This window comes from Rhizobium sp. PvP014, from assembly GCF_017876855.1.
GTDB lineage: Bacteria > Pseudomonadota > Alphaproteobacteria > Rhizobiales > Rhizobiaceae > Neorhizobium > Neorhizobium soli.
The window spans coordinates 2,640,001-2,696,516 of record NZ_JAGIOT010000002.1 but is presented as its reverse complement, the minus strand read 5'-3'; the positions used below and the strand labels follow the sequence as shown (position 1 = coordinate 2,696,516).

At 61.9% G+C, this 56,516-nt stretch carries 54 protein-coding genes and 2 riboswitches (2 of these 56 only partly in view); of the genes, 18 read left to right on the top strand and 36 right to left on the bottom strand.

Annotated elements, in window-relative coordinates:
- Positions 1-58: the 5' end (the start) of a hypothetical protein gene (locus J3A65_RS17585; RefSeq protein WP_209902539.1), read on the bottom strand. Its footprint begins 341 nt before the window's first position; the window shows 58 of its 399 coding nt (coding positions 1-58); its start codon is at positions 56-58; its stop codon lies beyond the left edge, outside the window.
- Between the two features lie 270 nt (positions 59-328).
- Between J3A65_RS17585 and J3A65_RS17580 the strand changes: the two genes are divergently transcribed.
- From J3A65_RS17580 to J3A65_RS17570, 3 genes are all read left to right on the top strand, one after another.
- Positions 329-1,018 carry a permease gene (locus tag J3A65_RS17580; RefSeq protein ID WP_209902537.1) on the top strand — a complete coding sequence of 230 codons (690 nt, stop codon included), beginning with the start codon at positions 329-331 and terminating at the stop codon, positions 1,016-1,018.
- A 397-nt stretch (positions 1,019-1,415) separates the two neighbouring features.
- Positions 1,416-1,865: a phage regulatory CII family protein gene (locus J3A65_RS17575; RefSeq protein ID WP_209902534.1), complete on the top strand. Its 450-nt coding sequence runs from the start codon at positions 1,416-1,418 to the stop codon at positions 1,863-1,865.
- Between the two features lie 83 nt (positions 1,866-1,948).
- Positions 1,949-2,194 carry a hypothetical protein gene (locus tag J3A65_RS17570; RefSeq protein ID WP_192078852.1) on the top strand — a complete coding sequence of 82 codons (246 nt, stop codon included), beginning with the start codon at positions 1,949-1,951 and terminating at the stop codon, positions 2,192-2,194.
- A 91-nt stretch (positions 2,195-2,285) separates the two neighbouring features.
- Here J3A65_RS17570 and J3A65_RS17565 read toward each other — a convergent pair whose 3' ends face one another.
- From J3A65_RS17565 to J3A65_RS17555, 3 genes are all read right to left on the bottom strand, one after another.
- Positions 2,286-3,122 (bottom strand): dihydrodipicolinate synthase family protein, encoded by an 837-nt coding sequence (locus J3A65_RS17565; RefSeq protein WP_209902532.1) that lies wholly within the window; start codon positions 3,120-3,122, stop codon positions 2,286-2,288.
- A gap of 103 nt (positions 3,123-3,225) precedes the next feature.
- Positions 3,226-3,669, bottom strand: coding sequence for a PTS sugar transporter subunit IIA (locus tag J3A65_RS17560; protein WP_209902530.1), 444 nt, complete (start codon positions 3,667-3,669; stop codon positions 3,226-3,228).
- Between the two features lie 153 nt (positions 3,670-3,822).
- Positions 3,823-4,149 (bottom strand): hypothetical protein, encoded by a 327-nt coding sequence (locus J3A65_RS17555; RefSeq protein ID WP_209902527.1) that lies wholly within the window; start codon positions 4,147-4,149, stop codon positions 3,823-3,825.
- A gap of 421 nt (positions 4,150-4,570) precedes the next feature.
- On the opposite strand from J3A65_RS17555, the gene fdhA reads away from it, so the two are divergent.
- A complete protein-coding gene (gene fdhA / locus J3A65_RS17550) occupies positions 4,571-5,761 on the top strand; it encodes a formaldehyde dehydrogenase, glutathione-independent (RefSeq protein ID WP_192078851.1) in 1,191 nt (396 codons plus the stop codon).
- Between the two features lie 87 nt (positions 5,762-5,848).
- Here the strand turns inward: fdhA and J3A65_RS17545 are convergent, their stop codons facing one another.
- Positions 5,849-7,252, bottom strand: coding sequence for a DUF6880 family protein (locus J3A65_RS17545; RefSeq protein WP_209902525.1), 1,404 nt, complete (start codon positions 7,250-7,252; stop codon positions 5,849-5,851).
- A gap of 156 nt (positions 7,253-7,408) precedes the next feature.
- On the opposite strand from J3A65_RS17545, the gene J3A65_RS17540 reads away from it, so the two are divergent.
- The 3 genes from J3A65_RS17540 to J3A65_RS17530 all read left to right on the top strand — a co-directional run bounded on the left by J3A65_RS17540 (position 7,409) and on the right by J3A65_RS17530 (position 9,708).
- A complete protein-coding gene (locus J3A65_RS17540; RefSeq protein WP_174197276.1) occupies positions 7,409-8,077 on the top strand; it encodes a pseudouridine synthase in 669 nt (222 codons plus the stop codon).
- A gap of 9 nt (positions 8,078-8,086) precedes the next feature.
- Positions 8,087-8,710 (top strand): class I SAM-dependent methyltransferase, encoded by a 624-nt coding sequence (locus J3A65_RS17535; RefSeq protein WP_174197275.1) that lies wholly within the window; start codon positions 8,087-8,089, stop codon positions 8,708-8,710.
- A gap of 77 nt (positions 8,711-8,787) precedes the next feature.
- The gene (locus J3A65_RS17530) at positions 8,788-9,708 is read left to right on the top strand and encodes an alpha/beta hydrolase (RefSeq protein ID WP_174197274.1); all 921 of its coding nucleotides are present in this window, start codon (positions 8,788-8,790) and stop codon (positions 9,706-9,708) included.
- Here the strand turns inward: J3A65_RS17530 and msrA are convergent.
- The 8 genes from msrA to cobA form a co-directional block, all read right to left on the bottom strand.
- A complete protein-coding gene (gene msrA, locus J3A65_RS17525) occupies positions 9,698-10,399 on the bottom strand; it encodes a peptide-methionine (S)-S-oxide reductase MsrA (RefSeq protein WP_209902523.1) in 702 nt (233 codons plus the stop codon). The two genes, J3A65_RS17530 and msrA, sit on opposite strands and share 11 nt — an antisense overlap.
- A gap of 92 nt (positions 10,400-10,491) precedes the next feature.
- Positions 10,492-12,498, bottom strand: a complete 2,007-nt coding sequence (locus J3A65_RS17520) for a CocE/NonD family hydrolase (protein ID WP_209902521.1) — start codon at positions 12,496-12,498, stop codon at positions 10,492-10,494.
- Positions 12,499-12,518: 20 nt separating this feature from the next.
- Positions 12,519-14,162, bottom strand: a complete 1,644-nt coding sequence (locus tag J3A65_RS17515) for an ABC transporter ATP-binding protein (RefSeq protein WP_209902519.1) — start codon at positions 14,160-14,162, stop codon at positions 12,519-12,521.
- Positions 14,155-14,982, bottom strand: coding sequence for an ABC transporter permease (locus J3A65_RS17510; RefSeq protein ID WP_209902517.1), 828 nt, complete (start codon positions 14,980-14,982; stop codon positions 14,155-14,157). Before J3A65_RS17510 ends, J3A65_RS17515 begins: the two co-directional genes overlap by 8 nt.
- Positions 14,979-15,986, bottom strand: a complete 1,008-nt coding sequence (locus J3A65_RS17505; protein ID WP_092665399.1) for an ABC transporter permease — start codon at positions 15,984-15,986, stop codon at positions 14,979-14,981. Before J3A65_RS17505 ends, J3A65_RS17510 begins: the two co-directional genes overlap by 4 nt.
- Positions 15,987-16,080: 94 nt before the next feature.
- Complete coding sequence (locus J3A65_RS17500) at positions 16,081-17,670, bottom strand: ABC transporter substrate-binding protein (RefSeq protein ID WP_209902515.1); 1,590 nt, start codon at positions 17,668-17,670, stop codon at positions 16,081-16,083.
- Positions 17,671-18,026: 356 nt separating this feature from the next.
- Positions 18,027-19,340: a cobyrinate a,c-diamide synthase gene (locus J3A65_RS17495; RefSeq protein ID WP_092665361.1), complete on the bottom strand. Its 1,314-nt coding sequence runs from the start codon at positions 19,338-19,340 to the stop codon at positions 18,027-18,029.
- Positions 19,337-20,122 (bottom strand): uroporphyrinogen-III C-methyltransferase, encoded by a 786-nt coding sequence (gene cobA, locus J3A65_RS17490; protein ID WP_209902512.1) that lies wholly within the window; start codon positions 20,120-20,122, stop codon positions 19,337-19,339. The genes J3A65_RS17495 and cobA overlap by 4 nt, the downstream gene beginning before the upstream one ends.
- Positions 20,123-20,184: 62 nt before the next feature.
- Here cobA and J3A65_RS17485 point away from each other — a divergent pair, with 62 nt between their 5' ends.
- Entirely contained in the window at positions 20,185-21,300 is a 1,116-nt protein-coding gene (locus J3A65_RS17485; protein ID WP_209903588.1) for a cobalt-precorrin-5B (C(1))-methyltransferase, read from the top strand.
- Here the strand turns inward: J3A65_RS17485 and cobM are convergent.
- The 3 genes from cobM to cbiE are packed head-to-tail and all read right to left on the bottom strand — an operon-like array spanning position 21,270 to position 23,670.
- Positions 21,270-22,058 (bottom strand): precorrin-4 C(11)-methyltransferase, encoded by a 789-nt coding sequence (gene cobM, locus J3A65_RS17480; RefSeq protein WP_209902510.1) that lies wholly within the window; start codon positions 22,056-22,058, stop codon positions 21,270-21,272. The genes J3A65_RS17485 and cobM overlap by 31 nt on opposite strands.
- The gene (locus J3A65_RS17475; protein WP_192088360.1) at positions 22,055-22,441 is read right to left on the bottom strand and encodes a cobalamin biosynthesis protein; all 387 of its coding nucleotides are present in this window, start codon (positions 22,439-22,441) and stop codon (positions 22,055-22,057) included. The genes cobM and J3A65_RS17475 overlap by 4 nt, the downstream gene beginning before the upstream one ends.
- On the bottom strand, positions 22,438-23,670 hold the full coding sequence (gene cbiE, locus J3A65_RS17470; protein ID WP_209902508.1) for a precorrin-6y C5,15-methyltransferase (decarboxylating) subunit CbiE: 1,233 nt from the start codon (positions 23,668-23,670) through the stop codon (positions 22,438-22,440). The genes J3A65_RS17475 and cbiE overlap by 4 nt, the downstream gene beginning before the upstream one ends.
- A gap of 19 nt (positions 23,671-23,689) precedes the next feature.
- Here cbiE and J3A65_RS17465 point away from each other — a divergent pair, with 19 nt between their 5' ends.
- Positions 23,690-24,457 (top strand): cobalt-precorrin-6A reductase, encoded by a 768-nt coding sequence (locus tag J3A65_RS17465; protein ID WP_245341573.1) that lies wholly within the window; start codon positions 23,690-23,692, stop codon positions 24,455-24,457.
- On the opposite strand, the gene J3A65_RS17460 is transcribed toward J3A65_RS17465, so the two are convergent.
- From J3A65_RS17460 to J3A65_RS17430, 7 genes are read right to left on the bottom strand one after another with little or no spacing between them, the layout of a single operon-like run.
- On the bottom strand, positions 24,421-25,185 hold the full coding sequence (locus J3A65_RS17460) for a precorrin-3B C(17)-methyltransferase (RefSeq protein WP_209902504.1): 765 nt from the start codon (positions 25,183-25,185) through the stop codon (positions 24,421-24,423). The two genes, J3A65_RS17465 and J3A65_RS17460, sit on opposite strands and share 37 nt — an antisense overlap.
- Entirely contained in the window at positions 25,182-25,946 is a 765-nt protein-coding gene (locus tag J3A65_RS17455; RefSeq protein ID WP_209902502.1) for a precorrin-2 C(20)-methyltransferase, read from the bottom strand. Before J3A65_RS17455 ends, J3A65_RS17460 begins: the two co-directional genes overlap by 4 nt.
- Positions 25,943-26,572 (bottom strand): precorrin-8X methylmutase, encoded by a 630-nt coding sequence (locus J3A65_RS17450; RefSeq protein ID WP_062576932.1) that lies wholly within the window; start codon positions 26,570-26,572, stop codon positions 25,943-25,945. Before J3A65_RS17450 ends, J3A65_RS17455 begins: the two co-directional genes overlap by 4 nt.
- A gap of 2 nt (positions 26,573-26,574) precedes the next feature.
- Positions 26,575-27,882 carry a precorrin-3B synthase gene (cobG, locus tag J3A65_RS17445; RefSeq protein ID WP_209902500.1) on the bottom strand — a complete coding sequence of 436 codons (1,308 nt, stop codon included), beginning with the start codon at positions 27,880-27,882 and terminating at the stop codon, positions 26,575-26,577.
- Positions 27,879-31,181 (bottom strand): cobaltochelatase subunit CobN, encoded by a 3,303-nt coding sequence (cobN, locus tag J3A65_RS17440; protein ID WP_209902498.1) that lies wholly within the window; start codon positions 31,179-31,181, stop codon positions 27,879-27,881. The genes cobG and cobN overlap by 4 nt, the downstream gene beginning before the upstream one ends.
- A 21-nt stretch (positions 31,182-31,202) precedes the next feature.
- The gene (gene cobW, locus J3A65_RS17435) at positions 31,203-32,240 is read right to left on the bottom strand and encodes a cobalamin biosynthesis protein CobW (protein WP_062463585.1); all 1,038 of its coding nucleotides are present in this window, start codon (positions 32,238-32,240) and stop codon (positions 31,203-31,205) included.
- Positions 32,237-32,665: a DUF1636 family protein gene (locus J3A65_RS17430; protein WP_062463591.1), complete on the bottom strand. Its 429-nt coding sequence runs from the start codon at positions 32,663-32,665 to the stop codon at positions 32,237-32,239. The genes cobW and J3A65_RS17430 overlap by 4 nt, the downstream gene beginning before the upstream one ends.
- 101 nt (positions 32,666-32,766) lie before the next feature.
- Positions 32,767-32,993: riboswitch (cobalamin riboswitch) on the bottom strand.
- 58 nt (positions 32,994-33,051) lie between these two features.
- A riboswitch (cobalamin riboswitch) is annotated at positions 33,052-33,253 on the top strand.
- Positions 33,254-33,289: 36 nt separating this feature from the next.
- On the opposite strand from J3A65_RS17430, the gene J3A65_RS17425 reads away from it, so the two are divergent.
- From J3A65_RS17425 to J3A65_RS17410, 4 genes are read left to right on the top strand one after another with little or no spacing between them, the layout of a single operon-like run.
- Positions 33,290-33,466, top strand: a complete 177-nt coding sequence (locus tag J3A65_RS17425; RefSeq protein ID WP_062576923.1) for a CbtB-domain containing protein — start codon at positions 33,290-33,292, stop codon at positions 33,464-33,466.
- Positions 33,467-33,480: 14 nt separating this feature from the next.
- The gene (locus tag J3A65_RS17420; RefSeq protein ID WP_209902496.1) at positions 33,481-34,251 is read left to right on the top strand and encodes a CbtA family protein; all 771 of its coding nucleotides are present in this window, start codon (positions 33,481-33,483) and stop codon (positions 34,249-34,251) included.
- Positions 34,248-34,862, top strand: coding sequence for a cob(I)yrinic acid a,c-diamide adenosyltransferase (gene cobO, locus J3A65_RS17415; RefSeq protein WP_113112114.1), 615 nt, complete (start codon positions 34,248-34,250; stop codon positions 34,860-34,862). Before J3A65_RS17420 ends, cobO begins: the two co-directional genes overlap by 4 nt.
- 3 nt (positions 34,863-34,865) lie before the next feature.
- Positions 34,866-36,323 (top strand): cobyric acid synthase, encoded by a 1,458-nt coding sequence (locus tag J3A65_RS17410; RefSeq protein ID WP_209902494.1) that lies wholly within the window; start codon positions 34,866-34,868, stop codon positions 36,321-36,323.
- Here J3A65_RS17410 and cbiB read toward each other — a convergent pair.
- Positions 36,307-37,272 (bottom strand): adenosylcobinamide-phosphate synthase CbiB, encoded by a 966-nt coding sequence (gene cbiB, locus J3A65_RS17405; protein ID WP_209902492.1) that lies wholly within the window; start codon positions 37,270-37,272, stop codon positions 36,307-36,309. The genes J3A65_RS17410 and cbiB overlap by 17 nt on opposite strands.
- Between cbiB and cobD the strand changes: the two genes are divergently transcribed.
- Entirely contained in the window at positions 37,271-38,287 is a 1,017-nt protein-coding gene (gene cobD / locus J3A65_RS17400; RefSeq protein ID WP_209902490.1) for a threonine-phosphate decarboxylase CobD, read from the top strand. The genes cbiB and cobD overlap by 2 nt on opposite strands.
- Here the strand turns inward: cobD and J3A65_RS17395 are convergent.
- The 3 genes from J3A65_RS17395 to J3A65_RS17385 form a co-directional block, all read right to left on the bottom strand.
- On the bottom strand, positions 38,284-39,282 hold the full coding sequence (locus J3A65_RS17395; protein WP_209902488.1) for a P1 family peptidase: 999 nt from the start codon (positions 39,280-39,282) through the stop codon (positions 38,284-38,286). The two genes, cobD and J3A65_RS17395, sit on opposite strands and share 4 nt — an antisense overlap.
- Positions 39,283-39,289: 7 nt before the next feature.
- Positions 39,290-40,831, bottom strand: a complete 1,542-nt coding sequence (locus J3A65_RS17390; protein ID WP_209902486.1) for an aldehyde dehydrogenase family protein — start codon at positions 40,829-40,831, stop codon at positions 39,290-39,292.
- An 83-nt stretch (positions 40,832-40,914) separates the two neighbouring features.
- Positions 40,915-42,198: an FAD-binding oxidoreductase gene (locus J3A65_RS17385; RefSeq protein ID WP_209902484.1), complete on the bottom strand. Its 1,284-nt coding sequence runs from the start codon at positions 42,196-42,198 to the stop codon at positions 40,915-40,917.
- Positions 42,199-42,290: 92 nt separating this feature from the next.
- Between J3A65_RS17385 and J3A65_RS17380 the strand changes: the two genes are divergently transcribed.
- Positions 42,291-43,229: a LysR family transcriptional regulator gene (locus J3A65_RS17380; RefSeq protein ID WP_209902482.1), complete on the top strand. Its 939-nt coding sequence runs from the start codon at positions 42,291-42,293 to the stop codon at positions 43,227-43,229.
- Positions 43,230-43,274: 45 nt separating this feature from the next.
- The gene (locus J3A65_RS17375) at positions 43,275-43,511 is read left to right on the top strand and encodes an Lrp/AsnC ligand binding domain-containing protein (RefSeq protein ID WP_062463623.1); all 237 of its coding nucleotides are present in this window, start codon (positions 43,275-43,277) and stop codon (positions 43,509-43,511) included.
- A gap of 66 nt (positions 43,512-43,577) precedes the next feature.
- On the opposite strand, the gene J3A65_RS17370 is transcribed toward J3A65_RS17375, so the two are convergent.
- Entirely contained in the window at positions 43,578-43,775 is a 198-nt protein-coding gene (locus J3A65_RS17370) for a hypothetical protein (protein ID WP_062576904.1), read from the bottom strand.
- Between the two features lie 486 nt (positions 43,776-44,261).
- Positions 44,262-45,146 (bottom strand): formyltetrahydrofolate deformylase, encoded by an 885-nt coding sequence (gene purU / locus J3A65_RS17365; protein WP_209902480.1) that lies wholly within the window; start codon positions 45,144-45,146, stop codon positions 44,262-44,264.
- A 298-nt stretch (positions 45,147-45,444) separates the two neighbouring features.
- Between purU and J3A65_RS17360 the strand changes: the two genes are divergently transcribed.
- The gene (locus J3A65_RS17360) at positions 45,445-46,524 is read left to right on the top strand and encodes a glycoside hydrolase family 5 protein (protein ID WP_342344804.1); all 1,080 of its coding nucleotides are present in this window, start codon (positions 45,445-45,447) and stop codon (positions 46,522-46,524) included.
- 41 nt (positions 46,525-46,565) lie between these two features.
- Here the strand turns inward: J3A65_RS17360 and J3A65_RS17355 are convergent, their stop codons facing one another.
- Positions 46,566-47,612 (bottom strand): lysine-2,3-aminomutase-like protein, encoded by a 1,047-nt coding sequence (locus J3A65_RS17355; protein ID WP_209902479.1) that lies wholly within the window; start codon positions 47,610-47,612, stop codon positions 46,566-46,568.
- Positions 47,609-48,679, bottom strand: a complete 1,071-nt coding sequence (gene epmA, locus J3A65_RS17350; protein ID WP_209902476.1) for an EF-P lysine aminoacylase EpmA — start codon at positions 48,677-48,679, stop codon at positions 47,609-47,611. The genes J3A65_RS17355 and epmA overlap by 4 nt, the downstream gene beginning before the upstream one ends.
- Before the next feature lie 162 nt (positions 48,680-48,841).
- On the opposite strand from epmA, the gene efp reads away from it, so the two are divergent.
- The gene (gene efp, locus J3A65_RS17345) at positions 48,842-49,411 is read left to right on the top strand and encodes an elongation factor P (RefSeq protein ID WP_062463637.1); all 570 of its coding nucleotides are present in this window, start codon (positions 48,842-48,844) and stop codon (positions 49,409-49,411) included.
- A gap of 129 nt (positions 49,412-49,540) precedes the next feature.
- Here the strand turns inward: efp and J3A65_RS17340 are convergent, their stop codons facing one another.
- From J3A65_RS17340 to J3A65_RS17320, 5 genes are all read right to left on the bottom strand, one after another.
- Positions 49,541-50,989, bottom strand: coding sequence for an efflux transporter outer membrane subunit (locus J3A65_RS17340; RefSeq protein WP_209902474.1), 1,449 nt, complete (start codon positions 50,987-50,989; stop codon positions 49,541-49,543).
- A gap of 112 nt (positions 50,990-51,101) precedes the next feature.
- Entirely contained in the window at positions 51,102-54,212 is a 3,111-nt protein-coding gene (locus tag J3A65_RS17335) for an efflux RND transporter permease subunit (protein ID WP_062463643.1), read from the bottom strand.
- A gap of 66 nt (positions 54,213-54,278) precedes the next feature.
- On the bottom strand, positions 54,279-55,472 hold the full coding sequence (locus tag J3A65_RS17330) for an efflux RND transporter periplasmic adaptor subunit (protein ID WP_209902472.1): 1,194 nt from the start codon (positions 55,470-55,472) through the stop codon (positions 54,279-54,281).
- 145 nt (positions 55,473-55,617) lie between these two features.
- Positions 55,618-56,220 (bottom strand): TetR family transcriptional regulator, encoded by a 603-nt coding sequence (locus J3A65_RS17325; protein ID WP_062463649.1) that lies wholly within the window; start codon positions 56,218-56,220, stop codon positions 55,618-55,620.
- 48 nt (positions 56,221-56,268) lie between these two features.
- A protein-coding gene (locus J3A65_RS17320; protein ID WP_092665508.1) for a phosphoribosylaminoimidazolesuccinocarboxamide synthase crosses the window boundary here: on the bottom strand, positions 56,269-56,516 show its 3' portion. 700 nt of this gene lie beyond the right edge of the window; 248 of the gene's 948 nt are visible here — the last part of the coding sequence; the start codon falls outside the window, past its right edge — the gene reads right to left on this strand; its stop codon occupies positions 56,269-56,271.

Here is a 56,516-nt window from a genome sequence, read left to right as displayed (position 1 = left end):
CGGAGGGCACGGCTGCCATCAAGGCGACCCCGAATATCAGGCTTTTCATCATCTTCATCGACTGGCTCCTCCCGTTCGATCTACGAGGAAAGTCCCAGGCACGGCTTGGCGCCTTGGCGAAGTTGTTCGGGTTCATGCGACGACCTCATGGTGTCTATTTCAAAAACCTACATTAGCTGAAATGGCATGGGAAGCCTGTTCGGCCAAGTCCTTCACGGTGGCAGCTGCCCGCCTGCGCGCAAAGACAGGGGACTGCACAGTGACGTCTGGTGCCGACGCTGGTAAGAGGGTGCAACCTCACGCAGGCATCAACGGGAAGGACTGGCACGTGGACTTCATGAAACTGCTGAAGTCACTCGAAGAGCTCCTCTACGAGCTGGTGTCGTGGCTGGTCTTTTATCCCGTTACCATGTGGCGTGCGGTCGTCAGGCCACTCAGCATGATGCGCTACGCAGACATCGAACTCGCTGACGAGCCGGAAGAACAGTATCAGGACACGCTTAGCCCGCCCCTGTTCCTGCTCATTACGCTGCTTCTTTCACAGGCGCTCTCTGGAGCACTGCCATCGGTCTACGATCCGACGGAAGCTGCCCGCGAGCTCGGCTCGGGCTCTAATCTTCTGATCGCAAGAGGAGTGATCTTTGGCATCTTTCCGCTCTGCATGGCGGTGACGCTGCTGCGATCGAAAAGGGTCAGGATCACCCGCAATTCGCTCCGCCCGCCCTTCTTCAGCCAGTGCTATGTCGCGGCACCCTTCGCCTTCTTTCTCGTGCTGGGCTTCGATTTCTTCAGCATGCCGCAGGAACAGGGAAATCTCGCCGGCGGCGTCGCAGTGGCGGTTGCCACCATCTGGTACGCGCAGGCGCAGGTCCGCTGGTTCAGGCACGACCTCGGCGTCAGCGCGCTGAAAGCCATCGCTATTTTCGTCGGCGCATTCCTGTTTGCCACCATCGCGGCGTTTACCGTTGCAGCGGTGATCACTCTCGACGCTAAGAGCATTGCTCCCGCCCCTAGTTGATTGACTGGCGGAGAAGAGCGACCGGTGCCATGTCGTCATTTTCGTCCGTGACGGATGATCAGCCACATGGGGATGAAAACTCCGATGACGGCCCAGAGAACTACGGAGGCACCGAAGTGAAGTCTTCCTGTTTCGGCAAGTGATATGCCGAGGACAATGGCCGCTACGGTTGTCACAAAGACTGTGACGGACATGATGATCCAGAAAAGCATAGTCATTCCATGATGATGTGGTCGGCACGGTACTTCACAGGACCATCCCAGCCGACGGGGGTCACGCCGGCCTCGGCGCAGATAGAATCTCAGACGGGCTCTCGCGATCAAAACGCGTGCGCCGTTTTGACGGCCTTGCAGCCTCAGGGCCTCTGTGTGACGATCCAACACTCAGGAGGGACCTCATGAACCGCGGCGAAGATTTTGCCCACATCGTCTACACGCTTCTCGTGGTGGAGAAGCAGATGTCGGTTGAGGAAGCGGCGGCCGCCTTGGGGATGAGCTACGCCTCGCTTCACTCGCGACTGATTGCTCGCAGCCCTTTTTCCGCCGACGAGATCCAGGCTCTGATCAGACTGTTACCGGACCCGAGACTGGCGTCTTATCTTCTAGACGGAAGCGTCTTTGTGGCAGCAGAGCGTATAATGCCTCCGGTCGAGGGACGCCTTGCTAACAAAGCGGTACAGAGGGGAGCGACAAAGGTCGTTGTCGAAGCGGCCGATATCCTTGAGCTTGTGGACGCTGTGTTGGCAGGCGGCGGGCTGGACCACCGTCACAAGAGGCTTCTACTGAAGGATATCGTTGAGGCCGAACGAGCGCTTGCAACACTTCGGTTGCAGATTTCGGAGGACTGATGGGATGCTGTTGCGTTTGAGAAATCTGCTTTGCGGAACTCAAGCTCGATCGCCGCGTCGTCCAGTACGGCTATAAGCTCGTAGTGCCTGTCAGACTCTTCAATCGCAAAATGACGGGCGGCTGCTTCGTTGACGAAGATGCCACCGACCAGCCCGAGGCGGTCGTTTACGATCCAACCACCCCGACGACTTCTGCCAATCAGGAATCTTGGTCCAGCGAAAGCTGTGTTGCCCGGGAGGGGAATCTTCTCATTCGCGGACTGTTTTTCGATCATCATTTGTTTCTCCTTTTGCTCAAGACGCATTCAAAAGCGGCAAAAGAAAAATAAGTCTGAGGGCATGTCGAAATCGATGTGGCTTCGCGACAAAGAAATATAGACGGCGTAGTTTTCAGGCTGGGGCGTGGTCAACGGTCGCTCCTCAAGACTCCGCGCATACGGTGCGAAGGACGATTTCTTCGTCCCGCTCGAGCGGCATCAACGGCAACCGAACGTCGGTGGGAAAGGGGCGATCCAACGAGACGGCAACCTTCAGCCCCGCGACATCACACGTATCCAGTTGCGGTGTGGACCTTGCATCAACGGACCAGTTCGGTGACGTTAACGGTGCTGGGCGGATGTTGTTCAGCGCAGATATCACGCCCGATCCACCAAGTGCGAGGAAGGAAGACAGGGAGTGGTCGTCCCGGGACAAGTGCTTGAACCGGTTGCGCAGCGAGGCCCTGATATTGGCGAAGTGGGCAAGACGTGCGGGGCCGTGGCAAACACCGACGACCTGAGCGAGGTCAGCAAGCTCGACAAGCATCTCTTCCCCGAAATCTCGCGCCGTCCTTGACGGATCGTCGTCGATCAGGATGGGAAGCCGGACGGCAGCGTCGATCTGTCGGAAATGATCGACTACGCCTTTCAGGGTTGGCTTCGTGTAATAGGGCACCGTCAGCAGCAAGGCCTTTGCCCCCAGTTCCTGCGCCCTCAGCGAACGTTCAATCGTCTTCGCCGTACAGTTCGATCCTGTCGTGGCGATGACAGTCAGTTGGCTATCCGCACAGCGGACGGCCGTTCTCAAAAGCAGGTCCTGTTCCCTCTGCTCAAGCGCGCAGCTCTCTCCGATGACATCGTGGACGACGATACCGTCGATTCCCGCCGCGACTTGGTGGCGGACTTCAGCCTCGAAGACTGCGATATCGACGCTGGTGGCTGAGAACGGCGTCAGCATCGCTGTGATAGAAAAAGGCCCAGGCCCCCGAAAGAACGTCATGGTGATTTCCCGTTGAGACGAGACCGACGTCGAACTGATCGCCGATCTTCCAGATGTCGATGGGTCGGACGAACTCGTCAGCTTTCCGTGTGCAAGTATGGCGTCACGCTGTCAGGATTGCATAAACCTGGTCACCGGTCCTGGCCGCCCGTAGCCCTCGAACAGCGTCGCCCTCTCTAAAGCGCCTGGCGACGCATGACAGGACATTGAGGGCTTCCGTCCGTGCGGAAGCGGGCGTCAGAAGCAGAATGACGATGTCGACGGGCTCGCCGTCCACGGCCTCGAAGTCGATCGGGTGCGCCAGAAGAACCATGAGGCAAAATACGGATTCCAGTCCAGCGACTGCAGCATGGGGAAGGGCCACACCGCCCCCGATAGCCGTAGAGCCCAGGACCTCGCGGTCGGATAGTGCTTTGGCGATTATACGGTAAGGAACCGAGGTCGCTTTGCCAGCCTTCTCAGATATCTGCCGCAGGAGGTGTTGTTTTGACGATGAACTCAACCCAACGAAGACGTTCTCCGCCAGGAGAAAATCGTGGACCAACATTTTCTCTCCTCCGTTAAATTCCGAAGCCTGGTTCGTCTCTGAACGAGCTGCACCACCAGCTGCGGGGTTTGCCCTTGTTCGGAAGTCGTGCTGCGTCATCGTGCCCAACACGATGACGCAGCACGACGGGCTTGCCCTGTTGTTTCCGACATTTCAGTTGACGGATGCAATGTTGGTGATGACCTTCGCCACGAACATGACCGAGCCAAGTGCGCAAACAATTCCGAAGATAACGTTGGAGCCACAACATGCCATTCTTGCGTTCCGGCGGGGAAAGACGGCGTTGCGAACAAAGCGCGCGAACATCACGAAACGCACTGAAGCCGCTCCTGACACCACTGCATGTGGGCAAGACAAGCCTCGAAAAGGATCGTCGAATCTCCAAACAATCTGTAGTCGAAAATCATGCCGCACCTTTTTCGGGTCGATGCCCAGGCGCAGGTTGGCGTGGGTCTCCGTCTTTATGGATCGGATACGCATAGGAATTCGAGACGGGGAGCAGGACTAGAATATAGAAAATGCATAGTGATTTTTGACACTTCGCGCCAGGTCACTAGCCCGCCCAACACACCTCCATCTGCCTTAACGCGGTCACAGTGTTTACACGTCGGAGCGGCGTCCCTGAATGACGTCTTGTCTGTTCCTCGGGCGCTCTGACCTATGCGCATTTCGGAAGTCTTCCTCGCCAAATCGCCACTCGTCGCCATTGCATCTCCGCATGTCGTTGTCGCGGCAGTCGAATGGGAATGATGGTGGTCTGCTGCTGGGGTTGAGGTACATTGTTTTGCTCGCCTGATCTTTTCGAGGAGGAAGAGATCGAGGAATGCGGCGGAAGTGCCGCTTCTAGCGAACTGCCGGCGAGCAGCATTGGCTATCCGTCTAACCCAGAGGAGGAATGGGCATGAGCAGGAACAGAGGTGTCGTGTATTTGCGGCCGGGCAAGGTCGAGGTGAGGGATATCGACGACGCCAAGCTCGAGGCGCCGGATGGGCGCCGGATCGAGCATGGCGTTATCCTGAAAGTGATTTCCACCAATATCTGCGGGTCAGACCAGCATATGGTGCGCGGGCGCACGACGGCCTTGCCGGGTCTCGTGCTTGGCCACGAAATTACCGGCGAGGTCATCGAAAAGGGCGTCGATGTCGAGATGCTTGAGATCGGTGATATCGTTTCCGTGCCCTTCAACGTCGCCTGTGGCCGCTGCCGCTGCTGCAAGTCACAGGATACGGGCGTCTGCCTCACCGTCAATCCATCGCGCGCGGGCGGTGCCTATGGCTATGTCGACATGGGCGGCTGGATCGGCGGTCAGGCGCGTTATGTCACTGTTCCCTATGCGGATTTCAATCTTTTGAAATTCCCGGATCGCGACCGGGCGATGTCGAAGATCCGCGATCTGACGATGCTGTCGGATATCCTGCCGACCGGTTTTCACGGAGCGGTCAAGGCAGGCGTAGGGGTCGGATCGACGGTCTATGTTGCGGGCGCTGGTCCAGTCGGTCTCGCAGCGGCGGCGTCGGCGCGCATTCTGGGTGCGGCGGTGGTGATGATCGGTGATTTCAACAAGGATCGTCTCGCCCATGCCGCCAAGGTCGGTTTCGAGCCGATCGATCTGTCGAAAAGCGACCGGCTCGGGGACATGATCGCCGAGGTGGTTGGCACAGACGAGGTCGATAGCGCCATCGATGCCGTCGGTTTCGAAGCTCGTGGGCATTCGGGTGGCGAGCAGCCTGCTATCGTCTTGAACCAGATGATGGAGATCACTCGCGCGGCGGGCTCGATCGGCATTCCCGGCCTTTACGTGACGGAAGATCCCGGTGCGGTGGATGACGCCGCCAAAAAGGGCAGTCTGTCGCTTCGGCTGGGTCTCGGCTGGGCGAAGGCCCAGTCCTTCCACACGGGCCAGACGCCGGTGCTGAAATACAATCGTCAGCTCATGCAAGCCATCCTTCACGACCGGCTGCCGATCGCCGACATCGTCAACGCGAAGATCATCTCGCTTGATGAGGCAGCGCAAGGCTATGAAAGCTTCGACCAGGGGGCCGCGGTCAAATACGTGCTGGATCCTCATGGAGACCTGACGAAAGCCGCGTGATCTCGCCGGCCGAGTTGCAGCCGCTACCCTTGTCCGGCGCCGTATTGGGTGCCGGACAAGGCAGATTCGCCTAACGCTACCAAGTCCTCACGCCACATGGTTCCAGAAGCCACGCTTGCTCCCGTGCAGGCGCTTTAGCGCTGCGACATAGGCCTCGTGGGATATGAGCGTGCCGGGATCGAGGATATGGGGCGCGAGGGCTTGCGCTGTGGCGAGGTGACGGGCTGCGTGCTTGTAGCGGCTGGCTTTTCCATGATCGAGCGAGAAGTCGATCATGCTGCGCAGGATCAGCGTTGCGGCGAGCGGATGATGGGGTGCGAGCATCTCGGCAGTTGATGTCATCAACTCGTAGAGATCGCCATTCAGTTCTGCCGGCCTGTTGATCACCAGTTTCGCCGCCTGGCCGAGTGCGGGCCAGCGCAGGAAGAAGGCGAGCGCCTGGTGAACATCGGGGAATGTCCGGGCATAGGCAAACGCCCTTTCCTCGGCCTCCATATCGTCGAAATCCGGCAGGCGTTTCAAGAATGCGCGCAGGTGAATGTCGCTGAGCGACTGTTCGAACCATCGCCAGCGATCGGCCTGGGCTTCCTCGGTGCGTCCCAGGGTTTCCAGCGTCTCGGCGCGGGCAAGCTGCCACTCCATCTCGCGGTCGGGCGAACCGGTTATCTCGGCGCCATCGAGTGCCTGCAGCGCTTCATCGGCGCGCCCTGCGGAGAGGAGCCGGCGGGCGATTTCGGCAGCGATTGCCGGTATCCGGCGGGTTTCCTCTGGCTGCTCGGCAATGTAGGCATCCACATCACCCGTGGCATCGGCGATCGCCTGAAGCGCGGTACGCACTGTCGTCTCATGATTTCGGTCGTGCCTCGGTGAGGTGGTGCCGATGCTTTCCCGGGCGCTTTCGTCGGGCTCGTTCAACCAATGCATAAGCAGCGATTTCAGGCGGTCGAGGCCTTGAGTGCCGAGGGCCGGGGCCATGGCTGGAATGAACGGGTCGAATTGGCCGTGGCCATTGTTCTGAACCGCCGCCAGAACCCTGTCGGCCAGAATATCGGGGTCGATGCCTGATGCGCTGGCGATGGTGCCGGCATCGCTGCAGGCCTGATGGAAACTCGCAAGCAGCACGCCGCTCGCATCGTCCGTTCTTTCGAAAATCGGCTCACCGAGGGAAAGGAACTGCCAGATCAGCTCGAAGCCTTCGCCTGGATCGTCCGGCGCCACGGTCTCGACGATCGTCTTGCGCTGGGTTTCGAGGTCGGCCTTCGTCGATTTTACCCGTCTCCAGCTGATGACGGTTCGGGCGCGCGCGATGCTGCCGAGCCGCTTGCGAACTTCGCGGGCCACTTCTTCACTGCTGTGGCTGCCGGCCAGTTCCATGCGAAGCTTGCGCTTGTTTGCGGCGCTGCCCATGCTGATCTCGATCAGCAGCTCGGCAAGTCGTTGCGAGCCGAGCGCTTCCAGGTTCTTCGCGTTGAGGGTCGTCTTTGTGGCCATGGGGATGTCGATGCGGTCTTGCGTGAGGTGTCGGGAGCGACAGTTCAGAACCGGACCGGGATTTGCAAGTGTTTCGGCCCGCATTTCGCCATCGGGTTGCTGCCGAGCGCTGCCGAGGACCTTTCACCCTAACGGAATCATTGGTAGATGGTCGCCATGAACGCGCTTTCAGATGCCGCTCCGATCTATAACCCGCCGCAGGATCCCTATCTTTCGCTGCTGCATCGCGATGCGCATCTGCTTGTGTTCAACAAGCCGAGCGGCCTGCTTTCGGTGCCCGGGCGGCATCCGGCGCTCTCCGACAGTCTCCTAACCCGGGTCCAGAAAGATTATCCGCAGGCGCTGATCGTGCACCGGCTGGACAAGGATACATCCGGTGTCGTGGTGATGTCGCTCAACCGCCGGGCACATGCGCTTGTCGCAGCGCAGTTCGAAGGGCGGACCACGCGGAAGTCCTATGTGGCCGAAGTCTGGGGAAGGCTCGAGCAGGCGGAAGGCGTGGTCGACCTGCCGTTGGCGATCGATCCGGATAACAAGCCGCGCCACCGCGTCGATCCTGAGCACGGCAAGCCGGCGCAGACGCGCTGGCAGGTGATGGGATACGGCGAGAACAGGACGCGGCTTCGGCTGTTTCCGCTGACGGGACGCACCCATCAGCTGCGCGTGCATATGAAAGCGCTGGGACATGTTATCATCGGCGACGAGTTCTATGCCGAGGGCGATGCGCTTCTGGCTGCGAACCGTTTGCTTCTCCATGCCGAAGAACTAAGCTTCCGCCATCCTGACGGTTCGGACGTCACGTTCACCGCTCCAACGCCTTTCTGAGATCGGACATTGGCACAAAACCTCGAGAAAACGCCGCTGATCGTCGATTTTGTCGGTGGCGCAGTCGGCCACCGTTTCCGCTCCGGCGAGGGCCGCAAACAGGACCTGCCGAAGGCCGTCGGGTTTTCGAGCGGCACGATCCCTGATGTCGTCGATGCGACGGCAGGCCTCGGCCGGGATGCGTTTCTGCTGGCATCGCTCGGCGCGCGCGTCACGCTGATCGAGCGATCCGAAACGATGCATGCGCTGCTTCTGGAAGGGCTCGAACGGGCGCGGGCGGAAGGCGGGCGCCACGCGGAAACCGTGTCTCGGATGACGCTGGTGCACGGGGATTCCTGTGTTCTGCTGCCGCAGATGAGGCCGCAGGTGATCCTGATCGATCCCATGCATCCGCCACGCGACAAGACGGCTCTGGTGAAGAAAGAGATGCGGCTGATCCGGGATATCGTCGGGACCGATGCGGATTCCGTGCAGCTCATGCAGGTCGCGCTGGAGGCGGCCCAAAACCGGGTCGTGCTGAAGTGGCCGCTGCGCGCCGAGCCGATGCCGGGCGTGCGCAAACCGTCCCACCAGATATTGGGGAAAAGCACCCGGTACGACGTGTTCGTCAAGGCGAAGATCAGCACGGAGTAGGCGTTCATGGCTGCCGGTTGTTGCCCTGCGGCGACGGTTGCGCATAGTATCCCGCAATCATTGGGAGTGCCTTGCCGATGTCAGACAGTGACCAGAAGTCCGGGCCGTTTCCGGAAGAGCCCGGGATCCTTGAATTTCTCGATATCTGCGATCGCTTCTATCCTGTCGGCGCCGTGGATGCGCCGATCGAACAGCAGCGGGACTGGTATGATGCGCTCTGCGCCCGCTTCGACCAGCCGCTGCCGCAAGGCCTGACGTTTCAGGACGAGATGCTGGTCGTGCCGATCCGGCGTTACCGTCCCGCGATAATCGGCACCGGTATCGTTCTCCTCTATCTGCATGGCGGCGGGTTCGTCGTCGGGTCGCTGGATAGCCACCACGCGATCTGCGCGGAGATTGCCGATTTCGCGCAGGCGGAACTGGTCTCTGTCGATTACCGGCTTGCTCCAGAACATGTCTGGCCGGCTCAGACGGACGATTGTTTCGGTGTGATGAAGCAGCTTTTAGGGGAGGGGCGAAAGGTCGTGCTGATCGGCGACAGCGCCGGCGGCAATCTTGCGGCGGGCCTTGCTTTGCGTGCGCGGGACGAAGGACTCTCTGGGATTGCCGGCCAGGTGCTGATCTATCCAGCGCTCGGCGGCGATCTTGTGTCGGGCTCTTACCGTGAGATGGCACATGCGCCGGGGCTCAGCACGGCCGATGTTGCCTATTACCGGGCAGTGCTTAGGGCGCCAGAGATTGAACCCGTCGCGCATCCGCTTCTGGCCCGCGACCTCTCGGGCCTGCCGCCGGCCTATATCACCGTTGCGCATTTCGATCCGTTGCGGGACGATGGCGAACTCTATGCGCGACGGTTGCGAGAGGCGGGCGTCGAGGCGACGTTCCGCGAGGAGCCGCAGATGGTGCATGCCTGGATGCGTGCCCGCCACATGAGTGCTGGCGCACGCAGCGGATTCGAGGCGCTCTGTGAGGCCGTGCGGCGGATGGCTAGCTCTTAGCCTTGGACACCAGAACCGGATCGGCGCGGAATGCGCTCGGGAAGATCGCCTTCAGATTATCGATCTTCGGCATGTCGTTATAGACGATATAGGGATAGCTCGGGTTCAGCGTCAGGAAGTCCTGGTGGTATTTCTCGGCCGGGTAGAAGGCGGAGAGCCTGGAGATTTTCGTGACGATGGCTGCGGGATACAATTTCGTCGCATCGAGCTGGGCGATATAGGCCTCGGCGACCTTTTTCTGCTCGTCGCTGGTGATGAAGATCGCAGAGCGGTACTGCGTCCCGCGATCGGGACCCTGGTAGTTCAGCTGGGTCGGGTTGTGGGCGACGGAGAAGAAGATCTGCAGCAGCTTGCCGTAGCTCACCTGCTTCGGATCGAAGGTAATCTCCACAGCTTCCGCATGGCCCGATTTGCCCGAGCTGACCGTCTCATAGGTCGCAGTCTTCTGGTCGCCGCCGGAATAGCCGGAAACGGCATTGCTGACGCCCTTCACATGCTGGAAAACGCCCTGAACGCCCCAGAAGCAGCCGCCGGCGAAGATAGCTTTCTCGACGTCGCCCTTCGCGGCTTCGTCGATCGCCGGCGCCGGAATGGCAACGGCGGCCTCCTGCGCACGCAGCGTCGATACCGGAAACGCCATCACGATGGCGCTCAGCATTGCCGCCGCCAGACGATTTGCGAAGACTGCCATGGGAACTCCTCCTGTTCGAAACGACTGTCTCAGGGATCCGGGCTTGGCGTCAAATCACATAGACGTACGCAGCCGGCCACGGCCGGCGACGCTTACATGTGATCTCGGGGAATGGCCTTCTCGAACGTCTTTTCGAAGATCTTCCTGTCGCCGTCATAGGCAAGCACCGAAGCGCTGATCAGCCAGTCAGTTGCCGTGCAGGCGAGTTTTGCCGTGGAGACGGTACGGACGGACCACCGGTCGCGCCTCATGTCGCAGGTCCAGACCGAAGTGCCCGTCATCGACAGCGGATCGGTTGGGTCGATCGCCCAGGTCTCCTCGCGCAACTGCCGCGTGGAAAGGCCGGTGCCGGGATGTTCGAACAGGCCGGTGTCTTCTGCCACTTCGTAGCGCGTCTCGTTTTCAGTGAGATCACGGGTGAAGGTGCGGCGTGTGGAGGACGGCGCGTGCTCGATATATTTCGGCAGCGGATCCGGGTTTGCCGGCTGCTTCATCTCGAATGTGTCGTGATCGCCGAGAAGCGGCATGGCAAGCCCGAGCGAGGCGATATCGATCGTCACACCGGGATCGACCGGTGGCGGCAGGATCATCGGCCAGTAGGCGGTCGAGAGCGATAGCCGGATTCGGTGACCCTCCCCGAACCGGTAGCCGCAGGCATCGAGATCGAGGCGGATTTCGACCGGCTGGCCGGGAATGAGCGGTTGCGGATCCTCATTGCCGTCGCGATGGGCGAGGTTGATCACGCCGAAGGAGACGCGGGTCGCGGTGCCGTCGGGATGGATATCGACGATCCGGGCGCAAAGATTGGCGAGCTCGGCATCGGCGCGCAGCGTCAATGTGATGCTTGGTCGTCCGAGATAGGTTTTGGCCTCGTCAAGCGGCGCTGTCTGGAAGACCAAAGATCCGGCATCGTCGCTGCGCTGGTCGCCGGCGAGTTCGGCATCCGGCTTCAACGTAAACCATTCGCCGGCCGCAGTCCCGGTGTCGAGCGGCGACTTCAGATAGATCTCGTGGGCCGGTGCATGCGGGATCGGCATCCCCTCCAGCAGCGTGCCGAACTGGTCGACATAGAAGCACTCGCTTTCCGGTGCGCTCCAGTGAGGCTTGGATACCCAGAAGCCCGGATCGACATCGCGCCGTACCGCCGGTTTCGGGCCGTCGAGAATATAGGCGCGAACCTGGGCTAGGTTTTCGATCCCGTTCTCCTCGCCCCGCAGCCAGCGGTTCCAGAAGGCGATTGCCTCGCCATGAAAATCGGCGCGCGGTTTCGGCCAGGCGAAATGCGGATATTTGTGTACCCAAGGCCCGAGCAAAGCCTTCGCCTTGTCGCCCAGGCCTTCGACGGCCAGCAGCGGCGTGTTGCGATACCCGTCCGCCCAGCCGGCAATGACGAGCGCCGGAATTTCGATAGCCGCATAATCTTCGCAGATGGAGCCGTGTTTCCAGAACCCGTCGCGGCGCTGGTGGGAAAGCCATTCCTCCAGGAAGAAGGGTTCGTTTTCCAGCCGCTCCATCCACATCTCAAGCCAGCGATCGCCGACGATATCGGGATCCGGCGAGCGCGACTGGTAGGCGAGCATGGTGGCGGCCCAGGACAGCTGAGCCGACAGGTGGCAGCCATTCTTGTAATGAATGTCGTCATTGTAGCGGTCGGTGGTCGAGGCGATCGAGATCACGGCCTTGAGCGCCGCTGGTCGAAGCGCTGCCACCTGCAGGCAATTGAAGCCGCCCCAGGAAATGCCCATCATGCCGACGCTGCCGTTCGACCAGGGCTGTTCTGCGATCCAGCCGATCAGCTCGCAGGCATTGGCAAGCTCCAGCTCGGTATATTCACCGTCAATGACGCCGTCGGATTCGCCGGAGCCGCGGATATCGACGCGAACGCCGGCAATGCCAGCTGCGGCAAACACCGGATAGGTGGATTCGTCGCGCGGGCTGGTTCCATCCCGTTTGCGATAGGGCAGAAATTCGAACACTGCCGGCACCGGATCGGCGTCGGCATCGTCAGGCATCCAGATGCGGGCGGCAAGACGGGTTCCGTCGGCAAGCCTGATCCACTGGTTCTCGATGACAGTGAAGGGGCGGTCAGTCATGGTCATGCGCTCTCAAATATCGATCTTCAATTTCCCGCACTTTCCATCCGCCTTGTCGCAAGCACCTTCTCCAGCCAGCCGAGCTGCATCTCGGGCACGGATTTGAGGAGAAGGTCGGTATAGTCGTCGAATGGTGGCGACAGCGCCTGAGATTTCGGGCCGAAGCGGACGAGCTTGCCGCGATGCATGACGGCGACCGAGTCGGCGATTGCCTTCACGATGGCGATGTCATGGGTGATGAACAGATAAGACAGCTGCTGTTCTTCCTGCAGCTTCATCAGCAGCTTTAGGATCCCTTCCGCCACCAGCGGATCGAGCGCCGATGTGGGTTCGTCGCACAAGATGAGCTCGGGCCTTGCGGCAAGGGCGCGGGCAATTGCCACGCGCTGCTTCTGGCCGCCGGAAAGCTCAGCCGGATAGCGATCGATAAAGCCGGTGCCCATCTCGATCTGGTCGAGCAGTTCCCTGACGCGGGCGGTCTTGGCTGCCCCACGCAAGCCATCATAGAAGGTCAGTGGCCGGCCGATGATATCGCGCACCGTCTGGCGCGGGTTCATGGCCGTATCGGCCATCTGGTAGATCAGCTGGATGCGGCGCAGGTCGTCTCTCGGCCGGCTTTTCAGCAACGGCGTCAGCGGCCGGCCCTCGAAGGTGATCGCGCCGCTGCTGGGCGCCAACAGGCCGGTGATGACGCGCGCCAGCGTCGACTTACCCGAGCCGGATTCGCCGACGACCGCAAGCGTCTGGCCCTTGCACAGATGCAGGGAAACATCGTGCAGCACCTTGAACCCGTTCGAATACTGGGCGCTGACATGATCGACCCGCAGAACCGCTTCGGTCTGGTCTTTTGCTTCCTCGCGGGCGGCCTGGCGCACATTGACCAGAGCCCGGGTGTAATCCTGTCTCGGTGCCTCGATGATCTGCTGCACGGGACCGTATTCGACCATCTTGCCGTGGCGCAGCACCATGATGTCGTCGGAGATCTGCGCGACGACGGCCAGATCGTGGGTGATGTAGAGCGCTGCCGTATCTGTTTCCTCGATCGCGTGCTTGATCGCCGCGAGAACGTCGATCTGGGTCGTCACGTCGAGCGCGGTCGTCGGTTCGTCGAACACGATCAGGTCGGGTTTGGAGCAGAGCGCCATCGCCGTCATGGCGCGTTGCAACTGGCCGCCGGAAACCTGGTGCGGAAAGCGATCGCCGAAAGTTTCGGGGTTCGGCAGACCGAGAACCTGGAACAGGTAGAGAGCGCGCTCGCGAGCATCTTCCTTGCTCATCAGGCGATGCTTGACAGTCGCCTCGATAACCTGGTCGCCGAGCTTGTGGGCGGGGTTGAATGCGGCAGCTGCCGATTGCGCGACATAGCAGACGCGGGCGCCGCGCAGCTTGCGGATGCCACCCTTCCCCAGTTGCAGGATGTCGGTGCCGTCAAGTTTCACTTCGCCGCCGGTGATTTCGGCGCCGCCGCGGCCGTAGCCGAGCGCCGCGAGCCCGATCGTTGACTTGCCGGCACCGGATTCGCCGATCAGGCCTAAAACCTTGCCCTTGGCGAGATCGAACGAGACGTCGTCGACGATGGTGATCCGCTTTGGCGGCTCGCCGGGCGGATAGCTTGTCGCCTCGATCTTGAGGTTGCGGACGGAGAGGAGATGAGATTGAGCTTCATGCATCGCCGCGGCCTCCCTTCAGGCTGGAGGTTCGCTTCAGGAGCCAGTCGACCACGAGGTTGACGCAGACGGCGAGGGCCGCAATCGCGGTTCCAGGCACTAGGGCTGCGGGAATGCCGAAGATGATGCCGTCCTTGTTGTCCTTCACCATGCCGCCCCAGTCGGCGGTCGGCGGCTGGATGCCGAGCCCAAGGAAGGAGAGGGTGGAGAGAAACAGGATCGCAAACGCGAAACGCAGGCCGAATTCGGCCAGCAGCGGCGAGAGCGTATTGGGCAGAATTTCGCGAAAGATGATCCAGATCTTGCCTTCACCGCGGAGCTTCGCCGCTTCCACGAATTCCATCACGGCGACATTCAGCGCCACGGCCCGGCCAAGCCGGTAGACGCGGGTGGAATCAAGGATCGCCATCACCAGGATCAGCACGATCAGGTGTTGCGGCAGAACGGCCAGCACCACGAGCGCGAAGATCAGCGTCGGAATCGACATCATCAGGTCGTTGAAGCGGGAAAACACCGTATCGACGAGGCCACCTGAAACGGCGGCGGTAAAGCTCAGGATGATCCCGAGCGAAAAGGAAATCACGGTTGCCGCCAAAGCGACAATCAGCGTCGTGCGCGCACCGAAGATCAGGCGCGACAGGATATCGCGGCCGAGATTGTCGAGGCCGAAGAAGAATTGCGCATCGGCCTCCTGCCAGACATTGCCGACGACTTCGGTCTCGCCGTAAGGGGAAATCCAGGGCGCGAACAGGGCGCAGAATAGTGCGAGCGCGATACCGAACAGGCCGACCCAGGCGGTGATGGGGATTTCTTTCAATCTCATCGTGGATGCCTCAGACGGGGGTTGGCGATGATCGCGAGAATGTCCGCCACCATGTTGAGGAGGATGTAGACGGCTGCAAAGATGAGGCCGCAGGCCTGGACGACCGGCATGTCGCGCACGGTCACCGCATCGACCATGTACTGACCCATGCCGGGATAGACGAACACGACCTCGACCACGACGACGCCAACGACGAGATAGGCGAGGTTCAAGGCGACGACGTTGATGATCGGGGCGAGCGCATTGGGTGCCGCATGCTTGACGATCGCGCGCCAGCCGGACAGGCCCTTGAGCTCGGCGGTTTCCATATAGGCCGAGGACATGACGGAGAGGATCGCCGCCCGCGTCATCCGCATCATGTGGGCGAGCACGACGAGAACGAGTGTCGCGGTCGGCAGGGCGATCGTCTGGAGGCGCTCCATGAAGCCCATGCCCTGATAGACTGTCGCCGGGAAGGTGGCGATGCCGAAATTGACGGCGAAATACAGGATCAGCAGGTAGCCGACGAAGAATTCCGGAAGCGAGATGGCCGCAAGCGAGATCACGTTGATGATTTTGTCCGGGATGCGATCGCGGAAATGCACCGAGAGCATGCCGAGACAGATCGCCAGCGGCACGGCGATGACGGCCGCAAAGGCGGCGAGGAAGAGCGAATTGCCCAACCGGTTGCCGACCTGTTCGGAGACCGAATTGCGGCTTGCCCAGGACGTGCCGAAATCGCCTTGCAGGACACCGCCCAGCCAGTCGAAATAGCGGGTGACAAGGGGCCGGTCGAGGCCGAGTTCGGCGGTGATGTTGGCCACAGCCTCCGGTGTCGCGGACTGACCGAGATAGGTGGAGGCGAAATCGCCGGGCAGCGCTTCGACGCCGCCGAAAATCAGGGCCGACACTGCCAGAAGCAGGATCAGCGAAAGCACCATGCGCTGGGCGATAATGCTCAGCAGCGGAAAGCGCTCTCTCAAGCTGCGGGCCGGCGAACCGCCAGCCTCTGTGGAATTGGACATATGGCGCGATCCCGTATCCGAAATGAAGGGTTCAGACCGCAGGTTTTCCTGCGGTCCATATTCATCGGCGGGGCTTCGTAGCCCCTATCGGGTATCAGGCGTCGAGCCAGACGCGGGTCGCGACATAGCCGTTCGACATGTCGTTGCCGATGTCCTTGACGTAACCCTGAAGCTTCTTCGACGCCGCATTCACGAAGTCGTTGAACATCGGCAGGATCGTGCCGCCTTCATCGCGCACCAGCACCGCCATCTCGCGGTACATTTCACGGCGTTTGGCTTCATCCAGTTCGCCGCGGGCGGTGATCAGCAGCTTGTCGAACTTCTCGTTCTTGAAGCGGGTGTCGTTCCAGTCTGCAGACGACAGATAGGCGCCGGAATAGAACTGGTCCTGCGTGGCGCGGCTGCCCCAGTAGGAGGCCGAGAACGGCTGCACGTTCCAGACGTTCGACCAGTAGCCGTCACCCGGCTCGCGCTTGATCTCGATGTCGATACCGGCCTTCTTCGCGCTCTGCTGGAAGAGAACCGACGCATCGACAGCGCCCGGGAAGGCAACTTCCGACGTGCGCAGAAGCACCGAGCCGCTATGGCCTGACTTCTTGAAGTGGAACTTCGCCTTGTCCGGATCGTAGGAGCGTTGCTCGATGCCCTCGGGGAAGAGCGCATAGGTGTCGTTGATCGGGAAGTCGTTGCCGACCTTGCCGTAGCCACCGAGGATGCGCTTGACCATTTCCTCGCGGTCGATGGACAGTTTCAGGGCCATGCGCAGATCGTTGTTGTCGAACGGCGCCTTGTCGCAATGCATGATGAAAACGTAGTGGCCGCCGCCGGACGTGGTCAGAAGCTGCACCGTCGGGGCGCGCGTCAGAAGCGGCACGGTCTTTGGATCGACGCGGTTGATGAACTGCACCTGGCCGGACGACAAGGCCGCGATGCGGGCGGTTGCGTCGTTCATGGTGATGATTTCGACCGTCTCGACATGACCGCGGTCGGAACGCCAGTCGCTAGTGTTCTTCTCGAAGGTCATGCGAACGCCAGGCTCGAAGCTCTTGACCTTGTAGGCACCGGTGCCGATGCCGGCATTCGGCGCGTCGACACCGCCGTTCGGCTGGATGACGAGATGGTAGTCGGTGAAGATCGCGGGAAGGTCGGCGTTGCCGCTATCCAGCGTCACGACCAGATCGCCGCTCTTGTTTTCGATCGACTTGATGGATTTCAGAACGCCGGCTGCACCGGATTCGGTCTTGCTATCGCTATGGCGCTTCAAGGTCGCGACCACGTCGTCGGTGGTCATTTCCTTGCCGTCGTGGAACTGCACGCCCTTGCGGATCTTGAAGGTCCAGGTCTTGGCGTCCGGCGATGGCGACCAGGATTCGGCAAGCGATGGAACCGGTGCGCGGGTTTCCGGATGGGTTTCGACCAGCGTGTCGCCCCAGGTGCGGACCGCGGTGAACATCACCTGCGAGGTCGCCTTGGCGGGATCGATGCTGTCGGTCGCGGCACCACCCTCGAGGCCGAGCTTTAGGTTGCCGCCCTTCTTGGGGGCCTGCGCAGAGGCGCTGGTTGCGTAAAGCTGGCTTGCTGCAGCCAGTGTCACGCCCGCTGCCATGGCGCGGCCCATGAATTCGCGGCGGTTCATGCCACCTGTCGTGACACGGCCAGCGAGGTATTTCGTAATATCGTTCATTTCCCTGTTCCCTTTTATTCGATGCAGTTTTCTGCGTTCTTTATCTGCGCTGTCTCGCCGGGTTTCCTCTTCCACAGCGGTTTGCGCATTATTCCGTCGATCGTGGGAAATGGTTCGGTTGCGGCCGACATAACTTCCTTTCTGATGCAGTCCCCGGCTCTTATCGTGCGAGCTCTATGCCTCGGGAAATAGTCTGCTTAGCGATCGAAGGCCCGTTGAGGCGTGATGGAGATTACGGTCGCGTTGCCGCGTGGGTGAGCCTTCGCTACGACATTAAGTGCCTTCGATGCGACACATTTAGCAACCCCCCATGGGTTGCGAAAATTAGGCGCCTGTCGAAAGGGATGCAAATCCTGCTAATCGCGCGCTATCGCATGGAAAAACGTGCCGGTCACCCTTCCCCGGAAACCGCCCGACGGACCTATTTCGTCGCCTCGACCATCTGCAATCATAGCGAGAGGTTGGTCGGTTCCGGCTTCGATCACTCGAGCATAATGGAATTCGTGGCCCCGCACCACGTCGCCTATTTTACCAATGGCACTTTCTCTCATCAGGCGCGCTTGGCGGTAGCCGAGGTTCATCTTACGCTTGGAAAAGCTTGTGGAATGGGAAAGCAGGCCGGTCATGGTGTGGCTGACGCCGTCGGCATCCTCCAGCCTTTCGCCAAGCACCATGTAACCACCGCATTCGCCGTGGACCGGCTTCGTCTCCGAGAAGGTCTTCAGCCCTGTCTTGAACGTGTCAGCCGCCGCAAGCCGTCCCGCATGCAGTTCGGGATAACCGCCCGGCAGCCAGCAGACATCGCAGTCGGCCGGAGGCGCTTCATCGGCAAGCGGCGAGAAGTGGACGATCTCGGCCCCCATCGCGTGCCATTCCCGCTTGATATGCGGGTAGAGAAAGGTAAAGGCGGCATCTTCGGCAAGTGCTATCCGCTGACCTGGCGGCGGTAATGCCTTTTCGGTCGTCCCGGAGGCGATATCGAACGGACGTGCTGCCTCGAAAATCGCGTCGAGATCCAGCGACTGTTCCATCGCGTCGGCCAGCCGGTCGATATGGGCGTCCATCTGCGGATGTTCGCTTGCCTGCACGAGGCCCAGATGGCGTTCGGGCAGGGTCAGGGTCGGATCGCGCAAAATCGTGCCGACAACGGTCAGCCCGATCGCGGAGATGGCGTCGCCGGAGAGTTTTCTGTGGCGCTCGCTTCCGGCCCGGTTGAGCACGCAGGCTGCCATCTTCACGGTCGGATCATAATGCATGAAGCCGCAGGCGACGGCCGCCGCCGTCTGGCTCTGTCCCGACACGTCGAGCACCAGCAGAACCGGCAGGCCGAAAAGGCGCGCGAGATCGGACGCGGCACCTGAGCGACCGGGTTCGCCTAGAATGCCGTCGAAAAGACCCATGGCGCTTTCGATCAGAATCAGGTCCGCATCCTCTGCCTGGCCGCGTGCCAGATGCCGCAGAAGATCGGGGGCCATGGCCCAGCTGTCGAGATTGAGCCCGGGCAGGCGGGTTGCCGCTTCGTGGAAACCGGGATCGATATAATCAGGCCCGGTCTTGATGCCGCGCACCTTGATGCCCCGGCGCTGGAAGGCGCGCAACAGGCCGATGGTGACGCTGGTCTTGCCGGAGCCCGAGCGCGGTGCGCCGATGATCAGTGCGCGGGCCGTCATGGTGCAGGTCCCGAAAGGATGGCCTGCATATCGACGATCCTGCCGATCACGATCAGCGCCGGCGCCTGGAAATCCTGGCGCTGCACTTCTGCTTCAACGGTCGCAAGCGTTGCAATCATCGAGCTCTCCAGGGGTGTGGTTGCCGCCATCAGAACCGCGACGGGTGTATCGCCTGCCAATCCGCCCTCCATCAGCAGCCGCGCGATCGTGCCGATCGTGCTTACACCCATATAGACGACGATGGGCTCGCCCGTCTTTGCCAAAGCTTTCCAGTCGAGATCGCCAGGCGTGCCGGCGGCATGCCCTGTTGCAAGCGTGATCGAGCGGCTGATGCCGCGCATCGTCGCTGGAATGTTGGCGCAGGCGAGTGCGGCAAGGGCAGAGGTCATGCCGGGCAGAATCCGGAAGGGGATATCGGCCTTCACCAGCGCTTCGGCCTCTTCGCCGCCGCGGCCGAAGATAAACGGGTCGCCGCCCTTCAGACGCAGCACGCGTTTGCCGGATCTTGCGAGTTCGATCAGCCTCGCGGTGATATCGTCCTGCGCCACCGAAGGTTTGCCGCCGCGCTTGCCGACGAAGATCATGTCGCTTGTCTGCGCCAACGCGAGGACGGCGTCCGAGACCAGCGCGTCATGCACGATCACGTCGGCTTTTTGCAGCGCATCGGCGACTTCCAGCGTCAGATAGCGCGGATGACCGGGGCCGGAGCCGGCCAGCCAGACATGGCCGGGCTCGAACTCCGGTGCTTCGACGATGGTTTCGATCAACTCATTCATGGGCATGGAGTGCAAACCTTTTGCCGGCCGGTGAAGGCCGGGCTATAGAAACGACCATGGAAGCCGCCATCGATATTGACAGCAAGACCCTGCGACGTGGCTGGACCACGGGAACCTGCGCTGCGGCCGCCACGAAGGCTGCCTGTCTGGCGCTGATGACAGGCGAATTTCCGGCGCTGGTGGAGGTGACCCTGCCCGGCGGCCAACGGCCGGGTTTTGCGCTGGCCATCGAAGAGGTGGGCGAGGGTTTCGCAAAGGCCGGCATCATCAAGGATGCCGGCGACGACCCAGATGTCACCCATGGCGCGCTGATCATGAGCACGGTGCGGCGCGGGGCGCCCGCAACCGGGATCACCTTCAAGGCCGGACCGGGCGTCGGTACGGTGACGCGGCCCGGTCTGCCGCTGCCACCCGGCGAGCCCTCGATCAACCCGGTGCCGCGGCAGATGATTGCGCAGGCGATCCTTGAGGTTGCCGGCGAGGGCGCCGATTTTGAGGTGGAGATTTCGGTGCCCGACGGCGAAAAGATCGCCGAAAAGACGCTGAACGGCCGGCTCGGCATTGTCGGCGGTATATCGATCCTCGGCACGACCGGGATCGTCATCCCGTATTCGTGCTCGGCCTGGATCCATTCCATCTGGCGCGGCATCGATGTGGCGCGCGCGGCCGGCCTCGATCACATTTCCGGCGCCACCGGCAATACGTCCGAAAAGGCGGCGCAGGCCTATCATGACCTCTCCGATGTCGCGCTGATCGACATGGGCGATTTCGTCGGCGGCATGCTGAAATATATCCGCAGCCATCCGGTGCCGAAGGTGACGATTGCCGGCGGCGTCGCCAAGATGACCAAGCTCGCCCAGGGCATGCTCGACGTGCATTCCAAGCGCGGGCTTGCCGATCTCGAAGCGCTTGCCAAGGTGGCGGAAGACGCTGGCGCCGATGCCGATCTCGTTGCGCGGATCATCGCTGCAAACACTGTCGCGCAGGCGTTCGAGATGGCTGGCGCGCGTGGTCTGAAGCTCGGTGACCGCATTGCCGCGCTTGCCTGGAAGACCGCCGCAAAGTCGCTCGGCGACCCTAAGATCGCGCTGGAGATCCTGGTGTTCGACCGGCACGGCCAGCTTGCCGGACGAACGGAATTCACGCCGTCCGATCATTCCGGGTCCTTAGCCGCAGAGAGCTGATCCCAGCCGGGGCGGAAGCGTCGTACATAGTCTGCATTGTATAGCTGGCTCTCGACGAAATCCGTCGCTCCCAGCCCTTTGCCGACGAAGATCAGCGCGGTGCGTTCTGCCGGTTCTGCGGCCAGCTTCGCTGCAATATCGGCAAGCGTGCCGGTGATGATGCGCTCTTCCGGCCACGAGGCGCGCACGACGATCGCCACCGGGCAGTCTGGACCGTAAAGCGGCGTCAGCTCCTCGACGATCCTGTCGAGTGCATGGATGGCGAGATGGATAGCAAGCGTTGCACCTGTCGCGCCAAACGCTTTCAGCGTTTCGCCCTCGGGCATTTTCGAGGCGCGGCCGGAGACGCGTGTGAGGACAAGGCTTTGCGCGACTTCGGGAATTGTCAGCTCCCGCCGCAACGCGGCGGCGGCGGCGGCAAACGAGGGGACACCGGGGGTCAGCGTATAGTCGATGCCGTGCTTCTCCAGCCGGCGGATCTGCTCGGCCACGGCACTCCAGACCGAGAGATCGCCCGAATGCAGGCGGGCCACATCCTTGCCGGCCTGGTGAGCGGCTACATATTCGGCCTCGATATCGTCAAGCGACAGAGAGCCGGTATCAACGATCCTTGCATCGGCCGGGCAGTAATCCAGCAATTCCTTCGGCATGATCGAGCCTGCATAGAGGCAGACAGGCGAGCGGCTGAGGATATCGCGACCACGGACGGTGATGAGATCCGCGGCACCGGGGCCGGCGCCGATGAAGTGGACGGTCATGAATAGTCTTTCGTTTGCGCCAAGGCGCAGGTGGCGCCCTGGGATATCAGCCGCGGCACGATGATTTCGGACCATTCTCCCGCAGCCGCAAGCGCCGCACCTTCGGACAGGCTGGATGACGGCGTCTGGGCAAGGCTGTGGCGGGAAACGGTCTTCGTTCTCGGCTCGGCGTCGAGCAACGCCTGGTCGCTGACGATGTGAAGCGGAATGCCCAGCGTTTCGGCCAGCTGCAGAATGCCGGGTTCCTGCCGCTTGATCTCTCCGGTGGCAAGTGCCCCAATCGATCCCCTGATGATACCGGCCTCAGTGCAGGCCGCATCGAGAGCGGACAGAAGGTCTGCGCGTGTGGTGCCCTTGCGGCAACCCAAACCGGCGACGATCATGGTTCTGTTCCTTTTGTCCAAGTCCACTGCGTGACCGGCATGGCCGGCTTCCAGCCCTGCATCGACCCGACGGGTGAGGCCCGCGAGACATCCATGCGGATGAGGCTGCCGCCGAGCGTGGCTTTTGCGGTCAGCAGCACCGCTTCCATCTCCAGCGTCACGGCGTTGGCAACGAGCCTGCCGCCGGATTTCAGCGCTGCAGCGGCCGTCTCGAAGACACCAGGTTCGCTGCCGCCGCCGCCGATGAAGATCGCATCCGGTGGGGGGAGGCCATGGAGCGCCGACGGTGCTTCGCCCTCGACCACGACGAGGCCCGGCACGCCGAAGCGTGCGGCATTGCGCTTGATGCGAGCGGCGCGCTCGGGATGGGCTTCAACGCCGATCGCCTTCATCGACGGATCGGCCAGCATCCATTCGATGCCGATCGAACCGGAGCCGGCTCCGATATCCCAGAGTAGCTCGCCGCGCCGGGGCGACAGAGCCGACAGCGTCAAGGCCCGGATCTCGCGTTTGGTGATCTGACCGTCATGCTCGAACAGGGCATCATCAAGGCCGAAGCCCAGCGGCAGAATGCGCGCCGGACCGTTTGCAGCAACGTCGATCGCGACGACGTTCAGCACGTTGATATCCTGCAATGCAAATCCGTCCGCCTGCACCACGCGGATTCGCTCCGCTTGGCCGCCGAGCGCTTCCAGCACGGTCAGCTGCGACTTCCCGAAGCCGCTCTCCGTCAGGAGCGCCGCCAGTTCCGCAGGGCCGCGTTCATCCGACGTGAGCGCGATCACGCGCCGGCCCGGGTGCAGAAGCGGTCGGATGAGATCCAGTGGGCGACCGTGGAGCGAAACCGTCTCGATCTCCTGCAGCGGCCAGCCGAGACGGGACGCTGCGAGCGAAAATGCGGACGAGGACGGATAGGCGATAAATTCGTCCGCCGGCACATGGCGTGACAGGGTTGCGCCGACGCCGAAGCAGAAGGGATCGCCGGAGGCAAGAACACAGACGTTGCGGCCACGCAGCGCGACGACATCGCGCATGGCGGCATCGAAGGGCGTCGGCCATGGGCGCGCTTCGCCTGTGATGAGGGATGCGGCGAGTTCCAGATGCCGCTTTCCGCCGAACACAAATGCGGCGGCCGCGATCGTGTCGCGGGCATTGTCGCCGAGACCCTTCACGCCATCCTCGCCGATGCCGACGATGGACAGCCAGCGGCTTTGGTTTAAAGCTCTCATCTCTGATTCAGGAGGCAACTTGACTTACTCCATCCTCATTCTGGGCGGGACGACCGAGGCCAAGGCCTTGGCCGGCCGCTTGGCGACCGACCCGGAATACCAGATCCTTGTTTCGCTTGCAGGCCGCACCAAAGCGCCGGCGGAACAGCCAGTGCCCGTGCGGATCGGCGGGTTCGGCGGTGCTGTCGGCCTCGATGCCTTCATCCGTGAGAAGGGCGTGGATCTGCTGATCGACGCGACGCATCCGTTCGCGGCGCAGATTTCCCGCAATGCGGCCGAGGCCGCGGCGTCCTCGGGCGTCGATATCCTGGCTTTGCGCCGTCCCGCCTGGTTGCGTCAGGACGGCGATCGCTGGCAGGAGGTGGGCAGCATCCAGGCCGCGGTCGCAGCGCTCGACATTGCCCCGCGCAAGGTTTTCCTGACGCTCGGCCGACAGGAACTCCTGCCGTTCGAAGTGAGAAAACAGCATCGATACCTGGTGCGCAGCGTTGATCCGGTCGATCCGCCGCTGGACCTGCCGGATGTGACCTATATCACTGCCCGTGGCCCGTTTTCCGAGGACGAAGAGATCCGGCTGCTCGAAGAGCACGGCATCGACCTGATCGTTTCCAAGAACAGTGGCGGTCGTGCCAGTGTGGCCAAGATCAGCGCTGCACGGCGGCTTGGCATAGACGTCATCCTGATCGACCGGCCAGAGCTTCCGGATGTGCCGTCTGCCACAAGCGTGGACGCGCTGGTCGACCGGGTGCGTCACTGGACGCTCTCCCGCAGGAAGCGCGGCGAATAGACGAGCGGCCGGTTGCCGGTTCTTTCGATCAACTTGGTCTCGGCCGTGCCGACGATGACGCAGGTCGCCATGTCGGCCATGTCGCCCTTCGCGTCTGCCAAAGGCACGATCCGGATCGCCTCATCAGGTCTGCCGGCGGCGCGACCGAAGATGACCGGCACCGTGCCCGGCAGGTTGGCGCGCAGGATATCGAAGGCTTCGTCCAGCTGATGCGGCCGCGCCTTGCTGATTGGATTGTAGAAGGCCATGACGAAGCCGGCCGTTGCCGCGGCGACGAGACGCTTTTCGATGATGGCCCAGGGTTTCAGGTTGTTAGAGAGCGAGATGGCGCAGAAATCATGGCCGAGAGGCGCACCCGCCTTGGCGGCAACCGCCAGCATGGCGGTGACGCCCGGAACGATGGACATATCGATGTCGCGCCATTCTGCAGGGCCCTCGTCGATGGCCTCACAGACGGCCGCTGCCATGGCGAAGACGCCGGGATCTCCACCCGAGACGACGCAGACTTTGCCGCCTTTGGCCGCCATGTCGATTGCCGCCTTGGCGCGTGCCAGTTCCTCGCGATTGTCAGAGGCATGGCGGCGTTGGTCCGGTCGCAGGTTCAGCCTGTCGATATAGGGGAAGTAGCCGAAGAAATCGGTCGCCGACGCAACCGCCGAAAGCGCTTCCGGGGTGATCTGGTCCGGATTGCCGGGCCCAAGGCCGACGACCGTCAGCGATCCCGTCATTCTGCCGCTCCATGATCGGGCCCCGGACGATTGGTCCATCCGGGAACGAGCACGAGGGAGAAATAGGGAGCAGGGCTTTCGTCGCGGGTTTCCAGTCGCTCCGAGGCGCCGTTGGCCATGGTGCCGCGTTCGACATAGAGCGCGCCTGAAAGCTTGCCGACTGCGGCCAGCGCCCGGCGGATCTTCGGCAGGTTGCGCCCGACCTTCATGATCACGGCGCCATCGGTATCGGCGAGACGCTCGATCAGCTTTTCTTCAGACAGCGTGCCGGGAAGCACGCTCAGGATATCGTCTCCCTGCACCAGCGGCAGGCCCGTCATCGACCAGCAGCCGGACATTGCGGTGACGCCGGCAATCACGTCCACCTCGTAGCGATCCTTCAGCCGGACATGCAGATGCATGTAGGACCCGTAAAACAGCGGGTCTCCTTCGCTCAGAACCGCGACGGTCTTTCCGGCATCGAGGTAAGCTGCGACTTCTTCGGCCGACCGATCGAAGAAATCGTTGATCGGCGTCTTGTAGTCGGCTTCGTCCTTGTGGGTCTCGACCGTGACCGGATAGACGAGCGGCAGCTCGATCGTGCCCGGGCGGATATGCGCGTCGACGATGGTGCGGCCGTTACCGGAGGAGCCCTTCTTGCAGAAGAAAGCCAGCACATCCGCTTCATTGATGGCACGCACGGCCTTCAGCGTCATCAGTTCCGGATCACCCGGCCCGGTGCCGACGCCGATCAGTCTGCCCTTTATACTTTTGGGGTTCAAAGGCCTGTCCTCGCCAGCGCGTTGACGGCGGCCGCCGTCATGGCCGAGCCGCCCATGCGGCCGCGCACCACGGCATAGGGAATGCCATGCGTCGATTCCATCAGGGCTTCCTTGGATTCGGCTGCACCGACGAAGCCGACCGGCATGCCGATGATCGCGGCGGGGCGTGGTGCACCGGCATCCAGCAGTTCCAGCAGGTGAAACAGGGCCGTCGGCGCATTGCCGATGGCGACCACCGAACCTTCCATCGCGTCCCACAGATCCAGTGCCGCTGCCGATCTCGTGTTGCCGATCGTTTTGGCGAGTTCAATCGTGCGGCTGTCGCGCAACGTGCAGATCACCTCGTTGTCGGCCGGAAGCCTTGCCCGGGTTACCCCCTGTGCCACCATGAATGCGTCGCAATAGATGGGCTTGCCGGCCAGCAGCGCATTGCGGGCTGCAGAAACGAAGTCGTCGGAGAAGCGGAAATGTTCGGCCGCCTCGACCAGGCCGCAGGCGTGGATCATGCGGACTGCGACATCCGCCTGCTCTTCCGAAAATGCGGAAAGGTCGGCTTCCTCGCGTATGATCGCAAAGGACTTCAGATAGATCGCATCGCCTTCGTGGATATAGTCGTAACTGGTCATGGTCATCCTGGTATGGCCGCCTGGCAAAGCCGGTCCGGACCGATCCGGGCAAGGCAGGCAGCGGAATTTTCCCCCGAGCGCCGTTCCGATCGAACGAGAGCGGCAAGGCGGCGAAGCGTGGCGTTGGTATCGGCAAACGCGATGGAAGCAAAGGGTTGGCCGCTCGCTTTCGCCGAGGCAAGCAGCGAAACGTGATCCGGCATACCGCACAGCGTCAGTGCCGTTGCTTGCGGATGGGCGCAGCCCTTAGGGCAGCCGCTCACATGCAGCTTGAACGAGCCGTCCAGCAGATCGGCGCATTCTGTGGCAGCGCGCGTGGCGATCTCGTGGGTGGCAATGGTGCCGGAACGGCAGGCCGGGCGTCCGGTGCAGGCAGCGATATGACCGCGCGGATCGGCAGCCGACGTCACGAAACCGGTGTCTGCGGCAAATGCCGTCAATGTGCGGCACGCGGTCTCGCTGCCGAAGAACAGGAGCGAATGATCGAGCGCCGGTTTGACGGTGCGGATGTCCAGGCGTGTGGCTTCCGTGCAGAGGGCAATCATGTTTCCGGCATGGGTCTGGCCGAATGCCGGGCCTAGGCCGGTCGCGAACGTGCCGCTTGAAAGGGCATGCAGCGTGAAAGGGGAGATGGTTGCGGCAGTAAAATCGTTGGCAGGTAGACCTGAAGCGAGGTCACGACCGCGGGCATCGCTTCCAAGCGAGGCGAGCTTTTCGAGAAGAGAGACGGTCGCCTCGATGGCCTCTGTTTCACGTAAAACGTTGAAAACACGCCCGGAAGCTTCGGTGCCGCCGAGCAGGATCTTCCAGAGGATTTCGCTATCCGCCTCCACGGCGACCAGCCTTATATCAGCGATCAGCCCGGACAGTGTCAGGCGACCCGTACCATCGACGATGACAGATGTCTTTGGCGCAAGGCCTTGGATGTCGCGGTCGCGGTCTCTGATTGCGTCTGCCAGCGGGCGCGGATCGGCGATCTCGGTGGCGTCCTCACCGGCAAGCGGCGGCACGTCGACGGCAAGGCCATCGCGCAGCGGCAGGTCCAGCGCCCGGACCTCGGCCTCGAGCTGCGGCGCAGAGGTTTCGCTCAAGCCGCGGATCTGCAGGTTGCCACGGGCGGAAATGTCGATCATGCCGTTGCCGTGGCGCATTGCCAGGCGGCAGAGATCGGCCAGTTGCTCCGGCGCGATTGCAGCGGTCAGCGGCACGCGCGCAAGCAGGCCGTCGCCCGTCATCATCGGCGCAGAGAGTGCAGGGCAGGCGCCGCGTCTCATGTCCGGTTCGGCTGGGTCGCGTGCGAGTGCTGTCATGCGACCAGCCTTTCGCAGTCGTCTGCCAGCATTTCCAACTCGGCATCCACCGCGTTGCGGCGCGGATGCCAGAGACCGCGATCGAGCGCCGCGCGGAACCGCAGGCCCATGTAGCGGGCGCCTTCGGGGTTCTGGGACAACAGGAAGTCGCGGACTTTTTCGTCACCCAGATAGGCGTCATAGGTCGCATCAATCAGCGATTGCGGAACGGCGTGGGTGGTCTCGGCAAAGCCGATCAGCCGGTCGACGGTTTCGACCAGTTCGGCTGCACCGCGGGGACCGTGGCGCATCTGGCCGGCGATGAAGCGTGGGTTGACGGCACGGGCGCGCACGACCCGGGTCACGGCCTCGGAGATGGAGCGGGCTTTCGGCTTCTGCGGATCGGTCGTATCGAGCGCGATCACATCCGCCTTGCCGCCAAGTGCCGCGACGGCTGCGGAAAAGCCGCCGATGAAGGCAACGTCGGCGGACCCGTCGAGAAGATCGCGGCCGGGATCGTCGCCGGTATGGACAAGCAGGTTGGCGCTGCCGATCCGCTCGGCAAACCCGCCGGGAACGTGAATGCCATCGCCATCGGCACCGCCGAATGCGTGGCTGGTAGCGTCGAGATAGAGACGGCCGAGTTCCTCGCGTTCGCCCCAGCTGCCGTCGGCAAGCTTTTCCTCTATGCCGGCACCGTAGGTGCCGGGGGCCGAGCCGAAGATGCGCGGGGGCACGTGGCCGAGCGTCTGTGCGTCTTCCGCCAGCGGATTGTCGCCCGGGGCCTCCTCGCGCGCCGCAATCGCCCGCATGGCGGCATCGAGAAGTGCGATCAGTGCCGGAAACATGTCACGGAACAGGCCTGAAATTCGAAGGCTCACATCGATACGCGGGCGTCCAAGCGTCGCTGGCGCCAGAACCTCGATACCGGTGACGCGGCCGGTTGCGGCGTCCTGGACGGGTCTGGCACCCATCAGCGCCAGAACCTGCGCCACTTCCTCGCCGCCGCTTCGAAGTGAAGCGCTGCCCCAGAGGTCGAAGACGAGGCTTTTCGGCCAGTCGCCATGGTCCTGCAGGTATCTGCGCAAAATCTCGTCTGCGGCGCGCTTGCCGAGTTCGAAGGCGGTCGGGGTCGGCAGGGTGCGCGGATCGCTGGGGTAGAGATTGCGCCCGGTCGGCATCACGTCGCGGCGGCCACGGGCGGGTGCGCCCGACGGTCCGGGGCGGATATGCCGGCCATCTAGCGCATCGATCAGTGCCTGCATTTCGGTTCCGGCACTGGCGATCCGCAGCGGATCGTCGTCACCGTCGGCGACTTCACCAAACACGTGCTGGCCATCCTTGATGGCGAAGTCCTTGAGGTCGCAGAGAAACGCGTCGATGCGGCTGAGTGCGGTGTCGGGGTCGTCATCACTTGTGATGCCGGCCTCGGATGCCAGTCCGCAGTCGGCCGCAGTCTCGACGATCAGTTTCGCCAGCCGGTCGCGGCGGCGCCGATCGAGCCCGTCGGCCTGCGCGTATTCGTCGACCAGCAGCTCAAATTTCGTCTGCTCAACCGAAAGGCCCGCACCGGCCAGAACCGGCGGCAGGTGACCGATGGTGACCGCAGAAATGCGCCGCTTAGCAACCGCCGCCTCGCCGGGATTGGATACGATGAACGGATAGATGACCGGCAGGCCGCCGGTTACGAGTTCCGGAAAGCAGTCTTTCGATAGCGCCACTGTCTTTCCCGGCAGCCATTCCAGCGTGCCATGGGCGCCGACATGAACGATCGCATGGGCTCCTACGGCATCGCGCATCCACTGACCGAACGCATTGAGGGCATGGCGCGGCGGCAGGTCGGGGCTGTGATAGTCGGCGCGGCGGTCTGCATCGCGGCCGCGGTCCGGGGCAAGCGCCACCGTGACATTGCGGAATTGCGCGGCGCGGAAACGGTAGGCACCGTCTTCCAGATCCGCATCCATTGCGGGCTCGCCCCAGGCGGAATCAATGCCAGCTGAAGGGCTGTAGGTTGCCAGCGGATATTGCACTGTCCTGGCGGCCAGAAGATCCAGAAGCGCGCGCGGGGTTTGCGGGATATCGGAAATAGAGTAGCCGGCTGTCGATAGCGTGCTGAGGATCGTGAGAACGCTTTGCGGCACGTCGAGGCCGACGGCATAACCGGTGCGGCCCGGCGCACTCGGATAATCCGGCATCAGGATGACGAGCTTTCGCTCGGCGCGGGACACAGTCTTCATGGCCAGGAAGGCGGCGATCCGGTCTGCGACGTGTTCGATACGGTCAGGTTCGGGCTGGTTGATGAGATCGGCCGTCTTGTCGCCGGCCTTGAACGAGATCGCGCCGGCGAGAATGCGGCCGTCCAGTTCCGGCAGCACGACATGCATGGCAAGATCAGAAGGGTTGAGGCCGCGGCGGCCTTCCATCCATCCGTCCCGCCGAGTCGTTGCGGTGACCAGCTGGAAGACGGGAATCCCTGAGCGGTCGAAAATCGTGTCGCCGTTGTCGTCGGTCGCACTTGCAAAGGCTGTCGTGGTGAGAATGGCCGCCGGATCGAGCTCTGCGATCGCTTGTTCGACAAAGCCGATGGTTTCTGCATCCTTCAAGCCGCCGACGAACATCGGCATCGGTGCGAAACCGCGGGCGGCAAGTGCTTCATACATCGCGTCGATCGGTGCTGCATCGTTGGCAAGCAAGGTGGAGCGGTAGAACAGGATCGGCAGCCGCTGCGCATGGGGCGGGAAGCCAGCCAGAAGCTCCTCGCCGGTCGAGATGCCGTGGCCGGGCTTGTAGAAGCCCCGCTTCGGCATCGGCGTCGGGGTCGGCAAGCTTTGCGTATCGCCGTTTGCCAGGGCATCCAGGCGGCGCGCCAGAAGCTGCATATTGTCCGGCCCGCCTTCGCGGAAGAAGGCGAGAACGTCCATCAGCGTTGCATCGGGCACGGTCGAGGCAGCGGCCAGGCGGTCATCGCTGATGCTGCATTCGCCCGGCAGCATTGCGAGCGGGATCTTCTTGCGCTTCGCCAGCCGCGACAACTGATCGGCGCCATAGGCCCAGCGATCGTAGCCGCCTAGAATGCGCACGAGGATGAAGCGCGCATGGGCCGCGGTCTTTTCGAGCCAGAGATCGACGGACATCGGATGGCGCAGGTCGGAGATATTGGTAAGGCAGAGGCTCGCCTTGCCATTACTCCAACCCGCTGCGATGCCGTTGAGGTCACTGCCGGAAAAAGACAGCACCACCACATCCGCCGGCGACTGGTTAAGGTCGACCGGCTCGATCAGGTCGTCGAGCGACGACGAGGTGGTGGCGAGAATATGCATCGTTTTCCTTCTACAGCCCTCTTATGCCGCCAGCATCTTTTCGATCGCAGCCCGGTCCATCCCCTTTTCGCCGATCACGACGAGGCGGCTCTGGCGGGTCTCGCCGGCACCCCAGGCGCGGTCGAAATAGTGGTTCACGCGTGAACCGACAGCCTGCACCTGAAGGCGCATCGGCTTGTTCGCGACGTCGACAAACCCCTTGATGCGCAGCACGTTTTCCGCTTCCGCCGTGGCGGAAATGCGGGCAGCGAGTTCGTCCGCATCGGCAACGGCTGGAATATCGATGACGAAACTGTCGAAATCGTCGTGATCGTGATCCAGCTCATCGTCGTGATGGGTCTTGCGGTTTTCGATATCGTCCTCGACGGCAAGGCCGAGACCGATCAGCACGCTCGGATCGACGGCGCCGTTTGCGGCGGGCACGATCTTGACCGCGCGCGGCAGATGCGCCTGGACACGGCCCTTGGCGGCGGCAAGCGATGCCTGGTCGAGAAGGTCGGTCTTGGTCAGCACGATCATATCGGCGCAGGCAATCTGGTCCTCGAACACTTCCTCGACCGGATCGTCGTGGTCAATCGAGCTGTCCTGGCTGCGCTGCGCTTCCAGCGCTTCGTGATCATCGGCAACGCGACCTTGCGCAAGCGCCAGACCGTCCACCACGGCAATGACGGCATCCACGGTGACGCGGGCCTTCACATCCGGCCACTGGAAGGCTTGGACGAGCGGCTTCGGCAGGGCAAGGCCGGAGGTTTCGATCAGGATGTGGTCGACGCGCGGTTCGCGGGCCAGGATCTGGTCGATCGCCGGAACGAAGTCGTCGGCGACGGTGCAGCAGATGCATCCGTTGGCAAGCTCTATAATGTTGTCGTCAGGGCAGCTTTCGATGCCGCAGCTCTTCAACACGTCGCCATCGATGCCGACATCGCCGAACTCGTTGACGATGATCGCGAGGCGCTTGCCCTTGAGGTTTTCGATCAGGTGACGGATCAGCGTGGTCTTGCCGGCACCGAGAAACCCGGTGATCACGGTGCAGGGAACGCGGTCGAATGAAACGCTCATGAAGGCAGGTCCTCGTGGTGCTGGAATGGGGGAATGCGGGCCGTCATGCCCTTGCCGCGAAGGCACATGGGGCGGCCGCGAAGGGGAAGTAAACCGCGCTCGTCGTCAGCCAGCATCATCGCGCCGACCAAGATGTCCTCGACCGTGTCGAGCGACAGATGACCAAAGACATAGGACCAGCCGGAGCGATGGTTGAAGGCAGCACTTGGGCCTTTTTCGCAGTTGGCAAGGCAGGTGACGGGTTTGACGGAAAGCGGCTTGCCGGCGGCAGCCTCGCGAAGGGCGTCCATCAGGACGATGCCCGGGCGCGCTTCGCTGTCGGATGCCTCGCGACAATTGGTGCAGACGAAAATCGTCACATCCGGCTCGCCGGCAAGGCCGTCTGCGGCCGCGTCGCGCTCGTCTTTTCGTTCGTCAATCACCATCGTGTCGCACTACCGCCCAAGTCAATAACATCGGGGTGCACGACAGGAAGGCAAGCCTATCCTGCAGAGTGAAAGAAGCTTTTCCGGAGCACCCCGCCCGGAAAGGCATGTTTTCGAACGGCAGGTCTCCTGGCTCGCGGGTCGTCACCATCCGCCTGCCTTCCCGGATTTCTCCAGTGGCCATAGTGGCAGGATGGCTCGCCGCTTACAGTTGCGGGGGCAGCCGCGGCATTGAACCATGGGATCTCAAAGATGATCCCGGGCTCGCACCGCATTCTCTCTTAGCCCCTACCGTTGCCGGCAAGGGACCGTATCGCAGTCACCTAAGCCTTGTCGCAGGGCAGTGTCAATGTCGCAAAGGCGATTGCCCGTGTGGGGAAACCGTCTATAGTGACCCTGTCTTTGGTGCCCGAGAGGGCTCATCGAAGGGAATGCGGTGCGACGATATCTTGACGTCAAACCCGCGGCTGCCCCCGCAACTGTAAGCGGAAAGTCTCTGCTCAACATGCCACTGGAGACATCCGGGAAGGCGGGTCAGAGGCGTTCGATCCGCGAGCCAGGAGACCTGCCGGAGACGATAGGCACAGTGAAAGTCCTCGGGTGGAGGGCAGAAAGACGACGTCCATGGTTACGAACTCTGCTGCCGGTGCAGCCAGCGTTTCCGCATCGAAAATCATTCCTCTTGGCATGACAGCCATACTCGGCCTGTTCATCGTCGGCTTTGTCGGCTTTTCGCATATCGAGGCTGTGCACAATGCGGCTCACGATACGCGCCACTCGCTGGCCTTTCCCTGCCACTAAGAGGAATTCCTTAAATGTCGCTGTTTCGAAACATCGTCCTCACGGCGGTGATCGCAGGGCTTTTGTCCGGGCTCCTGATGACCGTGATGCAAAGCTTTTCCGTCGTGCCGCTTATTCTCGCAGCGGAGACCTATGAACACGCCGGCGGCAACGGCGCTGGACATAGCCATGGCACAGCTCCGAATACGGTAGCCAGCACTGCAGCGCCGGCTTCCGCTCAGCATGATCCCGCCGAAGAGGCATGGGCGCCGGCTGACGGGATCGAGCGCTTTGCCTACACGGCTGCGGCCAATGCGCTTTCTGCCATCGGTTTTGCGCTGGTTGCCATCGCCATTGCCGAAGCACTCGGCGGGTTTGGTGGATGGCGCGGCGGGTTGATGTTCGGCATTGCCGGTTTCCTCACCGTCAGCCTTGCACCCGGCCTCGGTCTTCCGCCGGAACTCCCGGGCATGCCCGTCGCCGAACTCGGACCGCGGCAGCTCTGGTGGATCGCGACGGCAGTCTGCACCGCCCTGGCCCTCGGGCTGCTTGCCTATACCCGCTCCGCCCTTCTTGCGGCTCTGGCGGTCGTCCTGCTGGTTGCTCCGCACATCATCGGTGCACCGTTGCCGCCGACCCATGACACCGCGGTGCCGATCGAACTGCATGCGCGGTTCGTCAATGCCGTCTACGCGACGAACCTCGTCTTCTGGGCCGTTCTCGGCGCGCTTTCCGGCGTCATCCGCGAGCGTTTCCGTGCCGGTGAGGAAATTTCGACCACGTCCAAGGAGCTTGCAGTCCGTTGAAGGAAATCGATCAGACCACCGAGCAGCGCCACCGCGCCAAGATGGAAAACCGCAAGGCGGTTCAGGATGCCGAAGTCGCGGAGAAGACCGTCGAGAAGGGGCTCCTCATGGTTCATACCGGCTCCGGCAAGGGCAAGTCGACGGCGGCCTTCGGGCTGGCCTTGCGGACGCTCGGCCACAACCGCCGCGTCGGCATCGTGCAGTTCATCAAGGGCGCATGGTCAACCGGCGAGCAGCCGGCGCTTGCTGTGTTCGGTGACCGCATTGCCTGGCACACGATGGGCGAGGGCTTTACCTGGGAAACCCAGGATCTCAAACGCGACATCGCCGCTGCCGAGAAGGCCTGGGGCATGGCACTCGAACTGATGGCGGATGAAACGATCGGCCTCGTCATTCTCGACGAACTCAATATCGCGTTGCGTTACGATTATCTCGATCTCGAAACGGTCGTTGCCCAGTTACAGGCGCGCCGGGCGGATCTGCACGTGGTCGTCACCGGCCGTAATGCAAAACCGGCTCTGATCGAGGCGGCGGATCTGGTGACCGAGATGACGCTCGTCAAGCATCACTTCAAGGCCGGCGTCAAAGCCCAGGCCGGCATCGAGTTCTGACGGGTGGTGGCGCGCGCTCTCATGTTTCAGGGGACAGGCTCGGATGTGGGCAAGTCGCTGGTCGTTGCCGGGCTTGCCCGCGTCTTGACGCTGCGGGGCTTGAGTGTCCTGCCCTTCAAGCCGCAGAACATGTCCAACAATGCTGCGGTCACTGCCGATGGCGGCGAGATCGGCCGGGCGCAAGCCCTGCAGGCGAGGGCGGCCAGCGTGCCGCTCAGCGTCCATATGAACCCGGTTCTGTTGAAGCCCCAAAGCGAAGTCGGCGCCCAAGTGGTGGTGCAGGGCAGGGTCGAGGGCAATGCCAAGGCGGCCGAATACCAGCTTCTGAAGCCGAGGCTGCTTTCGCGGGTGCTTGAGAGCTTCGAGATCCTGAAAGCCAGGGCAGACCTCGTCCTCGTCGAGGGGGCCGGCAGCGCGTCCGAAATCAACCTTCGCCAGAACGACATTGCCAATATGGGTTTTGCCCGCGCTGCCGATGTGCCGGTGGTTCTGATCGGCGATATCGACCGGGGCGGCGTGATTGCGAGCCTCGCCGGCACCAAACTCGTCATCGATGACGATGACGCTGATATGATCCACGGCTTTATCGTCAACCGCTTTCGCGGCGATCCGGCCTTGTTTGCCGAGGGCATGCGGATGATCGGTGCGTTTACCGGCTGGCAGTCGATCGGACTGTTGCCGCATTTCGCCGATGCAGCACTTCTGCCGGCAGAAGATGCGCTTGGCCTGACCCAGTCGTTTGCACGCAAGCCCGGCGCGAAACTGCGTATCGCAGTGCCGATCCTGCCGCATATTTCCAATTTTGATGATCTCGATCCGCTGGAAGCGGAGCCGGATGTCGAGCTCATCCGTGTCAGGCGCGGTGAGGCCATTCCAGGTGACTGCGATCTCGTGTTGCTGGTCGGCTCCAAGGCGACGATCGCTGATCTGGCGGCGCTGCGGGAAGCGGGCTTCGATACGGATATCGCGGCTCATCACAGGCGCGGCGGGCGCGTTCTCGGGCTGTGCGGCGGGTACCAGATGCTCGGCAGACGGATATCGGATCCGGAGGGATCGGAGGGCCCTCCCGGTTCGGCGGAAGGGCTGGGGCTTCTCGATGTCGAAACCGTGCTGTCGGCGTCAAAGCGGCTGGAGGCTGTCGAGGGTGTCAGCTCCGACGGGATATCCTTCGCCGGCTATGAAATGCATACGGGTCATACCACCGGCGCCGACTGTTCACGTCCGTTTTCGAGCATTGCCGGCACTCCGGAAGGTGCGTCGTCTCGGGATGGCAGGGTGGTCGGCACCTATGTGCACGGATTGTTTTCCGACGACCGGCAGCGTTCGGCCTGGCTGTCTCGCCTCGGCGGTACGGTGTCGGGCCTGAATTACGAAGCCAATGTCGATGCCATTCTCGATCGCCTTGCCGCGCATATGGAGCAGCATCTCGATATCGACGGATTGCTCAAAATTGCCAGATGAGCAGCGCCAGAATGCCGAACAGGCCGATCAGCAGCGCATCCGCCACGCGCGCAAGCTTGAGGGCGCGGGTAATGTCGTCGAAATTCAGGTTGGTCCGGTTGCCTTCTCCCATGTAGCGGGCTTCGATCATCTGGCCGCCGTAACTGCGGGGACCAGCCAGCGCAATGCCAAGCGCACCCGCCATCGCCGCTTCCGGCCAGCCGGCGTTCGGCGAACGATGATGTTTCGCGTCCCGGCGGATTGCACGCATGGCATCGCGGGGCGAGGCGTCCTTGACGAAGACAGCGGCCACGACGAACAGCGCGGCCGTCAGCCGCGAGGCCGGCAGATTGATCAGGTCATCGAACCGGGCCGCGGCCCAGCCGAACGCTTCATGACGCGGCGACCGGTGGCCGATCATGCTGTCGGCGGTATTGGCAGCCTTGTAGGCCGCGCCGCCCGAGAGGCCGCCGATGCCGAGCCAGAAGGCAGGGGCGACGACGCCGTCCGAAAAATTCTCGGCCAGGCTTTCGATCGCAGCACGGCAAACCGCGGCGTCATCGAGCTTTTCCGGATCGCGGCCGACAATCATCGAGACGGCCTTGCGTCCAGCGTCGAGCCCGTTGTAGCGCAAGGCGGTTGCCACGGCTTCCACGTGAGTCTCAAGACTCTTCTGGGCAGGCAGGCTGGCTGCTGCAAGAACGAGAAGGATCGGTCCGAAGGGCAAAAGCATGAGGATGGCCGCAATCGCCAGTGCCGCAGCGACGGTGCAGCCGATCAGGACGATGAGCGCGAGAATGCCCATGCGTTTGCGGCTGGCGAAATCATCGCCCTCGCGGTTCCATCTTCTGTCGAGTGCGGATATCAGCGCGCCGATCCAGGTGACAGGATGGCCGACGCGTTTGAACAGCCAGTCCGGATAGCCGACGATGCGCTCGGTGATCAGTGCGAAGAATGCGAGAAGGAACATGACGTTGGCGATCTCTGAGTTGGGCAGTCCGATACAGCATGGCGGCAACCTTGCCATGGCGCGCGCGCTGTTTCCTCACGCGCCCGAGCCGTGGATCGATCTGTCGACCGGCATCAACCCGCATTCCTATCCGCATACGCCGATCCCCGGCAATGTTTTTGCGCGTCTGCCGGAGCCTTCATCGCTCGAGAGGCTGAGGGCCGCAGCGGCTGAGGCATATCGGGCACCGTCACCCGCTCATATCGTGGCCGGGCCGGGAACGCAGATCCTGCTGCCGATCATCGCCGGTCTTGTCGGAGCGACCGGAACGGCAGCTATTCTATCGCCCACCTATGCGGAACATGCGCGTGCCGCGACGATGGCAGGCTTTAAGGTTCTGGAGACGGATGATCTCGGCGATCTTGCGACATCCAGTCTCGCCGTCATCGTCAACCCGAACAATCCGACCGGGCGGATCGTGTCGACGGATGACATTCTGGCGCTGGCCGAAATCATGCGCGCGAAGGGCGGGCTGCTCGTCGTCGATGAGGCCTTCATGGATGTGTCGGAAGCGCAGAGCGTTGTCGGCGCTGTCGGCGAGGGCGGGCTGATCGTGTTGCGCTCCTTCGGCAAGTTCTATGGCATGGCCGGCCTGCGGCTGGGCTTTGCGATCGGCCATCCCGATATCACCGTGAAGATCGAGGAGAGGCTCGGGCCCTGGGCGGTCTCCGGTCCGGCTTTGCATGTGGCATCCGAAGCGCTGGCCGATGCCGATTGGCAGGCCGCTATGCGAACCAGGCTCGGCGCAGATGCTGGGAGGCTGGACGCAGCTCTGTCCGCTGCCGGCATTCCGGTCTTCGGCGGCACGTCATTGTTTCGTTTTATACGTGACAGGCGTGCTCAAGGTCTCTTCCAGCATCTCGGCGAACACGGGATCATCACTCGCCGCTTTAGCGAGCGTCCGGACGATCTACGGCTGGGGATGCCTGAAGAGAAGGACTGGTCTCGGCTGGAAGCGGCACTCGGAGACTTTTAGCCGCCGAACCGGTCTCGCCAGGATGGTTGGGCGTTAGCGTTTGGCAGCGCGGTCGCCTCGAATACACCCCTAGCAACGGCTCTTGCCGTGACCAGGGTCGCGAGGTGGCAGAGTTCGGCGAAGGCGCCCATGTCATCCATCGGGACCTTTCCGGTGGCGGCTGAAAAGATCGTGTCGCCATCTCCCGGCAGATGTGCCGGCAAGACGGCGCGTGCCAGTCCGTCATGGGCCATGATCGACAGCCTGTGCGCCTGCGCCTTGGTCAGAACTGCATCCGTGACGATTACGCCGATCGTGGTTGCCTTCAACGTCACGCCCTTCATTCGCAGGGCCGTGTGGTCGGCCGTGAATGTCGCGGGAAGGCCGAGACCACCGAATTCATCATTCTCTTCGAACGGTGCCGACCAGAAATGCTTGGTATCACCGACCGTTGCGGCGCCCATGGCATTCACGGCCATGAGGACGGCAATCGTGTGCCCGGACGCGGTCTTCGCGCTTGCCGAACCGATGCCGCCCTTGACGGTCGCGGTCGTAGCGCCGGTGCCGGCCCCGACTGTGCCGAGCGCGAATGTGCCTTTCTGGGCGGCGCATAAGGCGTCGTAGCCCATGTCGCGATAGGGAGAATGGAGGCCCCAGTCCTTGTTGCCGCCGTTCAGAAGATCCATGAGGATTGCCTGCGGCACGATCGGCACTTTGGCAGAACCGACGGGAAAGCCGCGGCCGATCTGGCGCAGGCCCGCCTGCACCCCGCCGGCTGCGTCCAGCCCAAAGGCCGAGCCGCCCGAGAGAACGAAGGCATCGACTGTCTGCACCGTCATGGACGGGTCGAGAAGGGCGGTCTCGCGCCCACCCGGTGCACCGCCGAGAACCGAGCCGGAGGCGACCGCCGGCTCGTCGAAGATGATCGCGGTGACGCCCGAGCCAAGCTGCAGATCGGTCGCGTGGCCAACGGCCACGCCCTCGATATCGGTAAGGAGGTTCAATGGCGCCTTCATGCAAGCATCAGTCGATATCGAACTTGACGCCCTGCGCGAGCGGCAGGGTGCGGCCATAGTTCACGGTGTTGGTGGCGCGGCGCATATAGGCGCGCCATGCATCGGAGCCCGATTCGCGGCCGCCGCCGGTTTCCTTTTCGCCGCCGAAAGCGCCACCGATTTCAGCGCCCGAAGGGCCGATATTCACATTGGCAATGCCGCAATCGGAACCGCGCGCCGATACGAAGGCTTCGGCTTCCCGGATGTCGTTGGTGAAGATCGACGAGGACAGGCCCTGCGGCACATCGTTATGCAGCGCAATCGCTTCGTCGAAGTCCTGATATCTGATGACGTAGAGGATCGGTGCGAAGGTTTCGTCTCTGACCGGGCCGGTCTGATCAGGCATTTCGACGATGGCCGGACGCACGTAATAGGCATCAGCCGCTTCGCCATCCAGCAGGCGTTCACCGCCAACGACTGTGCCTCCGGCGGCCTTGGCTGCCTCGAGTGCTGCCTGCATTTTGTCGAAAGCGGCCTGATCGATCAGCGGGCCGACGAGATTGCCGTCCTGCAGCGGGGAGCCGATGGTGACCGACTGGTAGGCCTTGGCAAGGCGCGGCACGAGCGCATCATAGACGCTGTCATGGACGAAGAGGCGGCGGAGCGTCGTGCAGCGCTGTCCGGCTGTGCCCATGGCAGAGAAGGCGACACCGCGCAGGGTCAGATCGAGATCGGCCGTCTGGGTGACGATCGCGGCGTTGTTGCCGCCGAGTTCGAGAATGGAGCGGGCAAAGCGCTTGGCCAGCCGCGGACCGACTTCGCGGCCCATGCGGGTCGAGCCGGTCGCAGAGACCAGCGGCACCTTGTCGTGGTCAACGAGGATTTCGCCGATGTCGCGGCCGCCGATCAGCAGGGTCGAGAGGTTTTGTGGGGCTTTTCCACCGTCGGCGACATAGCGCGACAGTGCCTTTTCGAAGATCGCCTGGGTGGCGAGTGCGGTGAGCGGGGTCTTTTCCGAAGGCTTCCAGATGGTGGAATTGCCGCAGACGAGGGCAAGCGCTGCATTCCACGACCAGACGGCGACGGGGAAGTTGAAGGCGGAGATGATGCCGACGGGGCCAAGCGGATGCCAGGTTTCCATCATCCGGTGCTCGGAACGCTCGGTTGCAATCGTCAGGCCGTAGAGCTGGCGCGAGAGGCCGACTGCGAAATCGCAGATGTCGATCATTTCCTGGACTTCACCGAGACCTTCGGATGTGACCTTGCCGACTTCGATCGACACGAGGCGACCGAGGGAAGTCTTGGCGGCACGCAGTTCCTCGCCCAGCAGCCGGATCAGTTCACCGCGCTTGGGCGCCGGCACAAGGCGCCATTCGAGGAAGGCCTGATGCGCTGCGTCGATTGCCGCTCTCGCATCGTCTGCGCTCACTTCCGGCAGCTTGCCGATTTCCGTGCCCGTGATCGGCGAGCGGACGTTGAGTGTCCCGCCCTTGTACTGGTCGGCTGTGACGCCGAGATCAGCAAAGATCTTGTCCACTTCGGCGACGAGGTCGAGTTTGGCGAGCGTCATGTCGGTCTCCGGATATCGAAATTTGGGGTCAATCTACAAATCGGCGCCGGTTTGACAACAGGTGCGCCGATATTCGTTCTGGGTCAGAAGCGTTCGCCCGTGAAATGAGCGATCTGGGCGCCGGCCTCGTAATAGGCTTCCTTTATGGTGCGAAAGCCTGGTTCCGTGACCGTGGTCAGCGGCAGCGGCAGGTCTTCCTCGGTGATCTCGCCAAGGATATGGCGGGCAAGAACCTTGCCGAAATTGGTGCCCGGCGAGATGCCGCGACCGTTATAGCCGGAAAAGCCGATGACGTTGCGGCCGAATTTGTGGAAGCGCGGCAGGGCGTTGTCGGTCATGCCGATCTTGCCATACCATTCGGCCTCGAATTCCACGTCGCCAAGCTGCGGGAAAAGCCGCTTCAGCGACCGCCGCGCCCAGGATTTGTGGATGTCGAGGCCCGTTCCGCGCAATGCGCCGACGGACCCGAAGACAAGGCGGCCGGCTTGGTCCATCCGGAAGGAGGACAGGACTTCCTTCGTATCCCAGCAGCCTTCGGAATTCGGCAGGACCGATCCGCGCAGGTTGGCGGACAGCGGCTTTGTTGCCAGGTTGAAATAGGGCAGGTGCACCTGTTCGCGCCGTATCTGCGCCCATGGGCCGGTGCTGTAGGCGTCGGTCGATACGATGATCCAGTCGGCGTGAACTTCGCCGTCAGCAGTCTTGACGATCTTCTTGCCATCGGCCTCGGACGTCTCGATGACGGCGCTAGCCGTGTGGAGTTTCGCCCCGGCCCTGATGGCCACATGGGCGAGGCCGCGGGCATAGGCGAGCGGCTGAAGCGTGCCGGCGCGCATGTCGAGGAGCGCGCCCGAATAGGCGTTCGTGCCGATCCGGCGTTCGGTCTCTGCGGCATCCAGCATGGTGACCGGGGCACCGCGCTTTTGCCATTGGCGCGCGCGTTCCTCCAGTTCCCGCAGTCCCTTGTCACCGACAGCGCAGTGGAGCGTGCCGTTGGTTTCGAGCTCGCAGGCGATGGCGTGCTTCTCGATCAGTTCGCGGACGAGGTAGGGGCCGTTGCCGAGCAGGTCGAGTGCCCGTTCGCCGTAGAGATCGCCGAGTTCTTTCGGAAAATCGTCGGGCATGACCCACATGCCGGCGTTGATCAGCCCGACATTGCGGCCGGCACCGCCAAAGCCGATCTCGGCGGCCTCGAGGAGAACCACGTCGACACCGCGTTCCGCCAGATGCAAGGCCGCGGAGAGACCGGTGTAACCGCCGCCGACGATCACCACGTCCGACGACGTTGATCCTCTCAGAGGAAGAGTGGAAGGAGCCGCAGGAGCAGTTCTTTCCCAGAGGCCGTGGGAGCGCTGGTCGTCGAGCATCGAAAGTTCCCGCACTTTATGTTTTGCAGACTTTACAGAACTGGTTTCCCGATGAATATCGACATAATCTCAACAGGTCATTCGCGGGAGGAATGACAATGCTCCCGCCAAGACGGTTTCTTCCATCGTTTTCGCTTCTTGCCGCCTTCGAGGCGGCGGCTCGCAGTGGCAGCGTCACTGCGGCGGCGCACGAACTCGGCCTGACGCAGAGTGCCGTCAGCCGCCAGATCTCCGCGCTGGAGAAACAGCTGGGCGTGGCGCTGTTCCTGCGCGAGCGGCAAACGATTCGGCTGACGCTTGCCGGCGATGCCTATGCACGCGAGGTGCGCGAGGCGTTGCGGCGGATTTCCAATGCGTCGCTGAACCTTCGGGCCAATCCGTCCGGTGGAACGCTCAATCTCGGCATCCTGCCGTTTTTCGGCACGCGCTGGCTCACGCCAAGGATCGGCCGGTTTCTCGATCTTCACCCCGGCGTCGTCGTCAACCTGACCACCCGGCTGGAGCCGTTCGACTTCCGGTTCGATACGCTGGATGCGGCGATCCATTTCGGCTCGGCGCGCTGGCCGGGTGCTGCCCTGACATTCCTGATGGACGAGGATGTGATCCCGGCCTGCAGCCCGGCTTTCCTAAGGAAGCATGCCATCCAGGCACCGGGTGATCTGGTGCATGCGCCGCTGCTTCACCTCAACAGCCGGCCGGATGCCTGGGAGACGTGGTTCCGCACAGCGACAACCGAGTTCGACGCACTGCACGGCATGCTGTTTGACCAGTTCGCGACCATGGTCGAGGCGGCCGTCGCAGGTCTCGGCACGGCGCTGCTGCCGCGCTTCCTGATCGAACGCGAATTGCAGCAGGGGCTGCTGGTGGGGGCGGTTGCCGGGGGATCGATGGGGACGGGACAATATTATCTCGCCTATCCACCCGACCGCGCAACCTACCCGCCGCTTGCCGTCTTTCGCGACTGGATCTCGCGGGAGATCGAAGCGGATGGCGACCGGTCACTTGCGATCACCGGCGCTATCGGCCAATAGTCCGTGAGATTGTTATTGTTTTGACCGACCGACGGGAAGACCCTGATGAAACCGATATTCGTCCAGCTTCGCTGCAAGCCCGGCAAGACCTACGAGGTCGCCGATGCGATCTACAAGACCGAGCTGGCTTCCGAACTCTATTCCACCAGCGGCGACTGGGACCTGCTTCTGAAAGTTTATATCAGCGGCGACGATGAAATCGGCCGCTTCGTCAACGAGAAGATTGCCTCGATCCCCGGTATCGAGCGGTCGCTGACGACGATGACGTTCACGGCGTTCTGATCCGTGATGCCTTACATAGAAAAGCCGCCTCAAGGGCGGCTTTTCTGTCTCGACGATCAGGTTTGATCAGGCAAGCGCCGTCGGTGCCTGGGCGCGTGCACGCACTAGGTCACGGATGGCCAGTTTCACTTCGTCGGGCGAATTGAAACGCTGCTCATCGAGATCGATGACGTGAAACTTCACGGCAATGAATTTCAACCGGTCTTCATCCGGGATAACGATACCGACGGGCTCGCCGCCGAATTCTATAACTTGCTTCTGCATAGCATGCTCCCGCGTTTGCTGCCTAAAGCGCAGCACTGGCGAATGGATTTTCAGGAACGAAAGAACTGAAAGGTCTACATTCGACAGCACGGAAGGGAGCTACGCTCCGTGCCTAGCATCTTATACGCGAACCGACCGCAGGCGGCGACGTAAGCAGGTTTAATCATGTCACTCTCCCTCATGGCGTTGCGTAAAATGCCGACGGAAAACGTCCGTCGATCGAAAGTGGACTTTAGGTGACTCGCAGAACGCGATCAACGAAAATCCTTTTAAAGGAAATATTTTTCTGTCTGATGACAGTATCGCGGCGGAAATGTGAAATTTCATTCGCGATGGCCTGTCCTTCGACAAGCCAGGAAATAGGTGCGGGCCTCGTCTGCGACAAGATGAGACCGGCTAAAGTTATTGTGACACGTTGTTATCCGGCGCTGCGCCGACCGTCGGTAAACCGACAGTCGGATCAAAGCATTAGATGACTCGGATGGATTACCCCATACGCTCGGAGGCGTAGGAGCCGGGGCTCGGCGGGAAGACCACCGTGCGATTGCCGTTGATGAAGGTGCGGTGGTGGATATGCGCATGGATCGCGCGGGCCAGAACCTGGCTTTCCACATCACGGCCAAGCGAGACATAATCGTCGGGCGATTGCGCGTGGGTAATGCGCACCGTGTCCTGCTCGATGATCGGGCCTTCGTCGAGATCAGCAGTGACGTAATGGGCTGTCGCCCCAATCAGCTTCACGCCGCGCTGATACGCCTGCTTGTAAGGGTTTGCACCCTTGAAGCTGGGCAGGAAGGAGTGGTGGATGTTGATGATCTTGCCCGACATTTTCTGGCACAGCTGATCCGACAGAACCTGCATGTAACGGGCCAGAACCACCAGTTCGGCACCGCTTGCCTCCACGACCTCAAGCAACTGCGCCTCTGCCTTCGGCTTGTTTTCCTTCGTCACCTTGATGTGGTGGAAGGGGATATCGTTGTTGACCACCTGCTTCTGGTATTCAAAGTGGTTGGAGACGACGCCGACGATATCGATCGGCAGCGCGCCGATCTTCCAGCGGTAGAGAAGGTCGTTGAGGCAATGGCCGAATCGCGACACCATCAGAAGCACCTTCATGCGTTCTTCGGTATCGAAGATGTCCCATTCCATCTCGAACTTATCCGCGACGGGCTTGAGACCTTCGGAAAGTGCGGAGCGTCCGACGCCTTCTTCCGAGATGAACGATACCCGCATGAAGAAGCGTCCGGTATCCAGATCGTCGAACTGCGAGCTGTCGATGATGTTGCAGCCCTGTTCCGCCAGAAAGCCGGAAAGCGCAGCAACAATGCCGCGCGTGGAACGGCAGGTGACGGTCAGTACATAGCTTTTCATCGATAACCCCTTGGTCTGCACTTGGCGGAAATCCTTGTAGACATAACCACGCCGGCGGACCATATCCGATGGCGTAGGAAACAACAGAAATACGGAGGCGTTTTTCCGTTCCGGCTCAAAGCAATGGAACGTTCCACCCTTACAAACAGCAGCTTAGGCAAGGACGTCAAAAATTCCGGTCCTTTTGCGCCTTTCACGCGTTGATCACCGTCGCGGCGCTTGGTCCGCCGCGCATTTGTCATTCAATATTTTCGAATATTTATTTCGTCGGATTTTGTAAGATACGGGAGGAATGCTGGTGGCTAGATATGCGGGGCGGTTTCAGGGTAAGGCCTGGTTGGGTAGAAACCTCAGAAGCATTGCCTTGAGGGGTATCGCCTTGATCGGTGCGGCCAGTCTCGCGACGCAGCCGGTTTCCGCTGCCACGACCTGTATGCGGGGCATCAATCTCGCCGGTGCCGAATTCGGCAAGGTTGGCGATGCCTACGGTAAAGGCTACACTTACCCTTCAGCCGAAACGATCCGCTATTTTGCAAGCAAGGGCTTCACGGCCGTTCGGCTGCCATTTCTATGGGAAAGGTTGCAGCCCAAGCTCTATGCGTCGTTCGATCGGGCTGAGGCCAAGCGGCTTGCGGCTACTGTCGAGCTCGTACGCAAAGCCGGGATGGTCGTTATTCTCGATCCGCACAACTACGCTCGCTACAAGGGTGATCTGATCGGGACGGACAACGTTCCGCAAAGCGCGTTCGCCGACTTTTGGCGCAGGCTTTCGGTACGGTTTGGCACAGAGGCAGACATAGCGTTCGGTCTGATGAACGAACCGCATGGTATTGCAGCCGAAGACTGGGTGTCCGCCGCCAACGGTGCGATCGCAGCCATCCGGCAGGCCGGGTCCGCCAGTCTGATCCTTGTTCCCGGCACGGCCTGGACCGGCGCCCATAGCTGGTCTGCCGGCGATTACGGCACCACCAACGCCGCGGCGATGTCGGCGATCGTCGACCCGCAGAACAATTACGTTTTCGAGGTGCACCAGTATCTTGACCAGGATTTCTCCGGCAAGAATGACGAATGCTCGCGTGCCGCTGATGCGGTCAAGGCGCTCTCCGACGTCGGCACCTGGTTGAAGCAGAACAACCGGCGTGGCCTGCTGGGTGAGTTTGCCGTTCCGCGCCAGCCGGAATGCCAGTCGGCATTGGTCGATATGGTCAAGGTCGTCGAGAGCAACCCGGATGCGTGGCTGGGCTGGGCCTATTGGGCAGCCGGTGACTGGTGGCCGGAAGACGAGATCCTTAACATCCAGCCGGTTCGCACGGTCGACAAGCCGCAGATGGCAACGCTTCTGAAAGCGATGTCGGAGAATGCTTCCTGCGGGCGTTAAGCTCTCGGTATTTCGCGTGAATCATCGAACGCGGACGGAATTCACACCGGCGGATAGGTGTGTTCGTTGCCGCGGAAATCGCTCACCGAATAGCAGCCGTTGTCAGCACGTGCAGCGCTTTCGCCGATGACCGCCTTGCCGTGGCCACCCGGAATATCGAGCACATATGTCGGCTGGCAAAGTCCGGAAATGGTGCCGCGCAGAGCCGAAACGATTCTCTGGCCCTCGGCGATATCGAGCCGGAAATGGCCTGTGCCTGGCGCCAGGTCCGGATGGTGCAGGTAGTAGGGTTTGATGCGCGTTTCGACGAAAGCCTTCATCAGGTCGCCGAGCACTTTCGGATCGTCGTTGATGCCTTTGAGCAGGACCGTCTGGCTGACCATCGCAAAGCCGGCGTCAATCAGCCTTGCGCAGGCAGCCCGCGCGTCCTCAGTCATTTCGCGGGGATGGTTGGCGTGGAGCGCCACATAGATTGTCTTGCCGCTTTCCTTCAGCGCCGCAATCATCGGCGCATCCACCCTCTCGGGCTCGACCGCCGGCACGCGCGTATGAAAGCGCACGATTTTGACATGCTCGATTTCAGCCAATCCAACCATGATCACGGAAAGCCGGCGCGGAGACAGGACAAGCGGATCGCCGCCGGTCAGAATGACTTCCCAAATTTCCTCATGAGTGCGGATGTAGTCGAGCGCGGCCGTTAGTTCGTCCGGCGAAAGCGTTCCATCGCCCTGCGGGCCAACCATTTCACGGCGAAAGCAGAAACGGCAATAAACCGGACAGATGTGCACGGCCTTCAGAAGGACGCGGTCCGGGTAGCGGTGGACGATGCCTTTGACCGGACTATGCGCCGCGTCGCCGATCGGATCGGCCCGTTCGTCCGGTGTGCCGACAAGCTCGGCTGCGTCGGGCACGAATTGTCGCGCAATCGGATCGGCGTCATCGGTCGGGTCGATCAGCGAGAGGACCGTCGGCGTCAGCGCGATCGCGTAACTGCCGGCGACGGCACGGATGCCGTCGAGACGGTCTTGCGCAATCAGACCTGCATCGGCCAGTTCCTCGGGCGTTTTCAAGGTACGCGCGACGCTCACGGCAGAACCTCGGCGACGGGCGCCCACAGGACCTGGTCGATGCGGGTCGCGCCGGTTGCGAGCATCGCCAGGCGATCAAAGCCCAGTGCTGCGCCGCTCGCCTGCGGCATGATCGAAAGGGCCGAGAGAAAATCCTCGTCGATCGGATAGGTCTCGCCGTAGATGCGGGCTTTCTCCGCCATGTCGTGCTCGAACCGGCGGCGCTGTTCGGCCGCATCGGTCAGTTCGCCGAAAGCATTCGCCAGTTCTACGCCGCATGCGTACAGCTCGAAGCGTTCGGCAACGCGGGGATCGCGGGCCGAGGGTCGGGCGAGGGCTGCTTCCGAGATGGAATACTCGCAGAGGATCGTCGCCCGGCCCTGACCGAGATGCGGTTCGATCTTTTCGACCAAGACCTTGCTGAACAGATCCGCCCAGGTATCGTCCTTTGAAACCCGGAGGCCGGTGCGGGTGAGTTCGGACGCGAGAGCGTCGCGATCGGTCGCGCCATCGGTTTGCACGGAGGAAAGCAGATCGATCCCGGCGTATCGAAGGAAGGCTTCCGCCAGCGTCACGATTTCGGGGTCGGCAAAGGGGTCGGTTTCCATGCCGCGAAACGCGAACCGCTTCGTCCCCGTGGTCTCGGCGGCGAGTTTCAGCATGTCGGCGCAATCGGCCATCAGTTGCTCGTAGTTTTCGCCAACCCGGTACCATTCCAGCATGGTGAATTCCGGGTGGTGCAAGGGGCCGCGCTCCCGGTTGCGATAGACATGCGCGAAGGTGAAGATGCGCTTCTCGCCGGCTGCAAGCAGCTTCTTTGCGGCAAATTCCGGCGAGGTGTGTAGGTAAAGCGGCGCTGCGCGGCCGTCGATCGTCAGCGCTTGCGTCGCGAAGGCATGAAGGTGGGTTTCGTTGCCGGGCGATACCTGCAAGGTCGCAGTGTCGACCTCGATGAAATCCGCCTTGCCGAAGAAACCCCGCAGCGCCGTTTGAAGCGCGTTGCGGCCCATCAGGAAAGGCCGCCGGTCGGCGTGGTTTTCCGGTGTCCACCATGGGGCAGATCGGGCTTCGGATCGAAACAGGCTCATTTCGGCTTTCTTCGCGGGTTCTTGCCCGCAAGGCTTCCACTTTGCGCGTTTTTGCGGTAGTTGCCCGGAAAACAGATCATCCGTCCTTCAGGCCGGTTATCGCCCGGTCCTCTACGACGCATTCCCGGCAGTTACAAGCCGGCACGCCAACAAGGAATTCAAATGGTCAAGGTCATCGCATCTTCCGTCCGCAAGGGTAACGTCATCGACGTCGACGGCAAGCTCTATGTGGTTCTCACCGCCGAGAACTTCCACCCCGGCAAGGGCACTCCGGTGACCCAGGTCAACATGCGTCGCATCGTTGACGGCGTGAAGGTGTCGGAACGCTGGCGCACCACGGAACAGGTCGAGCGCGCCTTCGTCGAAGACGTCAACTTCCAGTTCCTCTATGAAGACGGCGAAGGCTTCCACTTCATGAACCCGGAAAACTACGATCAGATCGTCGTGGACGTGGATACGATGGGCGACCAGAAGGCGTATCTGCAGGAAGGCATGACCTGCGTCCTGTCTATGCATGAAGGCATCGCGCTCGCGCTGCAGCTGCCGCGTCACGTCACGCTTGAGATCGTCGAGACAGAGCCGGTCACGAAGGGACAGACAGCATCGTCCTCCTACAAGCCGGCGATCCTGTCGAACGGCATCCGCACGGCCGTTCCGCCGCATGTTGATACCGGCACCCGCGTCGTCATTGCCACGGAAGACAATTCCTACGTCGAGCGCGCCAAGAACTGATCGAAGCATCAGGCTTCATTCGAGCATTAAAAAACCTCCGAGCCGCAGGCTTCGGAGGTTTTTTGTTGTCTGGCGATCCTGCGAGAAGAAAAGGGCCGGCGAACCGGCCCGTCCATCCTGTTTCGCTGTTTAGTTTTTCAGAACCGGCTTGGCGGAGGCCACCTGTGCCGTCGGTGATCCGAAGGCATAACCGCCACCGAGTGCGACGTTGAGCGAGACATAGTCCTGCGCCATTTGCTGTACGGCCTGGGCCAGACTTGCCTGGGCGGTGGAGACTTCGCGCTGTGCGTCGAGAACGTCGAGCAGCGAGGAGGCGCCATCACGATAGCTGGCGGTCGCGAGCTGCAGCGCTTCCTCGTAGGATTTCACGGTCGCACGGAGCGCTGCCACGGTGCGGCCATCGCGGGCAACGGCGGCAAGCGCGTTCTCGACTTCCTCGACGGCATCGAGAACCGTCTGCTTCCAGGACAGATAGGCTTCGCGGGCTGACGATTCGGACGACTTGACGTTGGCACGCAGGGCGCCGCCGTCGAAGATCGGAAGAGACAAGGCCGGACCGAAGGACCAGGACAGGATGCCACTTTCGCCGCTTCCGGCAACGCGGGTGTAGGATGGCGAAATGGAGCCACCGAGCGTAATCGCCGGATAGAGCTGTGCTTCGGCAACGCCGATCTGCGCAACGGCTGCGGCAAGCTGCCGTTCAGACGCACGGATGTCAGGTCGATTGCGGATCAGGTCGGCGGGAATGCCGGTCTTGGTGCTGTAGCGGGCGACCGGCTGGCGGGCGCCGCGCTGCAGTTCAGGAAGCAGTGTGGACGCCGGCATGCCGAGAAGCGTCGCGATGCGGTGCGCAGCCGTGCGATACTGGGTCTCAAGGCCCGGCAGCTCGGACAGTGTCGAATTCACGAGACCTTCCGCCTGAACGACATCAAGCCTGGAGGCCGCACCGGCTTCAAGCTGAAGCTTGGTGAGGTCGAGCGTTTCACGGCGGGAACCGAGGTTCTTTTTGGTGATCGCGATACGCTCCTGATAGTAGCGCACATCGATATAGGCAGCGGCAACCTGCGAAAGCAGGCTGAGGCGGGCGACGTCAACGCTCGCGTAGGCCGAGTCGAGGCTGGCAAGAGCCGATTCCTTGCTGCGGCGGTAAAGGCCGAACAGATCGAGGAACCAAGACGCGCTGGCCCCACCACTGGCGGATGATTGCGGCGAAGTCGATGTGGCACCGAGCCGCCCGCCGATGTCCTTGGTGCCGCTGCGTTCGCCCTGCGCATCGATATCGAGCGAAGGAAGACCGCCGGCGCCGGCGCTGACGACGGATGCCTGGGCCTGGTTGATGCGTTCCAGAGCCTGCAGAACGCTGAGGTTCTGGGCCAGGCCCGTCTGCATGTAGCCGTTCAGGCGCGTGTCGGAAAACGCCGTCCACCAGGCTTTCATGGAAACGTCGCCATTGCTCGTCTGTCCGCCCTCGGCAAACTTTGCAGGCAGGGACACTTCCGGGGCCTGATGGTTCGGTCCGACCACGCAGCCGGAGAGAAGGAGCATGACGAGAGGAGCGGCTACGCGAATGGATGTCATATCTTTGTCCCGAAACCCTTAAGATCGTGGCTCCGCGTATGACGGAGCAAATCAATGCACAGCTCACCGCTCAGACGAGCGGCGATTCGATGCTGGCAATCCGTTAACAGATTCACACTGTCTTCACTTGTTTTTCACGCTTTGATAACCGGCGCACAACAACAAAGAAGGACGGAACGAAGAAAATTCCGAGCAGTGTTGCAGAAAGCATACCACCCAGCACGCCGATGCCGATGGCGTTCTGAGCGGCAGAGCCGGCGCCCGTTGCGATCGCAAGTGGTACCACGCCGAGAATGAATGCGAGCGACGTCATGATGATCGGACGAAGGCGCAATCTTGCGGCCTCGAGGGTCGCTTCGAGCACGCCCATACCTGTCTCCTGACGATCCTTGGCGAATTCGACGATCAGGATGGCGTTCTTCGCCGCCAATCCGATCGTCGTCAAAAGTCCGACCTTGAAGTAGACGTCGTTCGACTGGCCAAGGAGATAGGCTGCAGCCAATGCGCCAAGGACACCGATCGGAACCGCGAGAATGACCGAGAACGGAATCGACCAGCTTTCATAAAGTGCCGCAAGGCAGAGGAATACGATCAGAACGGACAGGCCGTAAAGCATGGGAGCCTGGGAGCCAGACAACCGTTCCTGATAGGAGATGCCCTGCCAGGCCACGGAGTAGCCACCCGGCAATGCCGCAGTCAGCTTCTCCATCTCGTCCATGGACTGACCGGTGCTGACGCCGGCGCCGGTCGCGCCGTCAAGCGATATGGCACTGACGCCGTTGAACCGCGCAAGCTGCGGCGTGCCCGTGTTCCACTGGACGGTGCTGAAGGACGAAAACGGGACCATCTCGCCGCCGGTGTTGCGGGCAAACCAGTATTTGAGGTCTTCCGGCTGCATGCGGTAAGGCGCATCACCCTGCACATAGACGGGCTTCAGCTTATTCTCGAGCGTGAAGTCATTGACGTCGCGACCGGCAAAGATGGTGGTGAGCATCGAATTGACCGAAGCGAGGTCGACACCCATCGCACCCAGCTTCTCCTGGTCGAGCAGGATCTGCAGCTGCGTTTCGGTTCTCTGCGAGTTGCTGCGCAGCGAGCCGATATTGCGGTTGCTGCCCGCGATCTGCATCAGCTGCTGCGATGCGCTCGTCAAAGCGGGATTGCCGTTGTTGCCGCTGTCGACAAGGTACATCGAAAAGCCGCTGGAATTGCCGAGGCCCTGGATTGCTGGTGGCAGAAGCGCAAACACCTGCGCGTCACGCAGTCCGAAGAAATGGCGCTGAGCCCGCTGCACAACGGCGGCCGCTTCCTGCTGCGGCTCGGTGCGAACGTCGAAATCCTTGAGCTTGGCAAAGATCATCGCATTGTTCTGGCCGGTGCCGTTGAAGCTGAAGCCCATCGCACCGAACACCGAAGCGACACTGTCCTTCTCGTCGTTGAGGAAGAAGGACTCGATCTGCTTGACCACTTCCTCGGTTCTGGCGGTCGTCGAACCGTTCGGAGTCTGGACGAGCACCATCAGAACGCCCTGGTCTTCCTGCGGAAGGAAGGAGCTGGGGAGCCTTGAAAACAACAGACCGCAACCGCCGACAATCAGTGCGAAAAGAAGCATGACGCGCAGCGGCCGCTTCAGAAGATAACCGATCGATCCGACATAGCCGTTTGTCGTCTTGTCGAAGCCGCGGTTGAACCAGGCGCCGATACCCTTGTTCTTCTTCTCGTGATTGACCGGCTTCAGGATCGTCGCGCAGAGCGCCGGCGTCAGCACGATCGCAACCACGGCAGAAAGCAGCATGGCAGAAACGATCGTGATCGAGAACTGGCGATAGATGATGCCTGTCGACCCACCGAAGAAGGCCATCGGGATAAACACGGCCGTCAGAACCAGCGCGATGCCGATGATGGCGCCGGTGATTTCATGCATGGACTTCTCGGTCGCCTCGAGCGGAGACAAACCTTCCTCGTCCATGATGCGCTCGACGTTTTCGACGACGACGATCGCGTCATCCACGAGAAGGCCGATCGCCAGCACCATGGCGAACATGGTGAGCGTGTTGATCGAATAGCCCGTCAGCGCAAGGATGCCGAACGTGCCAAGCAGCACTACCGGAACGGCGACCATGGGGATCAGCGTTGCCCGCAGGTTCTGAAGGAAGACCAGAAGCACCACGAACACCAGAACGATCGCTTCGATCAGCGTGTGAATGACCTTTTCGATCGACAGCTCGACGAACGGCGTCGTGTCGTAGGGATAGGTGATGCTGACATTTTCGGGAAGCGTCGGCTCGACCCGGTTGAGGGCGGTTTTTACCCTTTCGGCGGTATCAAGCGCATTGGCGCCCGTCGCAAGGTTAACCGCAAAGCCCGCCGCCGGCTTGCCGTTGAAGCGGGAGCTGCCACCGTAGCTTTCCTGGCCGATCTCGACCCGGCCAATATCCGATATCCTGACCGTGGCGCCGTCCTGTCCGACTTTGAGGATGATCCGCTCGAAGTCGTCGACGGTTGTCAGCTGGCTCTGGGCTGTCATGGTGACGGTCAGCTGCTGGCCTTCCGACACGGGCTGCGCCCCGAGCGAACCAACGGACACCTGGGTATTCTGCGCTTCGATCGCGGACGTGACGTCAGCCGACGTCAACTGGTATTTCTGGAGCTTGAAGGGATCGAGCCAGACGCGCATTGCATAGCCTGAGCCGAAGATATTGATGCTGCCGACGCCTTCCAGGCGCTTCACCTGATCTTCGATCTGGGTCGAGAACACGTCGCCGAGATCGACCGAACTGCGTTTGCCGTCCGACGACACAAGCGCGCCGACCATCAGAATACTGGAGGTGGAGCGCGAGACTTCGATGCCGGACTGCTGCACGACGTCAGGCAGCTGCGACTGTACCAGCTGCAACTTGTTCTGCACCTGGACCTGGGCGATATCAGGCATGATCGAGTTGCCGAATGTCAGCGTGACGGTCGCGCGTCCCGTCGACGACGACGAGTTCATGTAGGTGAGATCATCGAGACCGGTCATGCCGTCTTCGATGATCGTTGTGACCGATTTCTCGACGGTTTCGGCGCTGGCGCCGTTATAGCTGGCAGAAATGCGCACCGTGGTCGGGGCGATGTCCGGATATTGCGAGATCGACAGCGTGGTGATGGCAAGCGCACCACCGAGCATGATCACGATCGCAATAACCCAGGCGAAGACGGGCCGCCGGATGAAGTAATGGGCCATTCACTTGTTCCTTGCCGTATTTGGGGCGGCGTTCTTCGCGTTGTTGCGGGATGCGGACCTCAACCTCTACGGCTTCGGCGCATCAACCTTCGGCTTCTCGACTGTAAATCCCTGCTCGTTGACCGTGACTTCGACAGGCTGGACGGCAGCGGCGTCGGCAATCCACTGGAACCCGTCGACGATCAGGCGATCGCCATCCGCGATGCCGTCGGTGACCAGCCAGTTGTTGCCGGATGTGGTGCTGACCGTGAAGGTCCGCGTCTCTACCTTGTTATCCGCGCCAACGAATTTCGCCGTCAGTTCACCACGGGCATTGCGGGTCGCGGCACGCTGCGGGATCAGATAGCCGTTTTCGTTGCCAAGCGTCACCGTCGCACGCACATACATGCCGGGCAGAACGATATTGTCCGGGTTGGGGAACACGGCACGGATCTGAAACGTGCCGGTGGTTTCGCTGACAGCCATTTCCGACATGTCGAGCTTGCCGGCAGGTTCGTAAGCCTTGCCGTCCTCCAACCGCAATCGGATCTCGGCGTTGCGCGGATCGCCGGTGACCCGGCCGGACGCAAAGGCTGCACGAAGCTCCAGGAGATTGGTGCTGGAATCGATGAGATCGATATAGATCGGATCGAGCTTGCGCAGTGTCGACAGCGCGTCGGTCTGGTTGGCGGTGACGATATTGCCGAGGCTGACATTGGAGATGGTCGTGACGCCATCGAAGGGCGCCCTGATCTTGGTCAGGTCGAGATCGATCTCGGCCGATTGCAGAGCGGCCTGCGCCTGCGCCACATCGGCCTGGGCCTGCAGCAGGGTGACCTTCGCATTTTCATATTCGATCTGCGTCGCGCCGCTGTTGACCAGCCGCTCGTAGCGGGTGAGGTTTGCCTGCGCGGCCGGGATGCTGACCTCGGCCTTGGAAAGGCTCGCTCTCGCCTGCGCGACGGTCGCCTCGTAAAGATTGTCCTCGATCTGATAGAGGATGTCGCCCGCCTTGACTTCGCTTCCTTCCTTGAAGCTGATCTCACGAATGGCGCCGGTCACACGCGGCCTGATCTGGGTCGTCTGGAATGCAACGGCGCGGCCCGGCAAAATCGAGGTAATCGGCCGCTCGGCCTTTTGCATGACGACGACACTGACGGCCTGCGGCGGCTTCTGAGGTGCGCCGCCGGCTGGAGCGTTTGCGTTCTGCTGATCGGAATCGCTGCAGGAGGCGAGCAAGACCGTGAAAAGGAGGGGGAGAAGCAGTTTGCGACGGGTCATCGTTGGATCCAGGGCCGGTCGTTGCGCATTCCGAAGAACCGGAGTTCCTCGGGAGGGACAGGTTAACCCACAAGAAGCGGGAGGAAGCATGGCAAGGGGCGGAACCGCCACAGCCCAGCCTCGAAGTGACGTAATTCACTTATCGTCACTTTGCAAGCGGGCTTTGCAGTGCAGCATTCACGAGTTCGACAAGTCCGTCGCAGCGGGCATGCAGCTCCGCCTCGTCGGCATGTATAAGAAAGACATGGTGGAGGACCCCTGCAAAGCAAGGGGCAACGCTCCGCCCGATGGTACTTTCCGGTGCGGACTTGTAGACCCCGGTTTCGAAGCCGTGGCGAACGACGCTTTCGAAGAGATCCTCGATGAGCTTTCGATAATGCCGGCCGCTGGGCAGGTCGGTACTTGCCATCATGGCCAGCATTTCGAAAAACAGCGGATTATCCCTGATATCGGCAAGATGCGCGTCCATCAGGCGGCGCGCAACAAGTCCCAGCCGCGCTGGCGCCGGGACGGAATCGTCCTTCGCGTCGAAGCGACCGATCATCCGGGTGGTGTGCCGGTCGCAGATTGCATCCGCAAGCACCGTCTTGGATTGAAAGTGCTTGAAGACATTGGCGGGCGACATCTGCAATTCGGCTGCAAGGTCGGCGATCGAAAAGCCGGCAAAACCCTTCTTCCTGAGCAGCGCTTCGGCGGCCGTCAGGATATCCGCTTTTGTCTCTTCCGCCTTGCGCCTTGGTCTTCGCACGATGTCCTCAAGTGTGTGCCGCCGATACCGGCCGGAGACTACTGCTGATCAAGTACCGAAATACGGCTCGAGGTTCTTGCGAATGCGCGCCAGCACCGTCTCGCCGCGCTCATCGGGCACGAAACGCGCGCCCGTGATCGTTTCATACGCGGTTCGGTAAACCTTGGCCGTTTCCTCGATCAGATCGGCCGGGATTTCCGGAATATCGTCCTTGTAGGGATCGCAGCGTTCGACCACCCAAGAGCGGATGAAATCCTTGTCGAAGCTTTTTGGACGGCCGCCGGTTGAAAAGGCGT

Excerpts from the sequence above, each read along its gene's own strand:
- J3A65_RS17575 (WP_209902534.1), top strand. The coding sequence starts at position 1,416 with ATGAACCGCGGCGAAGATTTTGCCCACATCGTCTACACGCTTCTCGTG.
- J3A65_RS17565 (WP_209902532.1), bottom strand. The coding sequence starts at position 3,122 with ATGACGTTCTTTCGGGGGCCTGGGCCTTTTTCTATCACAGCGATGCTG.
- J3A65_RS17560 (WP_209902530.1), bottom strand. The coding sequence starts at position 3,669 with ATGTTGGTCCACGATTTTCTCCTGGCGGAGAACGTCTTCGTTGGGTTG.
- J3A65_RS17555 (WP_209902527.1), bottom strand. The coding sequence starts at position 4,149 with ATGCGTATCCGATCCATAAAGACGGAGACCCACGCCAACCTGCGCCTG.
- fdhA (WP_192078851.1), top strand. The coding sequence starts at position 4,571 with ATGAGCAGGAACAGAGGTGTCGTGTATTTGCGGCCGGGCAAGGTCGAG.
- J3A65_RS17545 (WP_209902525.1), bottom strand. The coding sequence starts at position 7,252 with ATGGCCACAAAGACGACCCTCAACGCGAAGAACCTGGAAGCGCTCGGC.
- J3A65_RS17540 (WP_174197276.1), top strand. The coding sequence starts at position 7,409 with ATGAACGCGCTTTCAGATGCCGCTCCGATCTATAACCCGCCGCAGGAT.
- J3A65_RS17530 (WP_174197274.1), top strand. The coding sequence starts at position 8,788 with ATGTCAGACAGTGACCAGAAGTCCGGGCCGTTTCCGGAAGAGCCCGGG.
- msrA (WP_209902523.1), bottom strand. The coding sequence starts at position 10,399 with ATGGCAGTCTTCGCAAATCGTCTGGCGGCGGCAATGCTGAGCGCCATC.
- J3A65_RS17520 (WP_209902521.1), bottom strand. The coding sequence starts at position 12,498 with ATGACCATGACTGACCGCCCCTTCACTGTCATCGAGAACCAGTGGATC.
- J3A65_RS17515 (WP_209902519.1), bottom strand. The coding sequence starts at position 14,162 with ATGCATGAAGCTCAATCTCATCTCCTCTCCGTCCGCAACCTCAAGATC.
- J3A65_RS17510 (WP_209902517.1), bottom strand. The coding sequence starts at position 14,982 with ATGAGATTGAAAGAAATCCCCATCACCGCCTGGGTCGGCCTGTTCGGT.
- J3A65_RS17505 (WP_092665399.1), bottom strand. The coding sequence starts at position 15,986 with ATGTCCAATTCCACAGAGGCTGGCGGTTCGCCGGCCCGCAGCTTGAGA.
- J3A65_RS17500 (WP_209902515.1), bottom strand. The coding sequence starts at position 17,670 with ATGAACGATATTACGAAATACCTCGCTGGCCGTGTCACGACAGGTGGC.
- J3A65_RS17495 (WP_092665361.1), bottom strand. The coding sequence starts at position 19,340 with ATGACGGCCCGCGCACTGATCATCGGCGCACCGCGCTCGGGCTCCGGC.
- cobA (WP_209902512.1), bottom strand. The coding sequence starts at position 20,122 with ATGCCCATGAATGAGTTGATCGAAACCATCGTCGAAGCACCGGAGTTC.
- cobM (WP_209902510.1), bottom strand. The coding sequence starts at position 22,058 with ATGACCGTCCACTTCATCGGCGCCGGCCCCGGTGCCGCGGATCTCATC.
- J3A65_RS17475 (WP_192088360.1), bottom strand. The coding sequence starts at position 22,441 with ATGATCGTCGCCGGTTTGGGTTGCCGCAAGGGCACCACACGCGCAGAC.
- cbiE (WP_209902508.1), bottom strand. The coding sequence starts at position 23,670 with ATGAGAGCTTTAAACCAAAGCCGCTGGCTGTCCATCGTCGGCATCGGC.
- J3A65_RS17460 (WP_209902504.1), bottom strand. The coding sequence starts at position 25,185 with ATGACGGGATCGCTGACGGTCGTCGGCCTTGGGCCCGGCAATCCGGAC.
- J3A65_RS17450 (WP_062576932.1), bottom strand. The coding sequence starts at position 26,572 with ATGACCAGTTACGACTATATCCACGAAGGCGATGCGATCTATCTGAAG.
- cobG (WP_209902500.1), bottom strand. The coding sequence starts at position 27,882 with ATGACAGCACTCGCACGCGACCCAGCCGAACCGGACATGAGACGCGGC.
- cobN (WP_209902498.1), bottom strand. The coding sequence starts at position 31,181 with ATGCATATTCTCGCCACCACCTCGTCGTCGCTCGACGACCTGATCGAG.
- cobW (WP_062463585.1), bottom strand. The coding sequence starts at position 32,240 with ATGAGCGTTTCATTCGACCGCGTTCCCTGCACCGTGATCACCGGGTTT.
- J3A65_RS17430 (WP_062463591.1), bottom strand. The coding sequence starts at position 32,665 with ATGGTGATTGACGAACGAAAAGACGAGCGCGACGCGGCCGCAGACGGC.
- J3A65_RS17425 (WP_062576923.1), top strand. The coding sequence starts at position 33,290 with ATGGTTACGAACTCTGCTGCCGGTGCAGCCAGCGTTTCCGCATCGAAA.
- J3A65_RS17420 (WP_209902496.1), top strand. The coding sequence starts at position 33,481 with ATGTCGCTGTTTCGAAACATCGTCCTCACGGCGGTGATCGCAGGGCTT.
- cobD (WP_209902490.1), top strand. The coding sequence starts at position 37,271 with ATGACGTTGGCGATCTCTGAGTTGGGCAGTCCGATACAGCATGGCGGC.
- cbiB (WP_209902492.1), bottom strand. The coding sequence starts at position 37,272 with ATGTTCCTTCTCGCATTCTTCGCACTGATCACCGAGCGCATCGTCGGC.
- J3A65_RS17395 (WP_209902488.1), bottom strand. The coding sequence starts at position 39,282 with ATGAAGGCGCCATTGAACCTCCTTACCGATATCGAGGGCGTGGCCGTT.
- J3A65_RS17390 (WP_209902486.1), bottom strand. The coding sequence starts at position 40,831 with ATGACGCTCGCCAAACTCGACCTCGTCGCCGAAGTGGACAAGATCTTT.
- J3A65_RS17385 (WP_209902484.1), bottom strand. The coding sequence starts at position 42,198 with ATGCTCGACGACCAGCGCTCCCACGGCCTCTGGGAAAGAACTGCTCCT.
- J3A65_RS17380 (WP_209902482.1), top strand. The coding sequence starts at position 42,291 with ATGACAATGCTCCCGCCAAGACGGTTTCTTCCATCGTTTTCGCTTCTT.
- J3A65_RS17375 (WP_062463623.1), top strand. The coding sequence starts at position 43,275 with ATGAAACCGATATTCGTCCAGCTTCGCTGCAAGCCCGGCAAGACCTAC.
- J3A65_RS17370 (WP_062576904.1), bottom strand. The coding sequence starts at position 43,775 with ATGCAGAAGCAAGTTATAGAATTCGGCGGCGAGCCCGTCGGTATCGTT.
- purU (WP_209902480.1), bottom strand. The coding sequence starts at position 45,146 with ATGAAAAGCTATGTACTGACCGTCACCTGCCGTTCCACGCGCGGCATT.
- epmA (WP_209902476.1), bottom strand. The coding sequence starts at position 48,679 with ATGAGCCTGTTTCGATCCGAAGCCCGATCTGCCCCATGGTGGACACCG.
- efp (WP_062463637.1), top strand. The coding sequence starts at position 48,842 with ATGGTCAAGGTCATCGCATCTTCCGTCCGCAAGGGTAACGTCATCGAC.
- J3A65_RS17340 (WP_209902474.1), bottom strand. The coding sequence starts at position 50,989 with ATGACATCCATTCGCGTAGCCGCTCCTCTCGTCATGCTCCTTCTCTCC.
- J3A65_RS17335 (WP_062463643.1), bottom strand. The coding sequence starts at position 54,212 with ATGGCCCATTACTTCATCCGGCGGCCCGTCTTCGCCTGGGTTATTGCG.
- J3A65_RS17330 (WP_209902472.1), bottom strand. The coding sequence starts at position 55,472 with ATGACCCGTCGCAAACTGCTTCTCCCCCTCCTTTTCACGGTCTTGCTC.